The 57,671-nt window shown below is 63.0% G+C and carries 42 protein-coding genes and 4 pseudogenes (2 of these 46 running past the window's edge); 30 read left to right on the forward strand and 16 right to left on the reverse strand.

What is annotated here, in order from left to right; all coding sequences use genetic code 11:
- Window positions 1–106 (forward strand): annotated as a pseudogene (locus ACOCG7_RS07045) (IS6 family transposase) (it extends 473 nt beyond the left edge of the window).
- Window positions 107–276: 170 nt separating this feature from the next.
- Here ACOCG7_RS07045 and ACOCG7_RS07050 read toward each other — a convergent pair.
- Window positions 277–2,694, reverse strand: coding sequence for a hypothetical protein (locus ACOCG7_RS07050; protein WP_421377382.1), 2,418 nt, complete (start codon window positions 2,692–2,694; stop codon window positions 277–279).
- A gap of 625 nt (window positions 2,695–3,319) precedes the next feature.
- Between ACOCG7_RS07050 and ACOCG7_RS07055 the strand changes: the two genes are divergently transcribed.
- The 5 genes from ACOCG7_RS07055 (at window position 3,320) to ACOCG7_RS07075 (ending at window position 10,913) form a co-directional block, all read left to right on the forward strand.
- Window positions 3,320–4,210: a leucine-rich repeat domain-containing protein gene (locus ACOCG7_RS07055; RefSeq protein WP_421377384.1), complete on the forward strand. Its 891-nt coding sequence runs from the start codon at window positions 3,320–3,322 to the stop codon at window positions 4,208–4,210.
- Window positions 4,198–5,058 (forward strand): hypothetical protein, encoded by an 861-nt coding sequence (locus ACOCG7_RS07060; RefSeq protein ID WP_421377386.1) that lies wholly within the window; start codon window positions 4,198–4,200, stop codon window positions 5,056–5,058. Before ACOCG7_RS07055 ends, ACOCG7_RS07060 begins: the two co-directional genes overlap by 13 nt.
- 80 nt (window positions 5,059–5,138) lie before the next feature.
- Entirely contained in the window at window positions 5,139–6,491 is a 1,353-nt protein-coding gene (locus ACOCG7_RS07065; RefSeq protein WP_421377388.1) for a hypothetical protein, read from the forward strand.
- A gap of 34 nt (window positions 6,492–6,525) precedes the next feature.
- Window positions 6,526–9,000, forward strand: a complete 2,475-nt coding sequence (locus ACOCG7_RS07070; protein ID WP_421377389.1) for a leucine-rich repeat domain-containing protein — start codon at window positions 6,526–6,528, stop codon at window positions 8,998–9,000.
- Between the two features lie 26 nt (window positions 9,001–9,026).
- Window positions 9,027–10,913 carry a leucine-rich repeat domain-containing protein gene (locus ACOCG7_RS07075; RefSeq protein WP_421377391.1) on the forward strand — a complete coding sequence of 629 codons (1,887 nt, stop codon included), beginning with the start codon at window positions 9,027–9,029 and terminating at the stop codon, window positions 10,911–10,913.
- A 171-nt stretch (window positions 10,914–11,084) separates the two neighbouring features.
- Here the strand turns inward: ACOCG7_RS07075 and ACOCG7_RS07080 are convergent, their stop codons facing one another.
- The 4 genes from ACOCG7_RS07080 to ACOCG7_RS07095 form a co-directional block, all read right to left on the reverse strand.
- The gene (locus ACOCG7_RS07080) at window positions 11,085–11,558 is read right to left on the reverse strand and encodes a hypothetical protein (protein WP_421377393.1); all 474 of its coding nucleotides are present in this window, start codon (window positions 11,556–11,558) and stop codon (window positions 11,085–11,087) included.
- Between the two features lie 560 nt (window positions 11,559–12,118).
- On the reverse strand, window positions 12,119–12,508 hold the full coding sequence (locus tag ACOCG7_RS07085; RefSeq protein ID WP_421377395.1) for a hypothetical protein: 390 nt from the start codon (window positions 12,506–12,508) through the stop codon (window positions 12,119–12,121).
- Window positions 12,509–12,584: 76 nt separating this feature from the next.
- Complete coding sequence (locus tag ACOCG7_RS07090; RefSeq protein WP_421377397.1) at window positions 12,585–13,994, reverse strand: S8 family peptidase; 1,410 nt, start codon at window positions 13,992–13,994, stop codon at window positions 12,585–12,587.
- Between the two features lie 66 nt (window positions 13,995–14,060).
- The gene (locus ACOCG7_RS07095; protein WP_421377399.1) at window positions 14,061–14,771 is read right to left on the reverse strand and encodes a TorF family putative porin; all 711 of its coding nucleotides are present in this window, start codon (window positions 14,769–14,771) and stop codon (window positions 14,061–14,063) included.
- Between the two features lie 840 nt (window positions 14,772–15,611).
- Here ACOCG7_RS07095 and ACOCG7_RS07100 point away from each other — a divergent pair.
- From ACOCG7_RS07100 to ACOCG7_RS07125, 6 genes are all read left to right on the forward strand, one after another.
- Window positions 15,612–16,406 (forward strand): winged helix-turn-helix domain-containing protein, encoded by a 795-nt coding sequence (locus tag ACOCG7_RS07100; protein ID WP_421377401.1) that lies wholly within the window; start codon window positions 15,612–15,614, stop codon window positions 16,404–16,406.
- A gap of 42 nt (window positions 16,407–16,448) precedes the next feature.
- Entirely contained in the window at window positions 16,449–16,634 is a 186-nt protein-coding gene (locus tag ACOCG7_RS07105; RefSeq protein ID WP_421377403.1) for a hypothetical protein, read from the forward strand.
- 831 nt (window positions 16,635–17,465) lie between these two features.
- Window positions 17,466–19,160 carry an amino acid adenylation domain-containing protein gene (locus ACOCG7_RS07110; RefSeq protein WP_421377405.1) on the forward strand — a complete coding sequence of 565 codons (1,695 nt, stop codon included), beginning with the start codon at window positions 17,466–17,468 and terminating at the stop codon, window positions 19,158–19,160.
- The gene (locus ACOCG7_RS07115) at window positions 19,157–20,494 is read left to right on the forward strand and encodes a hypothetical protein (RefSeq protein ID WP_154873692.1); all 1,338 of its coding nucleotides are present in this window, start codon (window positions 19,157–19,159) and stop codon (window positions 20,492–20,494) included. The genes ACOCG7_RS07110 and ACOCG7_RS07115 overlap by 4 nt, the downstream gene beginning before the upstream one ends.
- A 57-nt stretch (window positions 20,495–20,551) precedes the next feature.
- A complete protein-coding gene (locus tag ACOCG7_RS07120; protein ID WP_114164558.1) occupies window positions 20,552–21,316 on the forward strand; it encodes an enoyl-CoA hydratase in 765 nt (254 codons plus the stop codon).
- Between the two features lie 212 nt (window positions 21,317–21,528).
- Window positions 21,529–21,798 (forward strand): hypothetical protein, encoded by a 270-nt coding sequence (locus ACOCG7_RS07125; RefSeq protein ID WP_421377407.1) that lies wholly within the window; start codon window positions 21,529–21,531, stop codon window positions 21,796–21,798.
- A 220-nt stretch (window positions 21,799–22,018) separates the two neighbouring features.
- Here ACOCG7_RS07125 and ACOCG7_RS07130 read toward each other — a convergent pair whose 3' ends face one another.
- From ACOCG7_RS07130 to tssF, 6 genes and pseudogenes are all read right to left on the reverse strand, one after another.
- A complete protein-coding gene (locus ACOCG7_RS07130) occupies window positions 22,019–22,360 on the reverse strand; it encodes a hypothetical protein (RefSeq protein ID WP_421377409.1) in 342 nt (113 codons plus the stop codon).
- A 564-nt stretch (window positions 22,361–22,924) separates the two neighbouring features.
- A complete protein-coding gene (locus ACOCG7_RS07135) occupies window positions 22,925–24,037 on the reverse strand; it encodes a porin (protein ID WP_421377411.1) in 1,113 nt (370 codons plus the stop codon).
- A 211-nt stretch (window positions 24,038–24,248) separates the two neighbouring features.
- Window positions 24,249–25,148 (reverse strand): annotated as a pseudogene (locus ACOCG7_RS07140) (HAD-IC family P-type ATPase); the annotation flags it as partial.
- Window positions 25,149–25,703: 555 nt separating this feature from the next.
- Window positions 25,704–26,327, reverse strand: coding sequence for a type VI secretion system lipoprotein TssJ (gene tssJ / locus ACOCG7_RS07145; RefSeq protein ID WP_421377413.1), 624 nt, complete (start codon window positions 26,325–26,327; stop codon window positions 25,704–25,706).
- 44 nt (window positions 26,328–26,371) lie between these two features.
- The gene (gene tssG, locus ACOCG7_RS07150; RefSeq protein ID WP_421377584.1) at window positions 26,372–27,409 is read right to left on the reverse strand and encodes a type VI secretion system baseplate subunit TssG; all 1,038 of its coding nucleotides are present in this window, start codon (window positions 27,407–27,409) and stop codon (window positions 26,372–26,374) included.
- Between the two features lie 65 nt (window positions 27,410–27,474).
- A pseudogene (gene tssF / locus ACOCG7_RS07155) lies at window positions 27,475–28,518 on the reverse strand (type VI secretion system baseplate subunit TssF); the annotation flags it as partial.
- Between tssF and tssD the strand changes: the two are divergent.
- Window positions 28,505–28,792, forward strand: a pseudogene (gene tssD / locus ACOCG7_RS07160) (type VI secretion system tube protein TssD); the annotation flags it as partial. The pseudogenes tssF and tssD overlap by 14 nt on opposite strands.
- A gap of 156 nt (window positions 28,793–28,948) precedes the next feature.
- Window positions 28,949–31,675, forward strand: coding sequence for a type VI secretion system ATPase TssH (gene tssH / locus ACOCG7_RS07165; protein ID WP_421377415.1), 2,727 nt, complete (start codon window positions 28,949–28,951; stop codon window positions 31,673–31,675).
- Window positions 31,676–32,086: 411 nt separating this feature from the next.
- Here the strand turns inward: tssH and ACOCG7_RS07170 are convergent, their stop codons facing one another.
- Window positions 32,087–33,625, reverse strand: a complete 1,539-nt coding sequence (locus ACOCG7_RS07170; protein ID WP_154873329.1) for a sensor domain-containing diguanylate cyclase — start codon at window positions 33,623–33,625, stop codon at window positions 32,087–32,089.
- 552 nt (window positions 33,626–34,177) lie between these two features.
- Between ACOCG7_RS07170 and ACOCG7_RS07175 the strand changes: the two genes are divergently transcribed.
- The 13 genes from ACOCG7_RS07175 to ACOCG7_RS07235 all read left to right on the forward strand — a co-directional run bounded on the left by ACOCG7_RS07175 (window position 34,178) and on the right by ACOCG7_RS07235 (window position 45,570).
- Window positions 34,178–34,360, forward strand: coding sequence for a Flp family type IVb pilin (locus tag ACOCG7_RS07175; protein ID WP_073428306.1), 183 nt, complete (start codon window positions 34,178–34,180; stop codon window positions 34,358–34,360).
- A gap of 76 nt (window positions 34,361–34,436) precedes the next feature.
- Window positions 34,437–34,934, forward strand: coding sequence for an A24 family peptidase (locus ACOCG7_RS07180; RefSeq protein WP_421377418.1), 498 nt, complete (start codon window positions 34,437–34,439; stop codon window positions 34,932–34,934).
- Window positions 34,935–34,946: 12 nt separating this feature from the next.
- Entirely contained in the window at window positions 34,947–35,909 is a 963-nt protein-coding gene (gene cpaB, locus ACOCG7_RS07185) for a Flp pilus assembly protein CpaB (RefSeq protein ID WP_073428308.1), read from the forward strand.
- A gap of 47 nt (window positions 35,910–35,956) precedes the next feature.
- Window positions 35,957–37,423, forward strand: a complete 1,467-nt coding sequence (locus tag ACOCG7_RS07190) for a type II and III secretion system protein family protein (RefSeq protein WP_310317493.1) — start codon at window positions 35,957–35,959, stop codon at window positions 37,421–37,423.
- An 11-nt stretch (window positions 37,424–37,434) separates the two neighbouring features.
- Window positions 37,435–37,827 (forward strand): CpaD family pilus assembly lipoprotein, encoded by a 393-nt coding sequence (locus ACOCG7_RS07195; RefSeq protein ID WP_421377421.1) that lies wholly within the window; start codon window positions 37,435–37,437, stop codon window positions 37,825–37,827.
- A gap of 27 nt (window positions 37,828–37,854) precedes the next feature.
- On the forward strand, window positions 37,855–39,072 hold the full coding sequence (locus ACOCG7_RS07200) for an AAA family ATPase (protein WP_421377423.1): 1,218 nt from the start codon (window positions 37,855–37,857) through the stop codon (window positions 39,070–39,072).
- Window positions 39,072–40,481, forward strand: a complete 1,410-nt coding sequence (locus tag ACOCG7_RS07205) for a CpaF family protein (protein ID WP_154873323.1) — start codon at window positions 39,072–39,074, stop codon at window positions 40,479–40,481. Before ACOCG7_RS07200 ends, ACOCG7_RS07205 begins: the two co-directional genes overlap by 1 nt.
- Entirely contained in the window at window positions 40,478–41,455 is a 978-nt protein-coding gene (locus tag ACOCG7_RS07210; RefSeq protein ID WP_421377425.1) for a type II secretion system F family protein, read from the forward strand. Before ACOCG7_RS07205 ends, ACOCG7_RS07210 begins: the two co-directional genes overlap by 4 nt.
- The gene (locus ACOCG7_RS07215; protein ID WP_421377427.1) at window positions 41,452–42,414 is read left to right on the forward strand and encodes a type II secretion system F family protein; all 963 of its coding nucleotides are present in this window, start codon (window positions 41,452–41,454) and stop codon (window positions 42,412–42,414) included. The genes ACOCG7_RS07210 and ACOCG7_RS07215 overlap by 4 nt, the downstream gene beginning before the upstream one ends.
- A 221-nt stretch (window positions 42,415–42,635) precedes the next feature.
- Window positions 42,636–43,379: a tetratricopeptide repeat protein gene (locus ACOCG7_RS07220; RefSeq protein WP_421377429.1), complete on the forward strand. Its 744-nt coding sequence runs from the start codon at window positions 42,636–42,638 to the stop codon at window positions 43,377–43,379.
- Window positions 43,380–43,387: 8 nt separating this feature from the next.
- Window positions 43,388–43,831, forward strand: a complete 444-nt coding sequence (locus tag ACOCG7_RS07225; RefSeq protein WP_421377431.1) for a TadE/TadG family type IV pilus assembly protein — start codon at window positions 43,388–43,390, stop codon at window positions 43,829–43,831.
- 3 nt (window positions 43,832–43,834) lie between these two features.
- Window positions 43,835–44,926 (forward strand): TadG family pilus assembly protein, encoded by a 1,092-nt coding sequence (locus ACOCG7_RS07230; protein ID WP_227470530.1) that lies wholly within the window; start codon window positions 43,835–43,837, stop codon window positions 44,924–44,926.
- Window positions 44,923–45,570, forward strand: coding sequence for a methyltransferase family protein (locus tag ACOCG7_RS07235; protein WP_310120504.1), 648 nt, complete (start codon window positions 44,923–44,925; stop codon window positions 45,568–45,570). The genes ACOCG7_RS07230 and ACOCG7_RS07235 overlap by 4 nt, the downstream gene beginning before the upstream one ends.
- Before the next feature lie 71 nt (window positions 45,571–45,641).
- Here ACOCG7_RS07235 and ACOCG7_RS07240 read toward each other — a convergent pair whose 3' ends face one another.
- The 4 genes from ACOCG7_RS07240 to ACOCG7_RS07255 form a co-directional block, all read right to left on the reverse strand.
- Entirely contained in the window at window positions 45,642–46,739 is a 1,098-nt protein-coding gene (locus ACOCG7_RS07240) for a hypothetical protein (RefSeq protein WP_421377434.1), read from the reverse strand.
- 46 nt (window positions 46,740–46,785) lie between these two features.
- A complete protein-coding gene (locus ACOCG7_RS07245) occupies window positions 46,786–50,112 on the reverse strand; it encodes a bifunctional diguanylate cyclase/phosphodiesterase (RefSeq protein WP_421377436.1) in 3,327 nt (1,108 codons plus the stop codon).
- Window positions 50,113–50,540: 428 nt separating this feature from the next.
- On the reverse strand, window positions 50,541–51,677 hold the full coding sequence (locus ACOCG7_RS07250; protein WP_310133165.1) for a porin: 1,137 nt from the start codon (window positions 51,675–51,677) through the stop codon (window positions 50,541–50,543).
- Window positions 51,678–52,379: 702 nt separating this feature from the next.
- Window positions 52,380–52,991, reverse strand: coding sequence for a helix-turn-helix domain-containing protein (locus ACOCG7_RS07255; protein ID WP_421377439.1), 612 nt, complete (start codon window positions 52,989–52,991; stop codon window positions 52,380–52,382).
- A gap of 379 nt (window positions 52,992–53,370) precedes the next feature.
- Here ACOCG7_RS07255 and ACOCG7_RS07260 point away from each other — a divergent pair, with 379 nt between their 5' ends.
- From ACOCG7_RS07260 to ACOCG7_RS07270, 3 genes are all read left to right on the forward strand, one after another.
- Window positions 53,371–54,861: an insecticidal delta-endotoxin Cry8Ea1 family protein gene (locus ACOCG7_RS07260; RefSeq protein WP_073428319.1), complete on the forward strand. Its 1,491-nt coding sequence runs from the start codon at window positions 53,371–53,373 to the stop codon at window positions 54,859–54,861.
- A gap of 37 nt (window positions 54,862–54,898) precedes the next feature.
- A complete protein-coding gene (locus ACOCG7_RS07265; protein WP_421377441.1) occupies window positions 54,899–55,576 on the forward strand; it encodes an enterotoxin A family protein in 678 nt (225 codons plus the stop codon).
- Between the two features lie 215 nt (window positions 55,577–55,791).
- Window positions 55,792–57,671, forward strand: partial view of a hypothetical protein gene (locus tag ACOCG7_RS07270; RefSeq protein WP_421377443.1) — the 5' portion only. It continues 1,084 nt past the right edge of the window; 1,880 of the gene's 2,964 nt are visible here — the first part of the coding sequence; it begins with the start codon at window positions 55,792–55,794; its stop codon lies off the right edge, out of view.

Here is a 57,671-nt window from a genome sequence, read left to right on the forward strand (position 1 = left end):
CCTGTCTGGGCATCGAAACGATGCATATGATCCGGAAAGGACAGTTGAAAAGGAGCATGGAACTCATCAATCTACCGCCGAGCAGTTTTACTCCTTGATGATGTAAGCAGGGTCCTTCTAATCTAGTTCATGATTGTCAGTATGGCCTTATCGCGACAGAACCGCGGCACGTCCATACATGATGTTTGGGCCGGACTCGATCCTGAAATGGTGAACGCGATAGGCAAAGAAGCGTGGCTTGCCGTGAACAGATCTGGTAGCGGCGTATGAAGCGGGCTATGCCGCCACCACGAGGCCGGGGTTATTCGGCGCGATGCAATAGGCCCCCGGCTGCGCGCGATTGAGTTCCTCCAGCACCGCGATCTTCACCGCGTTGTTTCCTTGATGGCCCACGACGTATTTCGTGCGGTTGTTCAGATTGCCGGCATCGCGGTGATATCTGAGCAAGGACACGGCCAGCCCGGCCGCGACGCCTTTGGGTCGGTCTGACGAGGGCGGGTTGACGCAGATGCGGTTCGCGTGGAAGTCCATCGTGTTGGTCGACGGGTTGTACCCAGCATAGGGTTGAAAGATCCGTTCCTCGATGGCTTGTTCGATCAAGGCTCGGGCCGGCGCCGCACGATTCGCGTCGCCGTACGCTGAGATCACCGCGCTGTACGTGACGAGATCGGCTCGCCGCGAGGCGTCGCTACGCCCGAGATGTCCCATCTCTTCGAAGAGTGCCTGGGCGTCGTCGAGGCGGCCTGCCCTGCTGCATGCGATGATGGCCGCGTTATAGGCGCCGAGGTCCGGCGCTATCGAAGGATCCTGCCTCGCCGCATCTTTCATTTCATTCAGCAAGCGCAGTGCATCCTCTACGCGGCCAGCCCTACCGCACGCCGAGATCGTCGCGCTGTAAATTGCCACGGTCGGACGCATCGCGGGGTCTTTCCGGCCCACTCCTTTGAGCCGGTTGAAAACATCGAGCGCTTCGTCAGCGCAGGCATTCGTCTCCAGTGCGGAGATCACAGCGCCATAGGTTGCGACGGTAGGGCGCATCGCCGGATCGTGACGCGCCAACGTTTCGATTTCGTCTAACAGCGCGAGGCTTTCGCGTGCGCGGCCCGCCTCGCCATGGGCGGAAATGGCCGCGCCGTAGGCGATGACAGTGGGACGCATCGACGAGTCGTGCCGAGCCAGATCCTTCAGCTCGGCGAAGAGCCGGATCGCCTCATCCGGTCGACCGCCTTTGCCACACGCGGAGATCGCCGCGGTATATGTGACGACGTCCGGTCCCATCGGCAACCGTTTGATTTCCTGCAGCAACTCGAGAGCGCGGTCGATCCAGCCGGCGCTTTCACAGGTCGAGATGGCCGCATTGTAAGTGACCACGTTCGGGCGCATCGACGCGTCCTGGCCGCCAAGATGCTTGAGCTCATCAAGCAAAGCCAAGGCTTCGCGCGGGAGCCCCCCTTTGCCGCACGCGGTCAATGTCGCGTTGTAAGTGATCGTATCCGGGCGCATCGAGGCATCCGTGGCCGACAGCCGCTTCAGTTCGCCTAGCAGCCTCAGGGCTTCGCGCGGCCGGCCCGCGTTTCCGCAAGCGGAGATCGTCGAGTTGTAGCTGATCGCGTTCGGACGCATCGAGCGGTCGCGGAAAGCGAGCGCTTTCATTTCCTCCAGCAGGTCCAAGGCTGAATCCGCCCGGCCGGCTTTCGCGCATGCCGCAATCGCCGCGTTATAGGTAATGTTGTTCGGGCGCATCGACCGATCTCCCGTGGCCTGCTGCTTGAGCTCCGCCAGGAGCGACAGCGCTTCGGTGGCACGGCCGCTCCTCCCGCACGCCGAGATTGCCGCGGTATAGCTGATGAGAGTTGGGCGCATGGACGGGTCGTCGACGGCGAGATGCTTCAGTTCGTTGAGCAGTCGCAGCGCGTCGTCGGGGCGACCGGCTTTTCCGAGCATTGAAATCGTGGCGTTGTAGGTGACGACGTCCGGCTTTATCGACGGATCGCGTTTGGCGAGATCGCTCAGTTCGGTGAACAGCCCGAGTGCTTCGTCGGATCGCCCGGCTTTGTCGCACGCGGAAATCGCCGCGTTGTAGGTGATGACGCTCGGCTGAATGCCCGCTTGCTGCACGGCGCGGAACAGCTTCATCGTCGTCGAGAAGTTGCCGCTCATTTTCAAAAGCGAGGCTGTCACCTTCAGCACTTCGTCCGGCGCGCGCCTGCCGGCCTTGTACTGCGCGATTATCGAATCGTTCGAGCGATTGTCGGCCTCGTTGGGCCCAGCCGGCCGGATGTTGGATGTCCTGCGCCGCGGTAACCCAGGTGCGGTGCCGGTGCCGTCTGCTCCGGGAACGGCTTGAGGAGCGACCTGAATGGCCGCGCGCATTTCCCCCGAATGGCTGCTTACGTCGGCAAGCGGGCTGAGGCCGAGTCGCGGCCGCTGTGCCGAGTCTTGCTCCACGTTTGCCGTTCGCCGCGCGTCCAGGCCGTTGCCCCGCGTGTGTCCGGCATGGTCAGCGTCCGGATAGCGGTGCCCTGCAGCGGTGTCGCCAGCGGGAAAATGTCCAGCCAGTGTGATGAGACGCCGCGGTGCGTTTCCCAGATTCCCCGTGGGGCGCGGCTTGATGGCTCGCACGCCCGCTAGGCCGTCGAGTTCGCCGCCAGGCTGTCTGCGGCGGCTGCCCGACAGAGGTTCCTGATCTCGCATCGGAGTCTGCGCCGGTCCCGTTACGAGCGCATCGCCTGCAGGAGTGGGGGCGACCCTTGTCGTTTTCATTGATTCATGGACGGAAATGAGAGGGAGTCTTGCTGAAGGCCCTTGGATCATAGCGTAGACCTGTGGGTTCTGACTTGTCGCGAACTGATTGCCCGAGCAGGCTTCCGGCACGGTACGTCGAAATCTACGCGGCCGGCCATTGTCGGTGTGTGCAGGGGAGGCGAAATACCGCTTCCAAACTCGAAACTCAGCCGTAAAACGGCCTAAGGCAGGCCCGAGAGATGCATGCCGGCCTCGACGGCATTGCGTCACATTGGCCCGAGGCAAACGTTTCCTGAGTTTCGTTTGGTTCGCCGTTTTTTCTCTTGCGCCACATGGGTCGGCGCCGGTGCGGTGGAAGATAGCGCCTCGCGCCCCGAAACCGAAGCGCTATTTCTCATTTTCGCCGCAACCGAAACTCCGTTCGCTATCCGCTCACGCGGCCGGCGACAACGGACGGTCATGACCGATGTCCTGCGCTTTTCGCCGCAGCCTGACGTCCATGGCATGCATCACGCATGCTGCGACGAACTTGGGCAATGTAAGTGGGCGAAATCTGGCAACGCAGGGCTATCGCATGGACTACTTCAAATACGGCGACGTATTCAATCACGCACAGTTCGTTGAGGCCTACAACAGCCTCTCTCATCCGGCAAACGCGGGTGAGCAGGCGAACGGCATGTCACCGCAGGCCGGCGATCAGGCGGCGCAGCCGCGCCGGCGGGCGGTGGCCGGCGAACTCCAGGCCCTACAGAATCTGCGCCTCGGCGACGCGGCAAAGCCCCGGCCGCCACGCCCGGCTCAAAAGAACCCCGCAGAAGGGGGGACTTCCCGGCCAGGCGCGAAGACGAAGCAGCCGGAGGCCCCTTTCGAGGAGCGGGTCCAACAGGATTTCGAGCGCTGGCTGACGGGCGGTGGCCCCACTGCTCAACGGGCAGATGCCGCGGCGCGCATCGAGTATGCGGAGCTTGAGCAGGAGCACACCCTGACGCTCGACGGGCTCTCGCTGGGGCGGATTCCGGCGAAGGTCGGGCAGTTCGCGCAACTCCGGGCGCTCCGGATCGGCGGAAATCAGCTGGACCATCTGCCCTCCGCGGTGACCCGCCTGAAGCAGCTGCAAACGCTCGACGCGCGAGACAATCGAATGACCGAACTGCCGTCCAACATCGGCCGGCTGCTATCGTTGAAGCATCTCAATGTCGATTCGAACCGACTCGAATCGCTTCCGCACGAGCTCGCGGATCTCGCACAACTCGAAGCGCTTTCCGCCCGTTCCAATCGGTTGAGACTCGTTCCGCCACGAATGGGTGCGCTGAAGAATCTGAGCGAGCTCGATCTCGCACAAAACCAGCTTGGTGACATTCCGGGCACCTGGGCCCGTTGTTCGGATTGCTGGGGCGCCTCGATCTGTCGCACAACCAGCTTCAGCAGCTTCCGTCGACGTGCGAGATACCTGTGCGGAAGCTGAACCTGAATGTCTCGGAGAACGCTTCGATGGCGAGCTTGCCGACCGTCTTTGGCGGGTTCGGCTATGCAGCGAAGCTGAGGCTGACCGCCGCGGACGACCACCAGTTGAAGAACGCCGGCGGCAGGGTGAAGGTGAATACCAGAGGGACGAACATTCGGCAGGGTCTAGTGAACGAAGCTCGCCTCGCCGCGGGGCGGGGCATCGAGAAAGGTCGTGCCGTCCCGGGGCGGCGCCGGCCGCGCCTCGTTCCACTGGATGGCAGCGACTGGAACTCGACGAGTTCGGAGCTGAGCTTCATGCGGGACCACGAGGAAGCCGGGGAAATCGAAGGCCTGCAGCACGTGGGGCAGGGGGCGGAGGCGGACGAGACCTGGGGCGAGCGCCGCCTTCAGGCATGGGCGGAGGGGCTGGCCGAGCAGTATGCCTCCCGTCATTTCCCGGCGCAGACGAGCCCCTCGGCGCTTGCGCCACAGCAGGAACCGGAACCGGACCTGTGGACAGCGGCACGCGTTGATATGTTTGATATCGAGGGGGCCGGCGGCGGTCCATCCGTATTGCCTTCGCCGCCGCCCGCGCCGCAACGGCGGTCCGACCTCCTCACGGCGCTCCATGCCGAACTGGAGCGATTGCCGCAGCCCCAGGCGAGTGCCGTCGCCGCCTACCTCAGCAGTGTCCCGCAACACAAGCTGGCCTTCGCGCTTGCGCAACTGCGCAACGGTCCGGGGGGGCGCATGCAGGGTGACATGGCAGGAACAATGCCGATGCCCGGTGCGGCGGCAGCAACGGCGCGCTTGAATGACGCGGCGGCACCGTGGTTTGAAGTGCAGCAGCCTTTCGGACCGGTTTGATTCGAAAAGGGGTGGCGGCATCGTCTGATGTTCGCCGCCGTATCGGTAGTCTCACTAATTAATCGACTGGATGAAATGCAATGAAAAGCAGAATCAGTGGCAGCGGCAAGTATGCAGGACTCGAAGAGGACATGTCGGATCGGGCAAGCCGGAACTCGGGCTCGGGAGAGCCAGGCGGAAGCAGCCGGCGGTCCCGGTCCTTAGGCGGGCACACCGATTCGCTCGCCTCGTTTCGTTCGGCGCAACAGGCGCGCGCCGAACGAGACACGGGCCAGGACTACGATCTCGCTTCCCTCCAGAGCTACGCGTCGAATGCGTTTTCGGATCATTCCGTGGCTGCCGACGCTCGCCCTGACCGCGAGTCTTCCGGAAAGGCGAACGAGGAAAACGCTTCACTCAAAAGTTTCGTGTCCTACCTCTTTGCGGATGACGACGACCATCAGTCCCATGCCTCTTTGTACTCGAATCACGGCCCGACATACGCGGCCGCTTCCCCGAGTTACCGCACAGGCGATGCAGACGCCATTTGGGGGATGGACAGGGCCGAGTACGAGGCCGTTCAACGCGAGGAGGGCATGCCGTCTATGGAAGACGAGTCGACGAGAAGCGACACGGCTTCGGTCCTGTCGGATGCGTCCCAGCGGACCTACCATACTGCGCGGACACACCTGTCCGATGCGAGCGGTGGGTCGTCGAGACCCGTGCATTCGGACAGGCAGCGGGCGACGCCGAGCCTGATGGAGACGGCTCGCGCTCTTGCCGCCGGATCGGAGCGGAGATCCACCGGCAGCGACGAATCGGATGCGACGTCCAATCGGCGATTGCGACGGTTTGCCCGATCACAGCTTTCCGCCGACGTCGCGTCGTTGATCAGTACCCCGTCCAACTCGACCGAACAGGCGCGATCGCGTACCTCGCGGCAATCGCAGACGACGGCACGGACGGCGAACTCGACCAGGGTCCCCTCGGCTGCGTCCGGCCATTCTGACCGCACGCAGCGCAGTTCCGCGAATACCGCAAGCATCCTGGCGAGAGCACAGCGGCATGTGCGCTGGATTCCGCCCCGTTCACAGGCGCCGAACCTGACCACCATCCAGGATGATATAGAAGGCGATGAGTGGTCACGCCTGCAGAGTGGACTGAGCCGCCTCAGCCGTGACCTCCGACAGCGAGTCCTTTCGGGCGCGAGCGAGGCGACGTCACGTCTGCGTCAGGAAGCGTCGTACCAGCAGCGACGGACGGAAATCCGATCGGCCCGCGCCGAGCGCGAGAACTCCCTGGCGTCCGTGTCGTCGGGCTCGTCTCGTGAAAGCGATTCGCAGGTCGTTGCACGCCTGCGAGGGGAAACGTGGAATGCCGTCACGCCGTCGGACGGCCGCGCCATCGACAGAAGCTCCGCAACGCTGGACGACCTCACGCGCTATACACGCTGAAGGCTGCGACAAACAAACGCACTCGGGAAGAAACATGCTGAAGAAAATCGCGTCAAGTATCTCGACATCGGTTAGCCTGCCCGGCTCCTCGTCGAACAATGCGCCGGCCAGGTCGAAATCTGGTCGTCGAAGCGAGCACGACTTCGAAACACTGAAGTGGATCAACGACAAGTATCGGGAGAGCAACGAGCTTCGCAGCAATGCGGCGGATAGGCTCATTGCAGCCGGACCGGGCGGCGAAGTCGACCTCGAGCAGATGGGGCTGACGGATCTGCCGGATCATCTGCTGGCTCGCGTTGCCGACTCGCGCAAGATCAGGCTGAAGGGCAACAGTCTGAACGAAGTGCCGCGCAGGATGTTGACGTTCGCGAAGCTCCAGAGCCTGGATCTCTCGCGCAACAAGCTCGATGCGCTGCCTTCAGAAATTGGACAGCTGACGAGCGTGCGCAAGCTGGACGTGTCGCATAACCGGCTTGCCGAGCTTCCGGCAGCCGTCGGCCAGCTCACGAAGCTCAAGTCCCTTCGGGCGGGGAACAATGCGATCGAATACCTGCCGGCATCGATCGGCAACCTTACCAATCTCCGGAAACTGTCGCTCGGCGAAAACCTGCTGACGAATCTGCCGTTGCAAATCAACCGGTGCTCCAGTCTCGAGGAGCTCGATATTTCGCGAAACCACTTCGAGAAGCTGCCGGAAGCGGTCGGCTCGCTCATGCAACTGCGCAAGCTCCGCATTGGCGACAACGATCTGAGCGACAAGGTCTTTGAGGTTGACGACGTGGAAGCGGAGGGGGAAACGGAGCCGGGCCTGGCGATAGACAGGGCGATCCCGGAGTCTGTCGGCCGTCTGAAGAACCTCAGGGAACTCGACGTATCGGGTAACCCGCTGACGTTCCTGCCGAGCGACTTTGGACCGTTGGCATACGCATCGACAGGCAGGATGACGGTCAGGAAATTCACCGACCGGCCGTCGGTTTTCCCGGACCTGGAAATCCACATCAGGAATACGCCGTTACCCGTCGAACTTTCAAAGGATGGCCGCCTGCCGCGCCTCGCCACGGTTCCCCCTGTCCAATATAAGGAGCTCTATCAACCGCCCCATGTGCGTGAGCGAAGCGTAGTGGACGAGGACGACCTCGAACCGCCGCTTGACGCATTCGAGGAACATCCGATCTCCAGAACGGCTCGAGCGATGCCCGAAGTCCTCGCCGCGCAAACGGCGCTGGCCGGCGGCGGCCAATCGGTACTCAACGAATTGCTGCGTTCGCTCGCCGCGAGCGGCCAGGCGGCGGCCAGCGGTCATGCGGGAATGCCGCCTGTTCGCCCGCAAACGGACAGGGGCGGATATGCGGGCGAGCCCCTGCAACGCGTTGGGCAAGGCGGGCAGAACGTGACGTTCGCCGCGCGGGGGATCGACCGCCCGTCGAGCGGTGCTGCCGCAGGCCCATCTTCGGGGCCGGACAATACGCGGCCGTTGTCCCGGACCTCGTCGAGCACCTCGTCACGTGCATCGTCCCGCGGATCGTCTCGCGCGCCGGGCGGCCATCCGACGAGGGCGCCGCGCAACGACGCGGGGCATGCGGCCACAAACCCGCCGGCGCAGCAGGCTCAGACGCAAATGCCGTACGCCGAAACCCACATGGCGCACCATCTGGGGCAGCCGTACCTCTCGCAACCGTACCCGTTGCAGCCGCCCTACGCCCAGGCCGCATATATGCAGCCGCCGTACGCACCGTCAATGTACGCACAGCCGGCGCCCGTCCAGGCCGCTCAGAACCCGGCGCTCGCCGAGCTGTTCCGTGCTTTGGCGGTTTCGTCGAGCGGGCCGCAGCCGCCGCAGCCGCTGGCGGCACCGTTGCACACGCCGCAGCTTCGCAAGTCGTTGTTCGACTATTCGACTGCGGCGCCCGCCCGAGCCGATCGATTCGCAACCGACATGGTGGGCGTCCGGCAGATGCAACACGCGAAGCTCGCGGGCCTCGCCACCCGGTATACCGAACGGATCTATCCCCAGGGCCGATGGCTCGAACACTGCGTGATGCAAGCGAAGGCGGGCCATAGTGCGCCGCGCGATCTGTGGAATCTCGTCGTCATGATGTTCCGTCAGCACGTCATCTGCGATCTGGCCGAAAAGGTTGCGAAAGAGAACGCGAAAAAGCTGGCCGAGGATCCCAGCAAGACCCACCTCCAGATAGAGCCGTTGCCGATCGCACTGATGTACCAGGTGCTCGTCAGTCGCCCCAACGAGCTTGAGATTCTCGGCTTCGACGATCTGCGCAGGAGGCTGGACGGAACCCCGGCTTTACAAACGATGTTCGGGCACATGGCAGCCCCTGAGCAACACGACTTTTTCCGGCACCACATCATGAAGGAAGTGAAAGAGGCGGAACAGCGCGAGGGCGGCCGCGATCTGGCCGCGTTCGCGGGAAAGCAGGAATTCTGGCAGACGTTTCTGCGCGAGCAACAGCTCGAAGCGGAAATGGCGTGGATGTCAGAGAACCACTTCTGATCTGCGCACGCTAAAGGAAACGCCATATGAAAAACGCGAAGCTGTCAGGTCTGCTGTGCGGCGCAAACATGATCGATTGCATGCCGCACGCGCCGCAGGCGCGCGACGCCCGTGCGCCTCGGCCGGGCGTGCCTGGCGGGCGCCGCCCATCCCTGTCGCAACTGCGCGAGGGCGGTCCGCTCAGTGCATTGGGTCCGCGCCGCCCGCCCGGCTTCAAGGAAGGGCTCGACGATTGGAAGGGGCGCGCCACGGGGCCCGAGCAACAGCGTGCGAAAGCGACCGAACTCATGGAGAACGCGCACGCAGACGGGAAAGAAGTGTTGGCTCTCTCGCAGCTTGGATTGACGCGGCTACCTTCGCAGATCGGCGCGCTGAAGAAGCTGCAGTTGCTCGACTTGAGCAACAACAAACTGACCAGGCTTCCTGCGTCAATAGGAGAGCTGGAGAAGCTGACCCGTCTGTTCGTGGATTCCAACGAGCTGGAAAGCCTTCCGGACGAAATACAGAACCTCAGTCAGCTCAAGCGCTTCTCGGCGGCGGGAAACCGCTTGTCGCAGTTGCCGGAGTCGATGCACAAGCTGGAGCGCCTGAGTTCCGTCGATCTGAAGTCGAATCAGATATGGACGCTACCGCCCGGATGGGCCGAGCTCCTCACCCGGCTGTGCAGGCTCGACCTTTCCGACAACCAGTTGAAGCAGCTGCCGGAACTGCCCGGCAATGACGCTGCCGGCGCGCGGGACGACGTTCGGGGCAAGACGCTGGATGTGGATCTATCGAACAACGGGATCTCGACGCTGCCGATAGGCTACGGCTCGTTCCGTTATCACGGTCAATTCGATAATCACACGCTTGTCAATGTCGCGCGCACGATCGTCGTGCGCACGGCGAATACGCGTATCCGCGAGGGCCTCGTGGCGGCGGGGCGTCTTGCTTCAGGGCGCGGCGTGTCCGCTCACGAAGCGCAGATGTTCGCGCGCCAAAGCCGCATGTCGGCAAGGGGCAAGGCACCGATCGCGGAAGACGACGCGTCGCTCGGTTCGTTCGGCGACTACGTCCGGCGGCATGGCGAACCGGGGCAGGCTGCCCCCTTCGAGAGGTCGCCTGAAGCGGCGGCGGAACCGGAACGCGGCGAACTCGGCGAACAGCCGGAATGGACGAAGCCGGGGGGCATGTGTGGACCGGGCGAAGTCGCGGACCTGTTTGCGGCCCTTGGAGCGCCTCGGGCGGGCAAGGCCGGCGCGGGTTTCATGAACGTGTTGGCTGCGGAACTGCAGAGCCTGCCGGAATCCCAGCGGGCCGCAGTGCTGACCCAGCTGGCAGCCGTACCGCCGGCAGTCCTCGAGGCTGAACTTGCGCGTATGCAAACCGGATGGCAAGGCGGCGCGGCCATGCCGTGGCCCTTGCCTGCGGCACCGCGGTTCCCGACGCAGACGGTTCCACCGTTTGGCGCGCAGCCCGGTCAGCATTTTGTGCCGCCGCTCGGCACGTGGCCCGCTCAGCAATTCGCGCCACCGGTCGCCGCACAGTCCGAGTCGTCCGGCGTTCGACCGCCGCCCGGCGGCACATCCGATGCGTGGGGCAGCTTGAAACAGCCTTGGTCGGATGATGCCGCGCCACCATGGGCAAGCGCTCGCACGAACCGATCGGGCGTGCCGCAAAATGATGCCGATCGGTGGGCCCGGCCGCAATGGGTCGCGCCGGCCGCGCCGGCCGCGCAGCAAGAAGCCGACGAGCCGGAAATGAACGGCGCATACAGTAGTTGGACACATGAGTTTGACGGCTACGCATGGACGAGTCCCCCGAAAGCGACGATTACCGCGCAACTGGTGTTGCAAACGGAGCCCGAGCAGCCGGATATCCTCACCACGCTCGAACGTTTCATGAGGATGGTGAACGGCGATCCGGCGCAATGAAAACGCGTCACCGTAGCCGGGTCGAGAGATGAAAAGCGCGAGGAGCGCGATCCGCATGCGAGTGGAAGTCCGCTCGATTACGGTCGAATTCCTTCATGTTCTAAAAACATGCAGCTGACTCGGCGGCAATGCCGGCGGCAAGCGTCTGGATCAGTGTTTGCCCAGTAGAAGCTAGCTAATAGGAGTGAATGCGGTGAGCAGGATTAATCGCAGTAGTAGTGAACGTAGCGACATGTCGTTGAGCGGTCCATCTGTCACGCCATCAGTCGCGCAGAGCGTACAGGAATCCAGGCGGAGTACCCGTAGCGCAATGTCGAGCGCTCTTGCACAACTGTCATTGCGGTCGCGGAAGCCGGGCTCACGCCAGAGCCAACAACCCCGCTCGAATGCTCCGTCGGAGCGGACTGTAATCAGCCGCGAGCCGGTGGATACCGCGTCGGTGCTGAGCGACAGGAGCGCGGCGGCGGGCCGCTCGAATGCGTCGGTGCTGGGCGGCGCCAGCCAGAGCAGCCAAGCCCGCTCACAGGCCCCGTCGGGCCGGACCGCGATCAGCCGAGGAGCAGCGGACACCGTGTCGGTGTTAAGCGACGCGAGCGCGGCGACGGGCCGCTCGAATGCGTCGAACCATTCGACTCGGAGCAGCACCGCGCTGCATGCGCCGGCGGCGAGCCTCGGGCTGGGCTCTCATCGCGACGAATTGGGTCGTACCGGCCGGGGTTCATCGCAGGCGAGCGGTGGCACGTATGCCGAATGGAAAGCGATGCAAGAGAATCGGCGGCGGACCGAGACGTCTGGATCGGAGTCGCCATCGCCGTCCCTGCAGAGTAGCTCGTCGTCCGGCCGGCGATTCAAGCCTGGATCCTTGGCTTCCCGGGTGCTGGACACAGCGAGCAGCAGATTGAGCACAGCCCTTGGTCACAGGCCGGCATTTACGGTCACCGGCGACCCCAGCAAGATCCCGACCACCCCTCGACGAGAGTCTCCCTACGAGCCCGACCTCAGTAATCCTGCTGTCGCGCTGGCGGCACATCAGTGGGATCCGGTGGCATATCCGAGCGCCGAGCCCACGGAGTCCCGAGTAGCATCATTGAGGATGCCGTAAACGACGCGAGAGTCGGCGGTCGCTTTCGCCCTGGCCCGCTCCCGTCACAACGAGAGTTGACTGACCTGCCCCTGCCGGCAAGGTGGGGTCGCTTCACCGCTGCTCAGGTGTCGAGGGCGGGCCGGCCGGAAAGATGCCGTCGCTGGTTTCGCCGTCGTACTTGCGCTGCGGACCCGCGCATGCCGTTGTGCGTTTCGCGTCCTGCTCGCGTCGATGCGGACACAAGCTCGTCGCGTATCTGGGCGAGGGTGGCGCACGAGGTGCGCTTGTCGTCCGGCATTTGCAGGAGTTCGCGGACGATGGCGAGCACGGCATAAGTCGGGCTCGCACGCGCGGCATCCGTGGCCGCCGTGGCCGCTTCGTCGATGCGCGTCGCCGTTTGCACGCCGATGAGCGCCGCCCCGTCGGAGAGCATGTGCCACACGGCGGTGAGCATGGAAGCGGCAACGGCGAGGATGGTTTTCTTTAGGCTGAGTCGTGCTTTGATGCGCACGAACTGGGCATGCAGAACGCCTGCTGGAAGAACACCTTCGTGAGAGTTAACCGACGCCGCGTTGCCGCATCTCCGTTCAACGGGCCGCCTCCACGCACGTGTGATGAAGCGCCTCGACCGCCCGGCATGCGTTGATGACCCGGACATGCTGCCGGCTCGGACCGCTCGTCTGGTCGAGCAACGTTTCGATCGAGCGCGCGTCGAGGTTGGGCTGCAAGCCGAGCAGCAACGCGATGGTGCCCGTCACGTTCGCTGTCGCGAACGACGAGCCCGAGACAAAGTCGTAATGTCCGCCGGGCGTGAGCGTCAGGATGTCGTGGCCGGGCGCGTAGAGCACGCGCGCGGTGGAATCGGAGGCGGGGCCATTCGTCGCGCGTGCCGACGCGCGTGCCGAGTCCACCGCGATCACGCCCGGCACGCCGACCGGAAACGCCTTGAGGTTGCCGTCCGGCAGCACCGCGCCCACCACGATCACGCCTTTTCTCACCGACAGTTCGATCAGTTGAGTGAGCAGCGGATCCTTCGGCCCGCCCAGGCTCAGATTGATGATCTGTGCATGCGCTTCGAGCGCCGACTGGATAGCCTCCGCGAGCGTGAACGAATTGCAGCGCGAAGGTCCGCTGCGATTGTCCGCTTGCCAGCAGGCCTTGACCGCGATCAGTTTCGCGTGCGGCGCGACGCCTTCGATGCCGGCCTTGCCGTCCGCGCCGCCCGCGCGATCCGCCGCGATGACGCCCGCGACCGCGGTGCCATGCAGGTCGCGATTGAATTGCGTCCAGTCCTCGTCAACGAAATTGCGCGTCGAGACAATGCGGTCGTGCAGATCGGGATGGGTGGTGTCGACGCCGGTGTCGATCACTGCGACCCGCACCGAATCGCCGCGCGTGACCTTTTGCGCCGCGCCCGCGCCGATTTCGCGGAAGCCCTGCTGCAAGTCGGTGTAGTCGTTGTTGCCGGCTGGCGCGTCGGCGAGCAAGTCGAAGGTTTGCAACGGCTGCGCGAGGCTGACGCGGGAATCGGCGGCGAGCCGCGCGACGACTTCCTCGCGCGGCGTATCGCCGATGATCTCCAGCATCGCGCAATGCACCTTCAGCGACGGGATCGGCCAGGCCGACACCTCACGCAAGCCGTATTGCCGTGCGAGCGCCGCGACTTGCGCCCGCGCGCTGCCGCCCGGCGAATAGCCGCCGGCCGCGCCGTATCCGGCCGCGGTCGAGCCGGCGCGCAGCATCAGCGTTTCGGGCGGATTGGCGACGGCCAGCACGATCATCCGTTCGGGGCGCGCCTTCATCTGCTGCGTCGCGACAGCGGGGTCGGGCGTCGCGGGCACGAGCGCGCAGGCGGACATCGCGAAGGCGGCGCACAGGGAGAGCCAGCAGAGCAGCGTGCGCCGCGCCAGGGCGGCCCACGTGCCGCGCTCGCCGCCGTTCGCTGCCGGGCTCGCGTCGTACGGCGGGTGCGGGGCGGAGCGGTCCTTGGGCGTCATGGCAACTCGATTCATGATGGAAATAGCCGTAGGTGCGCGTCGCCGTGTAAAAAGTTACGCCGCCGCTCAGAAATGCCAGATTGCATCGGCGATCCAGCGATTGGACGCGCCCGGTCCGAGGTGCGCCTTGGCTTCGTTGTTGGTGGCGATATACGACACGTCGAATTGCCACGCGCGATACTGGTAAGTCAGTCCGACGTTGCCGTAGACGTAGCCGATGCCGAGCACCGAGTGCAGATCGTAGTAACCGATGCCGGCCGTCGCGGTCCAGCCGTGCACGAGCGGCAGGCGGCCGACCAGATCGTAGGCGACGGCGCGCGAACTCGGCGATGGCCCAAAGCCGGTGTTCGGCGAGAGCGCGACGGATGCGAATACGGAGTCGCGCCAGCCCGCAGTCAGCACCAGTTCGTCGTAGTTGAAGCGCGAGGACTGCGATCCCTGGATGAACTGGTAGTGCGAGAGCATGGCCTGGGCGCTCCAGTCGCCGGCCAGGCGCCAACCATATCCGCCGTTGACGACGACTTCCGCGCCGTTGGTGGGGCGGCGGGCGGAGCGCAGCGACGCAGCCGACGCGCCCGCAAAGAAACCGTTGCCCGGATACCAGTTGGCCCCTGCGCTGACGGACGGCTGCCTGTTGCCGATGTCCATGCCGCGCGTGACCTTGTTCGTGGTGACACCTGCCTCGAACTGCCAGTCATCGCTCGCAGCCGCGGCGGGCGACGATAACACGGCGAAGGTGACGAACAGCGAGCACCATCGAACCCGGCCTACGGACAAACCGGCAGCCTTGCGGCAAGTCAGGAGCAAAGCACGCCGCAACTCCATATCGTTGGTTCACAGTTCCGGTGGATTGGGACGCTGACCGACTGGGCGTCCAGCCATCTGCACGACCCGGTGCGATGCATAATGCATCCCATCGGGTCGTGCAATCCTAACCGATAAACGCAAACGGAAGAATTCCGGAGCAAACGTCAGTGGTGTCATGAACTCGCCGCGCCGCGTGAAGCGGCAGAGAAAGCGCGCAGTCGGCGGTGATACCGCGGCCAGCGCAGGTGACATCAGGTCGTGCGTGAAATTGGAAAGATGACCGCAAGTGACGTCGGGCGCGAAGAAAGTCGCGAACGACGCGAAAAACCGGTGAGCGCCGTCACGCTGGTCGACGCAATGCAAAGATCGCACAGTTGCTTGTTGCGGGCAAAAAATATCAGATCAGGAAAGGCGGTTTCTACTGTCAGTACGCCCTCAACCCCCGGTAGGGATGTGCTGACATCTCTGGCGCGATGCGCCGCGCCTCATGGAACCGACGCGATGGCACGCCCGGCGTGCAGCGAGGGACGCCAGCAGGAGGCTCAATTATTTTCTACCGGGATGCATCCCGCATCGATCAGGATGGCACCTACGGAGCAGAGACTCGATGCGAGGCAGGGTCACGCGGCAAGCGCGATCGACGGGGCAGACAGCCGACAACGGCTGGTCGCACGAAAAAGTCCAGGGAACATCAATGAGCGTCCCAACCGACCGGGAATGCTGGAGCGGCGAAGACTGCGCCGTCAGCCAACAATTGAACCGGCCTGCGTCTAAGACTTCTCAAGGACCAGGCCGACTGGAGACAATGTAGTGCGATTTGCCCTCGTGACCGAAGACCCTGTATTGACCCGCGATCTGACCGGATGTTTTGCCAGCGACCCGATTGTGATCGAGCCATTCAGCGCTGGACAGGATTTCCTGCGCGCAGCGCGTGCGACCATGTATGACCTCGTGCTGATCGATGCACAGAACAGTTCACTGTTACTCGACGTGCTTCAGTCATCGCGCAACAGCGATGCGACTGTGGGCACGCCGGTGGTCGTCCTCACGCCGTTCCCGGACTGGGCGGCAATGCTAGGCTGGATCAACGCCGGCGCCACGGATGTGGCCTACCGCTACGACCTGGAACAGGTGCGTCTGCGCGCGCATGTCGTGCTTCAGCGCGAGACACATCGGGCGGCAAGTGCCGACACCATTGAACTGGGCAGCTACGTGTTGCGAAAAGATGTCGGCCTGGTGGCTCTCGATGGCGTGGAGATACCGCTGACGCCGCGCGAATTTACGATAGCCTGGCTGTTTTTCTCGAATCCAGGCAGGTTTCTGAGCCGGGCGCAGATCGCCGGCAGCGTCTGGGGTTCACGCGAGCACGTCGCCTCGCGCTCCATTGAGCAGCACGTCTACAAACTGCGCAAGAAGCTTCGCCTATCGCACGCATCCGGACTGAATCTGAAGACCGTCTATGCGCTCGGCTACAGGCTGGATTCCGTCCTGTCCGTCAGCCCACCTGATGGGCAGACGGGCGCGCCGAAACCTGGCGCGGCACGACCTTCATGCGCAATGCAGTCCGATGCCCGCGAACAGGGCGCTGACATCGCCGATGCCTGAACGTCGCTTTAGCCCAAGCCGCGAAACGGGAAGGGGATGACAATGGATATTATCGAAATCGCGAAGAACGTCGGTATGCAGTTGCTGCTCGATGCAAAGATCGGCCGGGAGACATATCACAGCGTATGCGGTTCGCTGTCGTCGTTGCAGCGCTTCGCGGACGCCGTACGCGCAGCGGCCGCCGCACAGTCACCAGCACAGGGCGACGACGAAGAGCATATGAAGTAGCGGCCTGCGTCTGCGCAGCGCCCGCGGAGCGCACCGACCGCGCTTGATGTGCTGCCTCCTCTTCTGGCAAGACGTCTCCACCTGTCCGTACCAGATGATCAGCGTTTTGGTTGCGATGGATCGCGCCGGTCTGCTGCACGTCCCCTTGCAGCACCTCGTGCACGCGCCCACAGGGATCGGCCGAACGAGCACCTCGCGCACGATCCCCACGATCCCGCGATAAGGCTGCTGCAGATCAACGCCCAGCGCGAGCATCGCCTCATGGACCATCGTTGAATGACCGGCACCGCGAAACCGTCCTTCAGCGCTACGGTCGCCTTGCGCTCTTGCTGGCAGATGCGCCCCGGATCTCACACCATGCCGGTCCGCTGGCGCACGCACCGATGCCGGTCCGCTGGCGCACGCACCGGTGCCGGTCACTGCGACGTGCCCGCAGCAAACCCTTTCGTTCTCGCCCAGGCAGCATGGCTGTTGCGCCGGCGGATCGTCTGATGCACGCACCAACACTGAAGAAATGGACCGACTTTATCGACCATCGCACTGCCGTCCGCCGCCGTGCGGCTAACCATCGTGTGAGCTAAGCAATGGAGCAAGCCCGGGTGTGAAAATGTGTCCATTCATCGAGCGGAATCTAGGGAAGCTGAATTTCAGGCAGCGGCTAAACAGGCCCTGCATCAGCTCCTATCGACTCGCCAAAACCGTCCCCGGAATACTCAACAATTGTCGTTGCAGCAACATCTGGATCGCTGGTTAGCACCTACGGACAGTTCTCATTGATCGGCGTGCCGCCGGAACGAAGACCTCCACGAATGCAACCATGGAAACCTGACTATGCATACGACGCCAGACAGCTTTGCCAATGCAACCGGACACCGCCCCGAATCTGTCGACGTATCGGCGTATGAAGCATCGCGAGTGTTTAACAGGGAAGCAATACGCAACCTGTCGCTAGCCGATCAATTGCTATTTGAATGGTTCGGGAAGGGTCCGGACGTCGAGGCCAGATACGCTTGCGTGCATCACGCTTTCGAGCAATACGCTGCGGCGCAGCCCGACGCCATTGCCGTGCAGCATCTTGGAAACAGGATCACGTATGGCGAATTGAACCATCAGGCGAATCGTCTGGCTGCCACATTGGTCAGTCACGGCGTATCGACGGGCGACGCGGTCGCACTCTTTCTGCAGCGTTCGATATCGATGGTAATCGGCATTCTTGCCGTGCTGAAGGCTGGCGCTGCATACGTGCCACAGGATGCTGGCGTGGCTCCGCAGACTCAGCTTCGCCACATCATCGATGTTACTTCGGCGAAGGTGATCCTGACGCTCGGCCGGCTAAAGCACCTGGTCCCTGTGCCTGACGGACACGTGTGCATCGCAATCGACGAATATGTCGACGAACCTGCAGCTGACAACCTGGATATCGCGGCTCCTCTCTCCGTCGCGACTGATGTCAATGCCGACAACCGGTGTTTCATTCTATTCACATCCGGGACGACCGGTGTTCCGAACGGGGTGCAGGTCACACATCGCAATGTATCGAACATCCTGCTGACCGAACCCGGATCTCTCGGGATGCGCCCCGGCGTCAAGGTGGCGCAGATGCTCAACATCGGGTTTGACATGGCGGCCTGGGAAATCCTGGGTTCACTGGCAAACGGCGCAACGCTTGTGATTCGCGGCGAAGGCTTCGCGCAGGTTGCAAGGGAAGTCGATGTCATCATTTCGACTCCGTCAATCCTCGCCACCCTGGACGCCGACCAGTGCCGCACCGTCAAGGTCGTCGCGGTCGCGGGCGAACCCTGCCCGAAACCGCTCGCGGACAAATGGGCCGCCTTTTGCGCGTTCCACAATTCCTGCGGCCCGACCGAGACCACCATCGTCAATACGGTGCAGCGTTATGACCCGTCGGCCGGGCGACTCACTATCGGTACGCCGACACCCAACAACACGGTCTATATCCTCGATGAGCACCGCAAGCCCTGTGCGATCGGCGAAGTGGGCGAAATGTGGGCAGGCGGTGATTGTGTCACTGCAGGCTATCTGCACAACGCCCAGTTGACCACCGAGCGCTACGCAGCCGATCCGTTTCTTGGCAACGGACGGTTGATGTTCCGCACCCGGGACCTTGGCCGCTGGACGCCGGACGGTGAGCTTGAGCACCTGGGCAGGGTGGACGATCAAGTCAAGATACGCGGCTTTCGGGTCGAGCTGGATTCTGTGTCCGCGGTTCTCGAATCGGTGCCGTCGTGTACGCATGCGGTGGCCTTGAAGCTCGACAGCCGGAATCTCGCCGCGTTCGTCTGTCCCCGCTCTGTCGACACTCACGTTGCGCGTCAGATGGTCGCAGCGGCGCTGCCGTACTACTGCACACCTTCGCTGATCGTCGCAATGGACGCATTTCCACTAACCAGTCGGGGCAAGGTGGACAAACGCGTACTTCTGAACCTTGCCCTCGAGCGACTGGAAGAACAGCAGCGGCAAGCCAGTCCAGTCGAGGAGTCACTGCTTTGCGAGGTGAGAGCATGACGGCAAGTTCTCTCGACGCTGAACTGCCGATGCCACAGGGCGTCATGCGCCGCTTCGCGCGGCATCCGGCTTTGATGCACTATCACCGCCTCGTCTGTCTGGTGGGAGCGATCAACCTGGCGTTTCTCGCGTTTGGCGTGACACGCGGTATGTGGTGGACGAGGAACGGGATTGCGCTCGGCCCGATTTCAAATCTGGTTCTGGTGAATTTCTCGATCGCGATTCTGATCCGTCAACAGTACGTGATCAATCTGTTGTTCTGGCTGGCGACGCGGGCGCCGACGCACTGGCCGCTGTCGATCCGGTGGACGCTCGCGAAGGTCTATCACTTCGGGGGCTTGCACAGCGGCTGTGCTGCGGCCGCAACGGTCTGGTTCGCAGTTTTCGCGGGTTCCCTGACGTTCCATCTGGCGAACGGATTGCCTGGCGTGTCGGTCGGCATCGTCTGGGTGACGTATGCGTTGCTCGCGATTCTGCTCGTCATCGTACTGATGGCGCTGCCCGCCATTCGCGCCCGCTTCCACAACAGCTTTGAAAAGACGCACCGCTTCGGTGGATGGGCCGCACTACTACTGTTCTGGACGCAGAGCGTCATGTTCATCGACGACCAGCGAGGCGGCGCAGGTCTCGCGCACGCGCTGCTCTCGTCGCCCGGATGGTGGATGCTTGCTGTCCTCACGACTAGCATTGCGCTTCCGTGGACGCGGCTGCGCAAGGTGCCGGTCAGGATCGACACGCCATCGTCCCATGCCGCCATAGTCCGCTTTGACCACGGCGTCACGCCTTTCCCCGGATCGTCGACCGCCGTGAGTCGTCATCCTCTGTTCGAATGGCATTCGTTCGCCAACATCCCCGCGCCTCGGGAGAACGGCTTTCGCCTCATCGTTTCCCGCGCCGGAGACTGGAGCGGATCGTTCATCGACGACGCGCCGTCGCACGTCTGGGTCAAAGGAATCCCCACTGCCGGGGTGGCCAACATCGAAACCCTTTTCACCCGCGTGGTCTATGTCGCGACCGGCAGCGGCATTGGACCGGTGCTACCCCATCTGCTGGCGAAACGGGTGCCAGCCCGGCTTGTCTGGTCGACCAGGAGCCCTCGCGAGACATATGGCGACGCACTGCTAGATGAGATTCTTCAGGCAGAGCCGGGCGCAATCATCTGGGATACCGATACGCAAGGCAAGCCCGACATGGTTCGACTCGCCTACGCTGCCTACACGCAGTTCAATGCAGAGGCCGTGATCTGCATTGCAAACCAGAAACTCACGAATGCAGTCGTCTACGGCATGGAAAGCCGGGGGATTCCCGCTTACGGCGCGATCTGGGACTCCTGATCGTGACGGCGTGTCTGGTGCAACGCAGATCATCCATTTTTTTCTTGAGAGGTTCGCATGACCATTCTGATCGAACGCCGGGATCGGGTCGCCGTCATCCGGCTGAACCGCCCCAAAGCGATGAACGCATTGAGTTCCGAAGTGATGGAGGAGATTGTCTGCGCGATGCAAACGCTCGATCGCGATCCGCAGGTGGGCTGTTTCGTGCTAACGGGTTCCGAGAAGGTCTTTGCGGCAGGCGCGGACATCAAGGAGATGCAGGGCAAATCCTACATGGACATGTTCAACGAGGATTTTTTCGCTGGCTGGGATAACTTTGCGGCGCTACGCACGCCGAAGATTGCCGCCGTATCGGGCTTTGCGCTCGGTGGCGGCTGCGAACTGGCGATGATGTGCGACATGATATTCGCCGCCGAAACCGCAGTCTTCGGCCAGCCTGAAATCAGGCTCGGTGTGATCCCGGGCATGGGTGGCTCGCAACGCCTGACGAAACTGATCGGCAAGGCGAAGGCGATGGACATGATCCTGACGGGACGCACGATGGCGGCCGACGAGGCCGAGCGCGCGGGGCTCGTCGCCCGCGTGATTCCCGCCGATCGGTTGATGGAAGAAACGCTCGCCGCTGCCGCGACGATCGCCGGGTACGGCAAGGTGACTGCCATGGTCGCCCGCGAGGCGGTCGATCGCGCCCTCGAACTGGGTTTGCGCGAAGGGCTCCTGTTTGAGCGGCGAACATTTCACGCACTGTTCGCAACGGAAGACCAGAAGGAGGGCATGCGCGCCTTCGTCGAGAAAAAAACGCCCGAGTTCAAGGGCCGCTAGAAAGGACGACTCACTCTAATGCAACGCCTCGTCCAGAGTAACGCTCCGCCGTTTGGAATCGTCAATCTTCACCCCAAAAGAATGTGCGAAGTAATTTCCAGAATCTACGGCGATGATAAATCTGTCGTAGGCAAGTTCGGGTACTGTGCCGACGGGTCACCATTCGAGTCATATCCGCGAGGAGCATTCGCCTTTGCATCGGCGAACGCCAGATGAAACAGAACGACTCTGCATTCAGTTTCCTGCAATCGATCTTCGATGAAGTTGCCTCGAACGCATATGCGTCCGCTTCGGAGAAGTTCGAAGCACCGGGCCGGATCGGCTACGGCCGCCCGCATCCGGCAGGGGGCGGTCAGAAAATCTCCTTCGAGGTGCATGTTCGATCTGAGTCGGAAAAAATGCAACGCTTCGAGGGGAATCGGCCATATTTATTGCATTCGGTGAATTCAAACCGCCAGTGGCGGCATAGTGAATTCAGATAGTTTCCACTTCGAAGAACCTTCCAAACCAATCCGAGTAGTGGGGCGTCTATTGGTCGCCCGCTCTGGCTTAGGCACGAGACGGTTCTGCGATATCGGGCGAGTTTGCGTGATGAGGGCGGCGAGCGTCGCGCCCACCATTTCGCATGTTGCTGGACGATGCATGTGCTTGCTGGCCGCCCTTTGGCCTATATCTTTGGTGGGAGCGGCCAGAGAGTGAGGGTTACCAGGCGGCCACGGAGCGGAAGAGGTCGAGATGCCGTCTCCGCTCGCCAATGATGGCGTAATTTGGCAATGCTACGCCTGACACTTGAAAACCACGGGAGCGAACAAGTCTGAGCGCCGGAATCAAGTCGGTGTTGCCGGTCATGACGATCATTTCTTCGACCGCTCCGCTATCTGCCATCGTGGAAAGGCCGAGGCCAATGCCGTTGGTGCGCGCAATTTTGTTCCCGCGAGTGGATAGTCGATTTGGGGCTGGCAGAGACTTCGAGAACAAGTTTGCTTCAAGAGGTCTTTCAGAAAGTTGTTCCCCATACCAACGTTTGAAGCGTGTCGGCCCCAAGTGAAGCGCCGAATTGAATGCCGATGAAAGCGCTCGCGCCTAAGTTTGCCGGTGCAAAGTGGGAGAAGCTGAGCCTTTGGTAGGGGGCTGTTGCCGTTGGTTTGCGTAAAGTTGTTCGCGTCCGCCAGCGGGCGGTCGGGAGCCATGAGCCAGCTGGGAACAATATTGTACAAATCGCAGTTGCATAATATTGTTCCCGCAGCCAACGAAGCCGTGACCATGGCCGAAGCGCGGACAGGGCAGGCCGTTGGCCCGATACGCCAAGAACAAATTTCTGCAAAAGACGGAAACAAGTTTATGCAAACAAACGGGACGGCCCCCAATCCTTGGCGCCCATTTCTATATTTGACATAAGACAAATTATCACCCATAAACAATGTAGTGGCTATTCGGTAATGTCCGTTTTTAGCTAGATAGATGGAATGGCCGCCTCCCGCCTTTGAAGTCTTTCAAGATCAAATGGTCAGGCATACGGCATTGCTGAAGGCCGGGCGTGATGGAGCCTGCACTCCCGTTCGCTCCATCCCGCCCGCGTCAGCCGCATCCCGCGAAACGAACGGGCGCTCATAACCGATGACGGATACCGGCCGCGACCAGCAACTGGCTGCGGCCCGCCGACGGATCGGACGTATTGATCACGGCGGGGACGCGAGATGAAGCGCGCTGATACACCGTCTCCAGATAGGTATCGGTGCGCTTCGAAAGCTGGTAGCCAGCCTGCAACGCGCCCTGATGCCAGTGTGCACCCGAGCCCTTCGTATAGGTGTACATGCTGGCAAGCGACACCTTCGGCGTCCACTGGTACACGCCATTGATCTCATAGTTGCTGAAGCCGACCGAAGGCTCCGCTGAACCGGAACCGGCATCGGTCACACCGCTATAGGTCGAGCGGGACCACGCGGCACCCACCGTAAAATCGCCGATCGCATAGCTTGCGCCGACGCCATACGTGCTCTGCGTCTGCACGCTCGCGTCGAATACGTCGCGATTCGAGCCGGGTAGATTCACGGTGTCATATGCACCTCCCGCGGTGTTGCCGCGGCCGTTCACGTGCAGGTAAGCGGCGCCCGCGTTGAACGGCCCGCCCTGGTAGTTCGCGCCGACGCTGTACGCGCGATTGTTGGCGAACTGACCGGCACCGTTCGAAAACGCGTACATGCCGCCGAAGCTGAAGCCGCCGAACGACGGGCTCGCATACGTGACCGAATTGCGCGCGAGGTACGCGTTGTTGGCGTTGTCGTTGTCGAACGGATGCGCGAACGCCGTGCCTCCCGCACTGCCCGTCAGCGTGAACGGTGCGAAATAGTCGTGGACCGAATCGTACTGGTGACCCACCCTGAGCGTGCCGTACGTCTCGTTGCGAAGGCCGACGTAGTACGGGTGATCGTTGAAGCCGTCGCCCGTCGTCACCGAAAACCCGCGCTCCAGTTGAAAGATCGCCTTGTTGCCGCCACCGAGATCCTCGGTGCCCGCGAGGCCCCAGAAGCTGCCATCGATCAGCCCCGAGGTGGCCTTGTACTGCGCGTGGCCGCCGACGTTACTCACATACGCGAGCCCCGTATCAAGTTCGCCATACAGCGTTACGCTGCTCTGCGCGTGGGCGTTCGCGCCGAGGAACGCGAGCGTGGCGGCGGTGGCGGACGGAATGGTGAAAAGCTTGTTCTGTTTTGCGGACATGTCGTGAACTGGTAGAAAAAATGAACAGGTCGCGCGCATCCGGCGCTGCACGCAATGGTGCGTGGCGAAGAGCGGGTGCGCACGATATGACGTGAGGTCTGCGTGATCGTGAGCGCCATCAACAGACGGCGCTCACGCACCATGATTCAAGGCTGGCCGAAGCCATTGCGCACGGCATTGAACCCCATCCAATGCGCAGTTGCGGTCGGCTTCAATACCACTGCCCGTAACGGCGGATATACAGCGTCTTCACAACCTGCGTCAGCATCATGTAGCCGAGGATTGTTGCGACGAGCCAGAGCCAGTAGCTGTGATCCAGCGAAATAAAACCCAATGCCCCGGCCAGCGGAGAAAACGGCAACCAGCAGCCCACGAGGATAGCGACCGACGTCGACAGCAGCACCGGCAGCGACGCGGTACTCTGGACAAACGGAATCTTGCGCGTGCGCAGCATGTGGACGACGAGTGTCTGCGAGACGAGACCTTCGATGAACCAGCCGGAATTCATGATGCTCTGACCGCCGCCGTGCAGGTGGAACGCCGCGCCGGCGCCGAACACTGTCCACATCAGCACGTAGGTCACGATATCGAACACCGACGACGTCGGTCCCAGCCACACCATGAAACGTCCGATATTGCCCGCATCCCACTTGCGCGGCTTCTTCACGAAATCGGGATGCATCCGGTCCCACGGCAGGAACATCTGCGAGAGGTCATAGATCAGGTTCTGGATCAGCAATTGCATCGCCAGCATCGGTTCCCAGGGCAGGAATGCGGAGGCGATCAGCACCGAGAACACGTTGCCGAAATTCGAGCTCGCCGTCATGTTCAGGTACTTCAGGATATTGCCGAACGTCTCGCGGCCCTTGATCACCCCCTCTTCCAGCACCATCAGGCTCTTTTCGAGCAAGATGATGTCGGCGGTTTCCTTCGCGATGTCGGCCCCTGTGTCCACCGAAATGCCGACGTCAGCATCACGAAGCGCCGGCGCGTCGTTGATCCCGTCACCGAGGAAACCGACCGTGTGGCCGTTTGCCTGAAGCGCCTTCACGACACGCGCTTTCTGCAGCGGGGTGAGTTTCGCAAAGACCGTGGTGTGTTCAACCACCCGTTACGGACGGACGCAATCTGGCGTGCCGAAGCGGCGCTGAAATGGAGTGAACGGGAGCGGTACTGAAAACTACTGCGACGCGCACCATCTGCCTGCGGGCAGAACGGTGGCTGAATGAGGCTAGCGGAGGTTCTGCCGGTCAGGCAATCAAACTGTTCGAGAATTGACTACTGCAACTGTCCAAGGCACTAGCCCCTGTTTGTGAAGACGGACGGATTGTAAGCAGACGCTCAGGACAGCGTCAACCTTAAATTTTGCTGTACGGAGCAAATGCGCGCGTTGAAGATTCGACGCGATCTTGAGATCGACTGGATGTCGGAGTCGTTTTTTGTCAGGGCGGTCGAGAAGATGGATTGCCTCTCACACTCCGCAGGGAATGAAGTGCAAGAACAACGCGATGTAGATATCGCTGCCGCCAAGACGACGCCCGCAGGGTTCGAGCAGCTCGACCGGTCACCGGGCATTCTCGGACGTCGACGACCCGGCATTGACCGCGTTCGTGAGGGATTCGCTGGAATGTCCCGCAGCAGAAAAGGCGTCATCCTTACGCACTATTCAGCCGCGCCTGTATCCGCCGGCGTGCGGCTCCAATGCCGCCGCCGGCACCGGACTTGCCGGCACCGCCTGCTGCGGAGCGTTGCGTTTGACGGGTTCGGAATCCGCACCGTCCAGCACCAGTTCGTTGCCCCTCACCTCGATCTTCACCGGATCGGTCTTCTTCCACTGCTTCTTCGGAATCGAGAGCTTCCACACCGCGTCCTGGCCCGGCTCGCGGAAGAACGCCACGACGCCCACGAACTGCGCCGCCTCATTCATCGGCTCGGCGATACTTGCGCTCGCATCCGGACGCAGCACGACGTCCCGGGTGGCGAGCAGATCCGCCTTGAGCCGGTTCAGGTCGTCCGACTGCAGTTGCGAATAGCTCAGTTTTTCAAAGGTCTTTGCATCCCTGAGCTGGTAGAACCTCACGACCGTGGAAAGCGACCGCCCCTGGGCGTCCGTATTGAGCGACGCACGTCCCTTGAGGTCCACGTTCATCGTCCTGACCTGTGTGGTGAAAGCCCACTTCGCGGCATCCACCGTTCCGTCGCCGACCGCCTGCGCAACGCCGCATCCAGCCGTGGCCACGGCCGACAATATCGCGATCGCCAGGCCTGTGCGGTGTGCCGCGTGTTTCATGCTTGCGTCCATTGCGGGGATGCCCCTCTTCCTGTGATTGTCCTTCATGCGTTTGTCTCCCCCGCCCCATTCCAGCGGCCAAGCTGCACGCGCGTGATACGCGCCGGACCGCCAGCCCCGGACCTGGCAGGTGCTTCCAGTTGCGCGGTAAATCCCAGGTTCGCCTGACGCGGCTCGAGCACGGGTTGCGGCATGAGCCCGGCACGCACATGCATCTCAAGATCCGCTTCGCTTTCGTAACCCAGGTAGAACCGCAGCAGCGACATGACCTCGCGGTGGGCCGGTTGTCCCGGCACGAGCGCCAGTACCGTTTCACGCGACGATGGCGTGATGATGACCCGCACCGTGTTCGCCCGGTCGTAGAATCCGCGGCCGAGCAGACACTGCTCACCGAGCGCGGCAGGCTCGACGTCGTCGACTTCCCGCCACACCGGGTGGAATTCCTCAACCGCGATCGAGGCGTCCGGCACGGCATGCCGCAGCACCCCTGCCAGCCCTTCAGCCGTGCGTGTTTTCTGCATGGTGAGCGCGAGCATCGATAGCAGCCGGCGCTTGTCGGCCACCTCGAGCAGTCGCTGACGCGCGGTGGAAGGCTGCGGCTTTTCCTCCGCCGCGGGTAGCCTGGGCACCGACGTGATGAGGCGCGGGGATGTACTGAACCCGAAGCCGGCGAAGCTGAGCAGATAGCGTGACACCGGGTCCGTGCCATCACGCCTGAAGCCGACCGGGTACCGGTATTTACGCGCGACACGGTAGTACTGTGTGATGACGCGGTGGTGGAACAGGTCGAGAAACGCCGACAGGCGCTCTGCCCCGTCGCGGTTCTGGGCTACCACATCGACGAAATACGCGGGCATGCGCGCGTCGACGCCGTAAAGTCCGAGAAACGTCGTCACCACCGATGGTCGCGCTGACAGATCGTCGGTGTCGTACCGCACCGCATCGATTTCACGCCCGGGAAAGCCCAGCTGCGCGCGCGAACGGAACCGGATGGGATCCGCGGCAGGCGAATCCGTCGTCCCGAGCGGCGGCGCATCGGGCGCGGCCAGCTCGATCAGTTCACAGAAGCGGATGAAGTTCATCCGCGGCGCGTCGCCGAGGATCGCTGGCAGCAGCGACGGCGCGCCGGCCGGCAGGGTGCGCGAGTTCAAAATGGCGCCCCTTCGCCCTTTGTTTCGGGCCATTCGATGCGCTGCCCGGTGGGCTGGGTCACGATCACGAGCTTCGTGTAGAGATTCATCGTCGCGTACAGCCCGAGGAACCGGTTGAGCATGCTGCCGAAAAGCTCGAGATCCCCGCTGCCTGCAAAGCGGCCTGCATCGAGCGTGACGGTGATCTCCACGCCACGCAGCAGCCCGCCCTTGACGAGTTTGCTGAGCGGCCGGTGCCGCACGTCGGTGATGGCGTTGATGCGCCGGCTGTTCAGTTCGCCGTCGGTCCAGTCGTAGAGCGCGAGCGAGCCACGCAGGATCTCCGCATCGAGCAGCGACAGGTAGTTCGGCGCGAGATGCGAGAGCACGCGCCACTGGAACCGGTCGCCGGTGGGCGGATAGACCGGCAGGGTCGGCGCCGTCAGGTTCCGCACCGCGCCAATGCCCGTAAAGCCGCCGCGCATGCGCGTGATACCCGCCTCGCGCAGCGCCTTGCGCGGCAGCATCCCGTTGGTGCCCGTCACCGACAGTGACAGTGTCTCGGTGGGCAGCGTCGTTGCCTGATCCCAGGCGTGTCCGCCAAGCACGATCCAGGTGTCGAACCGCCCGGACGGACCGCGCCGCATGCGGGTGTGGTAATACCGTTCCGGCATGTCGTGACGCAGCATGCCGCCGCGATGACGGAACGCAGCGAAGGGCACATATTCGTAGCGTCGGCCGCGCTCGAAATACTCCACCGCATCGACGGAATAGATGTCGACAAGCGAGCCGTGTTCCGCACGCGCGCGGACCCGGTATTCTGTTTCGTGCTGCGTGAGCGTCACCGGATCGGCGCCCACCGGGAAAAGATTGATGACGGGCGTGCAGTACAGGCGGATGTTTTCCGCGGTGAAGCGCATGTCATCCGGATACGGGCGTTCGAGCACGACCTCGACATCGAGCGAGGTCGCGGACGCGGGAACCGCCTGGATGTCGAGCCCGAGCAGGTCGACAAACATGAACTTCTCGGGGAACGTAAAGTACTCGAGCAGCAACTGGTACCTCTACAAGGCAGTCACGAGCGGCCAGACCCTCAAGTCCGCTGAAATCAGGTGGTACAAGATCGACGACGCGGGCAAGGAGAAGGAGTACTTCAACACGAAGCTCGATAACGTGAAGGTGGTCGCCGTGCGTCCGAAGATGCTCGACATCAAGGATCCGGACTACGAGAAGCACAATCACCTGGAGGAGGTCGAACTGCGCTACGAGACGATCACCTGGTCGTACAAGGACGGCAACATCATTCACAAGGACACCTGGAACGAGCGTTCCTGATTGACTGCTGGTCTGAAGGCCGGTCCGCCTCACCGGTAGTCTCCGGGATGCCGGCCTTCCTTTGCCAGTCCGCCTGTGCGGGCTGGCTTTTTTCCTGCGTGGGGCGAGCGCTCCCAGCGCCGGCACGCCCCCATTCCATGTGCGACAAGCCCGACCATGACCGTGCATAACGACCGAAATGCATCCTTCCGCGACGCCAGCCAGCTCCTGCAGCGGCTCAATCCACACTGCGCGAAAACGCTCGAGGCCGCGGCAAGCCTGTGCCAGACACGGCTTGCGGACGAGATTTCAGTCGAGCACTGGCTGCTCAAGCTGATCGAGGCCAGGGACAGCGATATCCCGGCCATCATGAACCACTATGAACTGGATATCGATGCCGTCTGGGATACGCTGCTCAGGGCCATCGACCACACGCCCCGTAACCTGCGCGGCCGCCCCAGTCTGTCCGCGCAGCTGGCCGTCGTCCTCCAGGACGCCTGGTTGCACGCGTTGACGCACGCCGATGGCGGCGACCCGGCCATCCGTTCCGGCCATGTCCTGCAGGCCATCGTGGAAGCGCCACATGTCCTTCGCACGGCCAATGCCTGGCAACTGCTGTCGGTGAGCAGTGCACAGATTGAACGGCTGCTGCCGCGCCTTGGGCCGCGCACCTGCGAGAACCAGCTGGAAGAGCCGGAAGCCCCCCAGGACCCGACCGACGCCTCGACGGTAACCAGTACTGTTAAACACGCGCAGCAGGGGCCAGCCGCACGGGCAGCCACGCGCACCGTGGAAGGCGACGCACTCGCCCGCTTTGCAATCGACATCACAGCGAAAGCGCGTGACGGCAAGATCGACCCCGTATTCGGGCGCGAGCGCGAAATCCAGCAGATGGTCGACGTACTCGCGCGCCGGCGCAAGAACAACCCGATCCTCGTCGGCGAGCCGGGTGTCGGCAAGACCGCGCTCGTCGAGGGCCTCGCGCTGCGCGTCGCCGCTGGCACCGTGCCGAACGTGATCCGTGACGTGCGTATTCTCACGCTCGATCTCGGCCTGCTGCAGGCAGGTGCGGGCGTGAAGGGCGAATTCGAGCAGCGCCTCAGGAATGTGATCGATGAAGTGCAGGCATCCACCGTGCCAATCCTGCTTTTCATCGACGAAGCGCACACGCTAATCGGCGCGGGCAATGCCGCCGGCGGCGCTGATGCGGCCAACCTCCTCAAACCCGCACTCGCGCGCGGCGAGCTGCGCACGATCGCCGCGACCACCTGGTCCGAATACAAGGAATACTTCGAGCGCGATGCCGCGCTCGAACGCCGCTTCCAGATGATCAAGGTCGAGGAGCCTGATGACGCCGCTGCCTGCCTGATGCTGCGGGGTCTGAAGGAGCGCTACGCGAAGTATCATCGCGTCCACATCCGTGACGAGGCGCTGGTCGCCGCCGTCAGGCTCTCGCGTCGCTACATCCCCGCGCGACAGCTGCCTGACAAGGCGGTCGACCTGATCGACACAGCCGCAGCCCGTGTGCGCATGGGTCGCGAGTCGCCGCCGGCGGAACTGCAACGCGCCAGCGCAGCAGTCGCCGCACTGGAACTGGAGTGCGCCACGCTTGACGACGATGCCCGCGCAGGCGTCGAAAGCGCGGAAGATCGCCGCGCCGCACTCGATGTCGCGCTGACCGATGCGAAGGCAGAGCTGGAGAGCCTGGAGCAGCGTTACGGGCAGGAACTGGGCCTCGTCGAGGCGCTGCTCGAACGGCGTGATGCCGCGGCGGCGAGCGACACCGCGTCACTGGCGCAGGCGCGCGAGGCGCTTGCGCGTGCGCAGGGCAAAACGCCGCTGATCTTCGCGGATGTCGACGCCCAGGCGATCGCCCGTGTGGTGGCCGAATGGACCGGCGTGCCTGTCGGCAACCTCCTCGAAGACGAACTGCAGGGTCTGCTCACGCTTGAAGACCAGCTCGCGAAGCGCGTCGTTGCACAGGACGACGCGCTGGCCGCGCTCGCGGAAAGCCTGCGTACCGCGAAGGCGGGCCTGAAGAACGAGCACGCGCCACTCGGCGTATTCCAGCTCGCCGGGCCGTCCGGCGTCGGCAAGACCGAGACGGCACTCGCGCTCGCGGACCTGCTCTTCGGTGGCCAGGCCGCGCTCACGACGATCAACATGTCGGAGTATCAGGAATCGCACACGGTTTCGCAGCTCAAGGGCTCGCCACCGGGCTATGTCGGTTACGGCCGGGGCGGGATCCTGACCGAGGCGGTGCGCCAGCGTCCGTACAGCGTCGTGCTGCTCGATGAGGTCGAGAAGGCGCACCGGGACGTGCTGGACATGTTCTACCAGGTGTTCGATCGCGGCACGATGCGCGATGGGGAAGGACGTGAGATCGACTTCCGCAACTGCGTGATCCTGATGACGTCCAATCTCGGCAGCGCCCGGATTGACGAAGTCACGACCGACAGTCCGGATGCCGCGCAGGCGGCGCTGCTCGACGCCATCCACCCGGACCTCGTCGCGCACTTCCAGCCCGCCCTGCTCGCGCGGTTCCAGACCCTGGTGTACCGGCCGCTCGAGGTAGCGGCGCTTGCCGCCATCGTGCGCCTGAAGCTCGCGAAGGTCGCCGAACGCCTGCTTCGGCAGCACGCGGTCGAGCTGCTGTGCGACGAATCACTCGTCGGGGCCATGGCCGGGCTGTGTCTTGCCCGCGAATCCGGCGCGCGCAATGTGGATGCGTTCCTGAACCAGCGCATCCTGCCGGCGGTTTCCCGCGAACTGCTCACGCGCATGGCAGGCGGAACCCCGCCCGCGAGGATCGTTCTGTCCAGTTCGTCCGAAGGCAACCTGACGATCGACTTCGTCGATCATGGGCTGCCCGCTGAGGCAAGCTCCGCTGCGCCGGTCGCCTGAGGAAGACGGGAGATGGGGCTGCGGACGTTATCCGCTGAATTCCCGGCTGTTCCTATCTCCGAACACGAAGAAATAAAGATTCGCCTTGGCGAGCAAATCGAGGCGAACTTGTCCTATTTCCACTGCTCCACCTCTGCCACGAGCAGTCCACTCCGACGAGGTTCGCGGTCTCCCGCGCGACTGCTTGCCGGTCACCAACGCTTAATAGCCGGTTGCAAGAAACCTCTCGAATGGTTTGACTTGCCACGCGTTGGAACCCAACTCCGCAGCGAACGCTTGTAGCGCAGCCGAACACCATCGAGACAATATTCTCCTGGTCTTTACCGCAATAAACCTCCCCACTCTCCCATCATCCAACGCCAACGCCCAACCTGCTCGCGCCACCTGTTCCGCCAAATCCATCAACCAGCATCAACCTTTCTTATCCTGCCAGAACGGCGAAACCTTATTACGACCGGTCGCCTTGGCGTTATACAGCGCCTCGTCAGCGGCCTTGATCACCGCGGTTACGTCGCTATCCTGTTCCGGCGCCCAGCTCGCCGCACCGATGCTGGCCGTCACGCGTCCGTACTCGCTGCCGGCGTGCTCGATGGCGAGTTCGCTGATCGCCGCGCGGATCTGCTCCGCGATCAGCGCCGCGCCCGCGGGCGGCGTATCGGGCAGCACCACGACGAATTCCTCCCCGCCATAGCGTGCCGCACTGTCCGCGGGTCGTCGGATATTGTTGCCGATGCACCGCGCGACGGCGGCCAGCGCGTCGTCGCCCGCCTGGTGCCCGTAGGTGTCGTTGTAAGCCTTGAAGCGGTCGATGTCGACGAACAGCAGCGAAAACATGCTGTGTGTACGGCGCGCCCGCCGCCACTCCTGATCGAGAATCTCGCCCAGCGTGCGGCGGTTGTTCAGTCCGGTGAGGCCGTCGGTTCTCGCGAGCAGTTCGAGTTCCGATTCAGCGCGCATCCGGCGGCGCAGTTGCGCGCCAAGCAGAAACGCGAGCGCGACGAACGCCAGCGCGAAGGCGATCATCAGCGAGCCGATGGTGGTTGCGCGCCGCCGCCAGCCCGCATAAATGTCCTGCTCGGCCTCTGCCACCATGATGATCAGCGGCAGGTCGGGGAAATTCCTGAAGTAGTACAGGCGGCGCACGCCGTCGATCGACGCGGTTTCGGAAAAACTGCCTTCCGCCGCGGTGCGGAAGCGCCGGAAGGTGGCCGCCTTGCCGATGTCGCGCCCGATCGTGCGCACGTCGTACGGCTGTCGCATGATCATGATGCCGTTGCGACCGATCAGGGACACGGCGCCATGCGGCCCGAGCGACAGCCCGGCAAACAGCGTATGGAAATACTCGAGGTTCATCGCGATCAGCACGATTCCCGCGAACGAGCCGTCGGGATGTGAAAGCCGCCGGCTCAGCGCAATGCTCGGCGAGCCGTTGCGCAGCCGCGAGCTAAACGGATCGCTGATATAGAGACCCGCGTTCGGGCTGTCACGCTGGACGATGAAATACTTCCGGTCCGAGAAATTACCCTGGCGCGGCACATCGCCGGCGGAGTCGACGACGATGTTGCCGGACGCGTCCAGCACCAGCATCGAGCCCAGGTATTTCGCGGTCGCGGCGCGGTCGAACAACACTTGTCTGCGCAGGCGCGGCGGCAGTGCCAGCACCGCCGGATCGCGCATGCCGTCGACGACCGCCTGCAGCGACAACGCGCACAGTTCGAAATTCCGCTCGATATCGCGCTGGGCGATGAGCGCGAGGTTTCGCGACGTGTCACGGGCGCGGTCCATCGCATCGAGGCGCGCGTCGTACAGCACCGTCGCGCACAGCGAGATCATGACCAGCGTAATGAAGATGCCGCCCGCGATAATCGCATGCGGCGCCAGATGGCCGCGCCAGAGTCGGTTGCCCAGGCCCACACTTCCCCCGTTGTTGCTTGTTACGGTCCGCACCATGCCTTGAGATAGCCAGGAAATCCGGTTATGCGGATCTCAGCTTGCTGGAGATCCGGGCATCGTAAAACGCCGGAGATTCTACCGGTTCAGCCATGCATTGTGGCCAATTCCGCCATTTGTTTTTCCAGCATTCAATCGCCTTGCAGCGAATGGCGGGCTTAAGGGTATTCCGTACCGCCTTGAAAGAAATGTTATGCGTTTTCCCTATTGGTTTTTACATGAATTGTCTTACCATAAGAAAAACAACAAGCCGGTGCGGAGTCGTCGTGGCTGGATCCGCCATTGACAATGCAGCGAGGCATGCGGTCTTTTATAGCGGTTACCGAGGGATGCAACCTGCAAGGACCTTCAACCCATGACAAACCAGGAGGCTAAATCTATGTCGCAGGGTTTCCCCCGATCCGACAACCGCCCTTTTCTCTTTTAACACCACAGCCATATCGCTATTTACCGAAAGTAATCGGTAATTTCGATGCGGAAATGATATTCGGTGCCGGGTTGGTTATTCATTCATTGGGTCCACCCTTCGCCACTTTGTTACGGGAGCCAAAAATGCAAACCTTTCTGAAGGCATTCGTTCGCGACGAGCGTGGTGTCAGCGCCATGGAATACGCGGTTCTGGCCGGCATCGTCGTGATCGCATTGGGTGCGATGGCCGTGGGCTTCAACACCAACATCGGCGCGATGTTCACCAACCTCTTCACGCAAGTCACGACCTCGCAGAACAAAGCGTGATGTTGCGCGGCCGGGAGGTTCGATACGGCCGTTTATCGAACCTCCTTTATCGAACGTTCCACGGAGCGCGCTGATTGTGTCGCTACTCTCTGCCATCATCCGCGTCACCGTACTTTGCGCGCTGCTGCGGCTCGCCATTTTCGACGTGCGTTGGCGGCGATTGCCAACCAGGGCGACCCTCCTGATCGCCGCGCTGTTTTTCATCGACGCTCTCGTCATCCGCCTGCCCATTCACGACGTGCTTGCGCATCTGCTGCTGGCGCTTGCCGTTCTGGTGATCTGCGCGGCCTTGTTCGCCGCAAAAATGCTGGGCGGGGGCGATGCAAAACTGGCCTGCGCCGTTTTCCTGTGGACGGGCCCCAGTCTCGCCTTGCCTGCCCTCGCCATCGTCTCGGTGATCGGACTGGGCGTTTCCCTCGTCAGTCTCGCCACACGTCACATGGCTGCCGAACAGCGCTTTCCCCCGCTGCGTGCCCTCGCGATGTTTTCTGGCACGCGCGGCGTGCCCTACGGTGTCGCGCTGGCGCTCGGCGGCGGGTCGGTCATCGCGTTGCCTTTGCTTGCGATGCGGTAGGACAGCGCCCTCATGTCCAACGTCATCAAAATCGGTTTGCTGGTCCTCGGCGCCATTCTGATCGCCCTGATCGTCCGGGCCGTGGTCGCCGGCTTGTCGCGTCCGTCCGCGCCCGAGGCCAGCACCGAAAAAGTTCGTATCAGCGCGGCGGATCTTCCGCAGGGTCTGCTTCTGCGCGACGAGGACATGATCTGGAAGCCGATACCCGTCGCCGATGTTCCGCTGAATGCGATCGTCCAGGGCGCATCCGGCGCGGTCGAACTGAAGGGCGCGCTTTTGCGTCACGGTATAGCGAGCGGCGCGCTGATCGTCGCCGACGACGTCATCCTGCCGGGCGCCCCCGGCTTTCTCGCCGCCACGCTCAAACCGGAAATGCGCGCGGTGTCGGTCGCCGTCGACGATGTCTCCGGTAACGCCGGACTGATCCAGCCAGGCGATTACGTCGACCTGCTGCTCACGCAGCAGATGGACCGTCGAACCGACTCGCCCGAACTCGCGGTGTCGAGCGAAACCGTCGTCGAGCGCGTTCGGGTGCTCGCGGTGGGTTCGGAGATACAGCGTCCGAAGAACGGCGAGGCCGCCGACGCCACCAATCGCGCCCGCACTGTCACGCTGGAAGTCACGCCGCGCATGGGCGAAGTCGTTGCCGTCGCCGCGCGCCTCGGCAGTCTGTCGCTTGCCTTGCGCAGCTTCGCGACCGTGACCCGCAATCCCGCCGCGTCGGCGTCGGCCGACTCGCCACCGCCGCCCGTCTGGGCCGGCGACATTTCACGCGCCGTGCGCGATCTGCCGCGAGCGCACGCCCCGCAAGGCACCAGCACCAGTGCGAGCACGAGTTCCGGACCGGCTGCGCCGCCCACCGTGACGATATACCGAGGTTCCGAGAGGAGCGACGCGCTATCGAGCGTCGCCCAGTCAAGCGGTAGCGCAGGAAACAACGTACCGCCAGTGCCGTCTCTGCGCGCGCCGCTTTGACGCGCGCGGAGGGCCTAAACAGCGTCCAGTCGCGGGGATGGAACGCCATGACGAAGCAGTTCAGTCCGGGTCGCATCGGTTCGAAGCTCACGGCTTGCGCGGTGATTAGCTGGGCCACGGCGCTCGCGGTCCACGCGCAGGCGGCGCCGGCTCGCGCGGCGCTGCCCGGGCCTGACGCGCCGCTCGCGAGCGCGCCTGGCGGTTCAGCGGGAACCTTGGCCATCGACGCCGGCAAGGGCACCCTCGTGCGTCTGAACGAGAACGCGAGTTCGGTGTTCGTCGCCGATCCCACGATCGCTGACGTTCACGCGCCGTCGCCGAAAGCGGTCTTCGTGCTGGGCAAGAAGGCCGGCACGACGACGCTGTATGTGCTCGGCGCGGACAACCGGACCTTGCTTCAACAGACGGTGGTCGTCAGCCGCGACACGGATGCGCTCCGACGCGCCGTCGCGGCGCGCTTTCCGGCCATGCGCCTGCAACTGACAGCCGGTCCCGGCTCGCTGCTGGTGTCAGGCCAGGCGGCATCGGCTTCCGACGCCGACGCCGTGGTGCAGACCCTTACGCCCTATCTGGCCGACAAGGAAGTGCTCGTCAACCGCATCACGATCGACCGGCCGCTCCAGGTGCAGTTGCGGGTTCGCATCACGGAAGTGGATCGGAACGTCACGCAGCAGTTGGGGATCAATTGGGCGGCACTCGGCTCGGTGGTGGGAAATTTCACGGGCGGTATCTTCGGCGGCCGCCAGATCTTTAACCTGGCCCAGCCGATCGTCGGCCCGTCCGGTACGTCTTATCCGATCAATCTGCCTTCGAACAACGCCTACTCGATCTTTGGCCAGTTCAGGACTGGCAACGCCAACATCCAGGTACTCGTCGACGCACTGAATCAGGAAGGCTTGCTGACGGTTCTTGCCGAGCCCAATCTCGTGGCGATGTCGGGACAGACCGCCAGTTTCCTCGCCGGCGGCGAGTTTCCCATTCCGGTGGCGCAGATCAACGGCGCGGTCACCGTGGACTACAAGCAGTTCGGCGTCAAACTCGATTTCACGCCGACCGTCATGAACGAACGCCGCATCAGCCTGAAAGTGCGCCCCGAAGTCAGCCAGATCGACGCGACCGCGAGCGTCACCACCAATGGCATTACGGTGCCGGGGTTGAGCGTGCGCCGCGCCGACACCACCGTCGAACTCGCGAGCGGCCAAAGCTTCGCGATCGGCGGTTTATTGCAGACCAACACCACCGACATCATTTCGCAGGTGCCGGGCCTCGGATCGATTCCGATTCTGGGCAAGCTGTTCTCGTCGACCAATTACCAGAACAACAAGACCGAGCTCGTCATCATCGTGACGCCCTATCTGGTCGAGCCGACCGATCCCGCCCGGCTTCGCACGCCACTCGACGCGCTGATGTCGCCGAGCAGCGACATCGAGTACAGCTTCAGGCGCGAGTCCGGCGATGCGCCTGCCCCATCCGGACAACCGCGCCTCGTCGGCGCGGCCGGGTATGTCTACTGAGCGGAGCCGCCATGATTTCCGCACGCCTTCTTCGCTTTACCCGCCTTGTCGCGCTCACGCTTGCCTGCATTACGACGGCCGGCGTCGGTGGCTGCGTCAAGCCGCCGAGAACGATGCCCGACGCGTCGATCATCCCGTTCGACGGCCACCTCGCCTTGCCGCCCGATTGCGCCAGCCTGGCTCGCCCATCGGTGCTGACCGACGCCGGCTGGAGGCGTCCCGACATGGCATGGGGCTGCGCGACCTACACGAATCTCGCGGCGCAGCTCGCCCATCCTCGGGACATCGTCAAACCCGAATCGCTCGGACCCGCCGATGCCGCCGTGGCGGCGAGCGCGGTGCATCGCTATCAGACTGAACGCGTGACACCGCTCGACAAGACGACGACGCGCGATCCGCGTTGACGCGCGAGACATTCACCGAAGGCGACCATGAGCACAGACTTCAGTTTTCGGAAAAGCGCGACGGCGGCTCGGCTCGTCGACTTCATCGCGTTCGTCGCGGATCACGCCACGGAACAGGTGCTGAAAGACTATGTGCTCGAGCAGGCGATGCCGCATGCGCACGTGGCGATCGGCGACATTCACGACGCGATTGCCTATCTCTCGAAGATCGAACGCTCGCCTTTGTTTCTGCTGATCGACCTGCATGGCTCCGCGATGCCGCTCTCGGATCTGGCGCGGCTCGCCGAAGTGTGCGAACCGTCGGTGCAGGTCGTCGCGCTCGGTGAGCGCAACGACGTCGGGCTCTTTCGCAGTTTGCTCAAGCTCGGCGTGCGTGACTATCTCGTCAAGCCGCTGACCGTCGAACTGCTCAACCGGACCGTCAGTGCAACCGAGGGCAAGATCAATCCCGTCGTGCAGACTCGCGCCGGCAAGACGATCGCGTTCGTCGGCTCGCGGGGCGGCGTCGGCGTCACGACCATCGCCCTGAATCTCGCCCGCCATCTGGCCGAGGACACGCATCGCCGGGTCGCTTATGTCGACCTCAACGTGTATGGCGGCGCGGCCAACAGCATGCTGGGCTTGCAGAGCAACAACGGCCTGACCGACGTGTTGCAGAACGTGCATCGGCTCGATCCGCAGTATGTGGAAAGGACGCTCGTCGCGAAGGGAAGCCGCCTGTTCGTTCTCTCCTCCGAACTCGACTACGGCGCGCCGCGGCCGTTCCAGGCGGGAGCGCTCAAGCGCGTGCTCGAAGTGCTACGCGACAGTTTCCACTACGTCATGCTCGACGCGGGCAACCGGGCCGATCCGCTGGCGGGCGAAGCGTTCGACCACGCATCGCGCGCCTATCTGGTGGCGGACCGCTCGGTGCATTCCGCGCGCGAGACGCTGCGCCTGTTGCGCTACATCGAGGACCGCGACAACAATCCCGCGGCTTCGCTGCTGCTCAATAACCCCAACGCCGCGACCGCGGGCAAGGTGCAGCCCGTCGATTTCGCGGCGGCGGTGGGTCGCCCCGCGTTGCATGAAGTCCCGTTCGAAACCAGGGCGATCTCGCTGGCCGAGAACCTCGGCGAGGCGCCCGACGAAAAAACGGCCAACGGTTTCAATCAGGCGATCACGCGTATCGGCAGCGACCTCACCGGCCAGCACGTCGCCGTCGAGCGCACGTTCCTCCAGAAGCTCGGAATAAGGAAACGCTGATGTTCGGGCAAAAGCAGCCTCCTTCCCCAGACGTGGCCGCGCCGCGCGACAATCCGGCTGCGCCGGCCGCCGCGTCGCCTCCCGTCGCGGCCAGCGGTACGGTCACCGCTTTGCCGGGACGCGCCGCGTTACCGCAGGGCAACGAAGCCTTGGTCCGCTCGGAACTGTTCAAGACCATCCGCAGCGGCGTGTTCAATTCGATGAACGCGTCGGCCGCGGTCGGCAAGACTCGCGAGCAGATGAAGCCCGGCGTCGAACAGCTCGTGCTGGAGATCGCGGCGCACGAGCGGCTGAACGTCACGATTTCGGAGCAGATCCAGATCGTCAGCGAACTGCTGAACGACATGTTCGGCGTGGGTCCGATCGAGCCGCTGCTCGCGGACGACAGTGTGACCGACGTGCTCGTCAACGGTCCCGATCAGATCTACGTCGAGCGTCATGGCCGGCTCGAACTGACGCCGTACAAGTTTCGCGACAACGCGCACGTCGTCAGCGTCGCGCAGCGCATCGCGGCCGGCGTGGGCCGGCGGGTCGACGAAAGCAGTCCGATGGTGGATGCGCGTCTCGCCGACGGCAGCCGGGTCAACGTCATCCTGCCGCCGCTAGCGATTCACGGCGCCTGTATCGCGATCCGCAAGTTCTCGAAGCGCAACATCACGCTGCACCGGATGGCGCAGCAGGGCAACATGTCGGCGCAGATGAGCAACGTGCTCAAGCTCGCCAGCACGTGCCGCCTCAACGTCATCGTGTCGGGCGGCACCGGCTCCGGCAAGACCACCTTGCTGAATGCGCTATCCCATTTCATCGGCAATGGCGAACGCGTCATCACGATCGAAGATGCGGCCGAACTTCAGCTTCAGCAGCCGCATGTCGTCAGCCTCGAAACGCGCCCTGAAAACGCCGAGGGTCTCGGCGGCGTCGCCCAGCGCGATCTGGTGCGCAACGCGCTGCGGATGCGGCCGGACCGCATCATCCTCGGCGAAACGCGCGGTCCCGAGGCGTTCGACGTGCTGCAGGCGATGAACACCGGCCACGACGGCTCGATGACGACGATTCACGCGAACACGCCGCGCGACGCGATCACCCGGCTGGAGAGCATGGTCATGATGGCGAACGCCAATCTGCCGCTGATGTCGATTCGCCGGCAAATCGCGAGCGCGGTTCATCTGTTCGTGCAGATCGAGCGGATGCGCGACGGCGTGCGGCGCGTGACGCGCATCACCGAACTCGTCGGCATGGAAGGCGACGTCATCATCACCCAGGATCTCTTCACCTTCCGCTACGACGCGAGCGCTTATAACGAAGAGGTCAAGGGCGTCTTCGAAACGGCCGCGCTCAGACCCGCGTTTTCCGAGCGCGCCGCCTATTACGGTGTGGAAGAAGCACTGCTGGAGGCCATGCGCCCATGACGACGATCGACCTCGTCACGCTCGCCTCGTTCGCTTGCGCGCTGGTGCTTGGACTGATGGCGCTGACCGCGCAGGATCTGCGAAGCAAGCAGCCCGGCGCCAGGATCAGATCGCGCATGCTGCGGTCTTTCTCGATCGAGGACGGCGCACCCGCGCCCGCTCAAAGCGGTGTCGACGCGAACCTCTTCAAGCTGAACCGGCACGGCAACGCGATCAGCCGCTGGCTCAGGCCGAGGATCGCCCGCCTGAGAACGGTGGCCGGCGCGAACGGTCTTCGCGTCGTGATCGGCGCGGCGATCGCGGGCGCACTCCTTGCGCTCGCCATGACGCGTTTCATGCCGCTTCCCGGCTTGGTCAAAGTGCTTCTGCTGCCGGCGCTCCCTCTCTTTGCCGCGGTGCAAGCCTATCGTTTCCTCGTCGCCCGCTTCCGGCGACGCTTCCTCAATGGCTTCCCGGACCTGCTCGACATGATCGTGCGCGCGGTGCGCGCGGGCGTACCCGTCACCCACGTCATCCGCGCGGCCGCCGACGAATGTCCCGAGCCGCTGCGTCATGAATTCCGCTTGATGGGCGACGCGTTGCAGCTTGGAATCGATCTCGAGGAAGTGCTGGCCGTGGCAATGCGCCGGATCGAAGTCACCGATTTCTCTTTCTTTTGCGTATGCCTGCTGCTGCAGCGTGAAACCGGCGGCCAACTCGGGGAAACGCTCGAAAACCTGGCCGCCATTGTTCGCACGCGCGGCGAGGTCCGTCTGAAAACGAAGGCGCTGACCGCGGAAGCGCGCATCACGACGAGGATTCTGGCCGCCATTCCGGTGGTCATCATGCTTGCCTTGTACGGTCTGAATCGCTCTTACGTCATGGTGCTGTTCGACAGACCCGCCGGGCAGAAGCTGCTGACGTTCGCGTCGATCTCGGTGGTGCTCGGCATCGCGGTGATCAACAGGATGTCCAAACTCAATACCTCCCGATGAGCGACGCCAGCATAGAGACACTGCTCGACCTTCTGATGCTCGTGGCGTTGTTCGGCACGCTCGCGTTATGGTGGGCCGCCAAGCGCGGCGGCAGGCGCGGCAGGATCGCCGAACGGGTGCGCGAGGCGGCTCTCAGCCTGCGCCCGCACAGTTCGCCCGCCGGCATGGATGACGACGGTGCCGGTCTGCGCGCGCGTCTGCTGCGGCGCCTCGCGACGCTGGGGGACCGGCTGCCGCTGTTCGACGCGAAGTATCGCGCGGAACTCGGGCGGCAGATGGTGCGCGGCGGTTACCGCGGCAAACATGCGGTGCCCATTCTGGTCGCGATCAAGTTCCTGTTCGGCATTGTGTGTGCGACGCTCGCGGTCATGCTGGGCTCGCACATCGCGTTCGTCGGCCGCTATCCTGCCGCTCGCGGCATTCTGATGGTGTTCGTGTTCATCGTCGGGATGATCGTTCCGGAATACGTGCTCGCGTTGCGCGCGCAGCGGCGCCGCCTCGCCATGGCGGCCTGCTTGCCCGACGCGCTCGACCTGCTGGTCATCTGCACGAACGCGGGGAACAGTTTGGCGGTGAGCATTCGCCGGGTCGCGGACGAACTCGCTTCCATCTGCCCGCCGCTTTCGGACGAGTTTTCGCTGACCGCCGACGAGCTGAAACTATCCGGCGACAGCACGCGTGCGCTGAATGGGCTCGCGCAGCGGATCGACCTGCCCGCCATTCGCGCGCTGATTTCCACGCTCACGCAATCCATGCGCTATGGCACGCCGATCACGCAGGCGCTGCGAACCTTGTCGCGCACCGAGCGGCTGGCTCATATCGTTTCGCTGGAGGAAAAAGCCGCCAAGCTCGCCCCGAAAATGGTGCTGCCGATGATGCTGTTCATTCTGCCGGCGGTCGTCGTCATCGCAGCCGGCCCGGCAATCATTCAAATTCTCGAATTCTTCGCCAAACAATGAAAACCGTCGAATTGCGAATTTCCGTTCGTGCCCCTCGTGCCCTTCCTGGCCTGCGTGCCGTTCCGACGCATGGCTTCGCGATGCCGCGCTTTGCGCGGCGCGTTGGCCTTGTTGGCCTCGCTTGCTGCTGCGCCGCCGCGCTGCTCGCGGCAGGCGCTTGCACGACGACGTATCGTGTCTCGGAAGCGCACACGCTGCCCCGCAATACGATGCCCGACAGGATGAGCGAGCTTCGCATCGCCGAGACGGCGCTCGACTCGGGCAACGTGGAACTCGCCACGACGCTCTACGAAAAGGTCGTGGCCGCCGATCCTCGCTCGGTTGCGGGTCTGACGGGCCTGGGCGACACGCTTTACGCGGTCGGCGACTTCACGCGCGCGGCGGTCCACTACGAGCGGGCCAGGCAGGTCGACGCCAACGCGATTGCGCCGATGATCGGCATCGCGCGCGTGGCGATTCATCAGCGGCGCTTCGACGATGCGATCTCCCTCTATCGCCAGGTGCTGGCGCTGACCCCCGATGCACCGCTCGCGTCCGCGGGCCTCGGCGCGGCGCTTGATCTGAAGGGCGATCACGTCGCGGCGCAGGCCGTGCTGAGGCAGGCGCTCAAGGCCAATCCCGGCGATCCGGGCCTGAGCATCAACCTCGGATTGTCGCTGACGCTCAACGGCAATCCACGCGACGGCGCGAACGTGTTGCTCGACGTGACGCGCTATCCCGGTGCGCCGCCCCAGGCGCGCCAGGATCTCGCGCTCGCCTACGGCCTGCTTGGCAATTCGGAAGCGGCGGCGGCGATCCTCGGACAGGATCTGCCGAAGGCCTCCGTGCAGGACAACCTTCGCTTCTATGAAATTCAACGCAACCGGATGACGCCGCCTGCGTCGATGCTGCCGGCGTCGAAGAGATCGGCCGCGACCTCGGGCGACACCACGTCAGGCACGACGCCCGCCATCACTGCCCGATGAAAACCGCAATGCCGATGCCTCACGCCAACCGTGCAAGCTGTGGACCACGCGCGAGCCGGGGATCGGCGGCGATCGAGTTCGCGATTCTGCTGCCGTTTCTGATCATGATTCTGGTGGGGATCATCGACGTCAATCTGATCTTCTATAACGACGCGATCCTGACGAACGCGGCTCGCGCGGGCGCGAGAGCCGGCACGGTGCTCCAGGTGCCGCCGCTGACCACCACGCAGATCGCGGCCATCACGACCACCTACGCGCAGAACAACCTCGTCACCGGCGGAGCCGCGACTGCGCCGACCGTGACGGTGACGCAGTCGAACGGCACGACCCCCGGCGGCTCGCTCCAGGTCGCGGTTTCATACACGTACCAGGGGCTGCTGCTCGGCTCGGCGTTTAGCGCGTTGGCCAGCCCCGTCGTTCTGAACGCCACCGCCGTCATGATTTACGAGTAGACCATGACGGCGCCCATGCTTGCCGAGCGCGAGGAACTCCGCCTGAAACACGACGTGGTCAACACGCGTTTGACCGGCACGCATGCACGCTATCGACGCCAGCGCGGGACGATGAGCTTCGTCTTCGTTTCCTTCGTGCTGATGGCGCTGGCGTTCTCGGCATTCTCGGTGGATATCGGCCGCTACTATCTCGCCTCCAGTGAGTTGCAGACCGCGGCGGATGCCGCCGCCATCGCGGGCGCGCGTTCGTTGTTTACCGGGAACCTGAATTCGACCGCCAACTGGAGCGCCGCGAACGCGAGCGCTGCAAGCGCCGTTCAGCTCAATGCCTCGGGGGGATCGACCTTGACAGCCGCGACGGTGCAAAGCGGTTTCTGGAATTTGACGGGCTCTCCGGCCAGTATGCAATCGGCGGCAATCACGCCCGGCGCCTACGATAGCCCCGGCGTGCAAGTCACTGTTTCGCGCGCGACAGGATTGAACGGCGGCTCACTGGTCTTTCTGTTCGCGCCGCTTTTCGGCGTGAACGACACCCCCGTGACGGCGACCGCGGTGGCCGTGGTATCCGCACCGGGTTTTGTCGCCACCGGCGCGTTGTACCCGGTGGCCCTCGCCAAATGTATTTTCGACCAGTACTGGAATACGCAGACCGGATCGCCGAAGATCGACCCGTCGACCGGGCAGGCCTATACGTTTCAGATCACCAACGGCACGTCCTACGGAGGTTGCCTTCCTGGGCAATGGACCTCGTTCCAGACCAACGCGAACGACGTGCCGACGGTGCGTGGATTCATGGCCAACGGGAACCCCGCGCAATTGAGCATCGGTGCGTCCATCTGGATTCAGCCCGGCGTCAAGACGACGATTTACAGTTCGGTGCTGCCCAACATCGACGTGCTGCTTCCGGTCGTTCAGCAAGTGGCGACGTCGAACGCCACGATCCTCGGCTTCGCCGCTTTTCATATCGATTCCGCGGTCAGCGCGGGCGGCAACAACTACATTCAGGGTCATCTCATCACGAGGGTCAACGTGTCTTCCGGCTCGCCACAAAACAGTCTCTACGGGGCGTATGTCGCGCCGCGTCTCGCGCGATGACGCAAGCTCTTTCCAACCGCCCCGCTCTGACCCGCGCGCAACTCGCGGTCGAGGTCGGCGTGCGAATTCTGACCGTACCGCTGCTCGGCCTATTCGTCGCCATGACCGTTCACCAATACGTGATGGACACGTCGAGGGTCACGCTGCTGGTGTTCGCCTTCGCGGAGGTGTTGACGGTCGGCCTCGCCGTGTTTGCCCGCGTGCCGCGCGAGCGGGATTGGAGGCCGCTCAGTCTCGGCGCGACCCTGTGCGCGACGTTTTACTTTCTCGCCTTTCAGATAACGCCTGGCATCAGACTGGTTCCTGAAGCGCTGGCCGCCGCCTTGCAGGTGGTGGGCGTTCTCGTTCAGATCTATGCGAAGTGGTCGCTACGACGTTCGTTTGGTCTTTTGCCCGCCAATCGGGGCGTCATTATCAATGGACCGTATCGCCTCGTTCGCCATCCGATGTATCTGGGGTATCTGATCACGGACATCGGCTTTCTTGCCGCGAACTTCGGCGTTCGCAATCTTCTCGTCGTTATCGCGCAATGGACGCTTCAAGTCGTGAGGATCGTGAAGGAAGAGCAATTGCTTTCTAACGACATCACGTATCGCGAGTACATGGGGCGCGTGCGCTACCGGCTCGTTCACGGCTTGTTCTGAATGGCTTGTACATTGGATCGATCGCCCGTGTCGTCGTGACACGGGCGATCGCATGCCCGCAGCGCAAGCTGTCATGCGCGTCTTGCGACATCCGAAGCGCGTGCTGGGCGCGCAAGATGCGTCGGGGTGACGGCACAGTAGGCGGGGTTGGCTTGCGCGCCTGGCGTGACTGCACAGTAGGCGGGCTTCGCTTCCGCGCCTGGCGTGATCGCACAGTAAGCAGGCTTCGCTTCCGCACCCGGCGTGACCGCGCAGTAAGCAGGCTTTGCTTCCGCGCCTGGCGTGATCGCGCAGTACGCAGGCTTCGCTTCTGCGCCTGGCGTGATTGCGCAGTACGCAGGTTTCGCTTCCGCGCCTGGCGTGACCGCACAATACGCAGGTTTGGCTTCTGCGCCAGGCGTGATTGCGCAGTACGCAGGTTTGGCCTCCGCACCAGGCGTGATTGCGCAGTACGCAGGTTTGGCTTCCGCACTAGGCGTGACCGCACAGTACGCAGGTTTGGCTTCCGCACCCGGCGTGATTGCGCAGTACGCAGGTTTGGCTTCCGCACTAGGCGTGACCGCACAGTACGCAGGTTTGGCTTCTGCGCTAGGCGTGACCGCACAGTACGCAGGTTTGGCTTCTGCACCCGGCGTGACTGCACAGTAGGCAGGCTTCGCTTCTGCGCCTGGCGTGACCGCACAGTAAGCAGGTTTGGCTTCCGCCCCCGGCGTGACCGCACAGTAAGCAGGCTTCGCTTCCGCCCCCGGCGTGACCGCACAATAAGCAGGCGCTTGCACCGCCAGCGCCGTGCCGAACTCGCGCGCCATCAGTTCGCTCGTCGCCCCCGCCAGTTCCAGCAGATGCGCTTCATCCTCCGCGCCATCGATGCCCACATAAGGATTGTGGTGCAGCACATAGCCAAACAGACGCTCGCAATCGGCGGCATAGCGCCGCGTGTCGAGAATGTGCGCGTGCCAGAACTGATCCACCTCCTCGCCCGGCACGACCGCGACGCTCGGGTATTTCGCCGACAGCTTCAGAAATTGCCGATAGCCCTGCTCGGCTCGCATCAGCGTCGCGAGCGTCCAGCCGCTCTCCTTCCGGTGCAGCAGCTTTGCCTTCATCTGGTCAAACTGGAGTTCGTCGATGGCCTGCCAGGTCCCCTCTACATCTCTTTCTTGTTGCATGGTGATGCTCCTTTCACATGTGATGGGCGCGCCCGAGGTGTCAGCCTCACGCACGCACGACTTGCGGGCTCTGCTCTTCGGCAAGACCGCGCTCCGGCCGGCGACGCAGAAACGACGTCATGTCGCCGGCAGGAAGAGGTTGGCTGTAGAAGTACCCCTGGACTTCATCGCAGCCTTCATTACGCAGAAAATCGATGTGCGCCTGAGTTTCGGCGCCTTCGGCGACCACCTCCAGGCCGAGGCTGTGACCGAGCGCAATGACGGCGCTGGCGATCTGCGCGTCGCTCTCACTGTCGGGCACGTCGCGAATGAACGAACGATCGATCTTGATCAGGTCGATCGGGAAGTGGTTCAGATACGCGAGCGACGAATAGCCGGTGCCGAAATCGTCGATCGACAGACGCACGCCGGTCCGCTTCAAGCTCGCGAGCCACGCGGCCGCCTGTTCGGGATGGCGCATGACCATGCTCTCGGTCAGTTCCAGTTCCAGCATGTCGCCGGGCAACTGCGCCTGCGCGAGCGCGTCGACGATGTCGTGGTGCAGATGCGGGTCGGCGAATTGCCGCGCCGACAGATTGACGGACACGCGCAGCGGTCCCAGCCCACGATCGAGCCATTCGGCGTTCTGCCGGCACGCCTCGCGCAGCACCCACGCGCCGATCTGCACGATCGCCCCGGTTTCCTCGGCTAGCGGAATGAAATCCAATGGCATCACCAGTCCGAGTGTCGGGTGACGCCAGCGGATCAGCGCCTCGACCCCGGTACAGCGATCCGATTGCAGCGACACGCGCGGCTGGTAGTACAGAACGAACTCGTCGTTGTCGACCGCGTGCCGCAAATGCGACTCCATGTCGATGCGACGCTGCAAGGTCGCGCTCATCTCACTGACGTAGAGCTGATACGTGTTCTTGCCCCGTTGCTTGGCGCCGTACATGGCGATATCGGCATGCTTGAGCAAGGTCTGGGCATCGTCGCCGTCGCCGGGGAAAGAACTGATGCCGATACTGGCGGTAACCTGCATTTGCCTTCCGCTCACGACGAACGGTTCGGAAAGCGCGCCCTGGATCGCCTCGACCGACCACTTCACGTCGTCCTGCGCGTCCCCTTGCCCCGCGACGAGCACGATGAATTCGTCGCCGCCCAGACGGGCGATCATTCCGGTCTGCGCGACCTGCTGGCGCAGCCGGTCGGCCACCGCGCGCAGCAACTGGTCGCCGGCGTTGTGCCCGAGCGAGTCGTTGACGTCCTTGAACTGATCCAGATCGATGAACAGAACATGGAGCGCGGTGTTCTCGATGTGCGCGGTCAGGAGCGCTTCTTCCAGCCGGTCCCTGAACATCAGCCGATTCGGCAGACCGGTCAGCGCATCGTGATTCGCGATGAAGCGCAGATTCTCCTCGGCTTGCCGCCGCAACAGAAAGTGACTCGCCTGGATCGCGATGGAGCGCGCCATCGCCAGCGCCTGGGGCTCTGTCTGACGCCTGTCCCGTGCGTAGAATTCCGCCATGCCGAGCGTCGTGGAACCGGCACGCAGCGGAAAGGCGAACACCGTGGTAATGCCCGCCGCGCTGAGCCATTCGGCGTGCGCGAGCCGTGCCACGGCGCTCTTTCCGGCGCTCCAGCAAGGCTCCGGGGAAACCTCCGCGGCCGCCGCCGATGCGCTGTTCGAGCGCGACAGCAACCAGGCCTCGAGTTCGGGTACCCGCGCGCGGTAAATGGCGTAAAGCGATTGCCGCTGACCGGGTTCCGTGGGCCAGAACGCGCCCGCGTCCCAACCCATGCCGTCCGCCAGCACGTCCACCAGTTGCCGGAAAACATCGAACTCGCTCGTCGCGGTCGCGAGTTGCAGCGTGATCGCATGCTCCTGCTGCTGCGCGCGCTCCGCCGACTTGCGCTGCGTGATTTCCAGCGCGGTGCCGCGCAGCGCTCGCTGCTCCGGCGGTCCATATGCGTGGCCGATCAGATGCAGCCAGCCTCTTCGACCGCGCGCGGACCGGTAACGGCATTCGAACTGGAACGGCGTGCCCGCGCGAAGCGTTCTCTTGCCGTGCGCCACCAACGCCGCGCGATCCTCCCGTTCGATCACGTTCATCAGCGCCGCCAGCGGCAGCGTGCCGCTGCGCGCGCCGATGAGGCGGGCCATCTCGTTCGACAGGCGGACCGTCTCACCATCGGAACTGATGCGCCAGTCACCCAGGTGCGCAATGCGCTGCGCCTCGGCACGCGCGATTTCGCTGTCCCGCAGCGTATGCGTGATCCGTTCGGCCAATTTGACGGCGCGCACGCGCGAACTCGACAGCGCATACCCCAGCCCGCCCAGCAACACACTGATGACCACGCCGGCGACCGTCGCGAACATCGGCAGACGGCGTTGCGAGCCGCTCAGCGTTGCCGGATCGGCGGCGAACTCGATCAGCCAGCGCCGGCCGCCGAACGGTTGCACGAGACTTCTCGTGAAGTGCCGCGCGTCGTGCGCCGACGTGCCGAATTCATCGCCGGACGACAACGACGGGTGCGCCGCGGACACGCCCGCACCGGATGTCGGGTTACGCCTGACCGCGTCGCGCGCCATGTCGCCGATGCCCGCGACGCTGTCGAACAGCATCGTGGAGGGCGACGGCGGCACCGCCGGCGTATCGAACGCGCCGGCGTCGTAGATGCGAAAGCGGATCACGCGCAGTGTTTCCTCGCTGAGCAGACCCGCCATCAGGTCCTTGACACGGATGCCCGCGCCGACCGAGCCGATATACGCGCGACGCCGCGCACCCACGGCATCGTGCGGCATGCCCTTGCGGTAGACCGGCAGGCGCAATGCGATGCCGATATGCGGATTGTTGCCCTCGGCGAGAATCAGGCGCCCGCTGCTGACCGGTTGCCCTGTGTCGCGCGATCGTTCGAGCGCAGCCAGTCGCCGGGACGGCACACCGAGATCGATGCCGAGCGACGGCACATTCGGTTCCAGCGGTTCGACATAGGACAGCACGAAATAAGCGGGACGCGCGCCGGGCGGTCGAATCGCGAAGTCGATGCCGGCTTTTTGCAGAACCGGGTCGCTGCGCTGCGTGGCGACGAACTGCTCCACGTCCGCGCCGCGGATATACGGCGCATAGTTCAGCGTCTGAAAACCGGGGTAACGCTCCGGCAGGTTCAGGCCGTTCACGAAGTCGCGAAACTCGCTGCGCGATACATCGTCGCCCGCACTGAACAGCGCCTGCATCGTCACCAGTACGTCGGAATACAGCCGGATACGCGTGTCGATACGCTGTTCGACATCGCGGGTGTCGTTGTCGAAACGAAGTCTCGCCTCGCTCTGGATCAGGTCCGCGCTGACCGTATGCACCACGGCCGTTACCGCGAGCCCTAGCAGCAGCATGGCGACGGCCAGGCCGATTGCGTAACCACGATGAGCCGGGCGTAGCAATCGCCCCCACGTCTCGCGCACATCCGCCCCCCGGAGTAACCCGCACACACGACACGAACCCGTCCGACAGGCTCGCCGCTATTGATTCATTACCGCCCGGTCAATTAACGCACGCCAATCGTGCAGTTGGCATTGAATAGCGCAAGCGCGCCCGTTATTGCGGATTAAAACAATGCTGGTCTAATTCGGCCATATTGGTAAATTCGACCGAATAGCTTGGAAAGCTCACTTGAGTCATTCCGGTTCAAGTCTACGTAGCTTAGACGAAAGCCGTTTTTTGGCTAGTTATCACGAACCCTTATTCATATATCACGCGAAAAATACCTCATCCATTTCGGCATCGCCCCGATCAAGCAGCGGTAATACATTCCGATATCGCGCTAAAACGAATGTCGCAGGCCGAGCGATACGATCATCTGGGTATTGCTGCTCGAAGGAGACAGCAAAAACATTTCGGCCGTCACACCGGAACTGGCACGCAAATAGACGGCGTTGAGATACACGTCGGTGCGAGTGGACAGGAAATAATCCGCGCCGAGCCCGATCTGATTCCAATGGTCGTTATCGAGCTTCGAATACGCATAACTGGCGGCCACGAAAAAGGCGGGGCTGACCTTGTACTGGGTGTTGCCTTCCGCGGTGCGCAGGACGCTGGATCGACCGTTGTTCTGGAAGTCCACCAGCGTGAACACGCCTTGCATCAGCACGGGGCCGAGCTGATAGCCCGCCGCCGCGCCCGCCACGACGAGTTTGTCGAAGACCACCGGCCTCGCCAGGGTGCCCAATGCCCCCGAGCCGGATAAGGGCGTGCCGAGTACCGGCGTGCCGATGCCAAAGACCGCCTGGTAATTGCGAATGGCGGTGTAGGCGGCCGCGAGGCGCAGCGGGCCTTGCGTGTACCCGGCGCCGAAACCCATCGCGCTGTTGCGCGCGAAGTCCCCCGCCTGGCCGCCGAACGCATACAGCGCGCCGAATTGCAGGCCGGCCAGGGTCGGCGTCACGTACTTGACCGAATTGTTGATGCGCTCGCCGCCCAGCCTGTCGTAATCGCCGAGATGGAACGCAAAAACGCTGGGAATCGTCGAGCCGGCGGAAAACGACGACAGGTTCGTCGTCATGAAATCGTACTGACGGCCCAGCGAAATCGTGCCCAGCCGGTCGCTGGCGAGACCGACGAACGCTTGCCGGCCGAATTCCAGTCCGCCCTGACCCAGCGTGCCGTTGTTGATGCCGAAACCGTTTTCGAGCCGGAAGATCGCGCGGTATCCGCCGCCGAGGTCCTCCGTGCCGCGAAAACCCCAGCGGTCATTGCGACCGACGCCGCTGAACTGCGCCCACGCGTGGCCGCCCCGAACGTTGGTCGTATAGGTGAGCGCGTCGTCCACGATGCCATAAAGCTGCACGCTGCTTTGCGCACGAACTTCATTGGCGGATAAAGCCAAACCCGCCAGCATCGCGCCTATCACCGAATACGACGTGAATTGCCTGATTCGGTGCCGCCCGATATCGGGGTCCACAAAATACTGTGTGAGTTCTTGTTTGCGTCGTTTTAAACGATTCATTACAGCGCCCCCCCTGAGTGAACCTGTTTTATGCCGGACATTCGCAAACGGACGTTTTCGGACTGACGCACTGACATTGGGAATTACAGAACCGTGCCCGAGCGAATGGCAACGATCGATACAGCAAAAGAATAATGGCTTTCCAAAAAAGGTGGCGCTTTATATTTCGATGTGATCGATACGCCGCGGTTGCCCATTCCCCAGCGCCGGCTAGTTACCTGCTCCAGCCGGGAATATTCATCCGGCATTTATGCGGATTAACCTCTCACGCTATGTCCGGGCTGCCGGTTGCGTTGAAGGCATTGCCGAAACAGTCCCGGCTTATGGTCGATCTTCGGGCGCCACACTGGCACATATGAACAGCTTTCGCTAAATCTTTACCTTAAACGTTAGCGGTGAGCACCCAGTCACACGATACGATCGCTCGTGTCACTCACCTTGGTGGCCCCTAACCGGCGGGGTGCCGTTGCACAGTTTTGTCGATGCCTGCCGCAGGGCATGAAGAAACACCGAGAAGCGGATGAGCGATCATTTACTGTTTCCCGGCTTAGTGCGGTCAATCTCGGACATGTCTTGCGCAGGTTACTGTAAGGCAGTGCGGCAATCGGCGGTGAAACAGCACGACAACCGGCACGACGACCGGCACCACGGTTCGTGCTACGTCGAGCGAGGCAATTTCTTCACAAGCACGCAAAGCGCGATGATGAATTCGTCCCGATCTTGAGGATTTATTTTCCTCAGTTCGCGCAGCAGTTCCTGCTCCGCCGGGGCAAGTTGTTGTTCGAATTCTTGCCCCGTCAGCAGGTACCCTACGTTCACGCCTTCCGCGGCAAGCTTCAACAGGTAGAGCAGACCGGGCTCGCGAGCACCCTTCTCATAGTTCGACTGAGTCTTTTCTGTCACGCCGCCCTTGATCGCGAATGCCTTCTGCGAATCATGCAATTCGTTTCGCACCCGACGCAGGCGCGCCCTGAACTCCTCCCGTTTCTTCTTCATTCCAAACTCATCAAATTCGCGAATCTTATGTGCCCCGGTCACGGAATACAGCCATGACATTTGGGCAAAGAAAAATGGTACACCGTGCAGCCGAATAGCTATCCGGGAACCTGAACATTTGAATATGGAACTGCCGAAATTAAAGCCCGTACGTACAGAAATCGACTGTTCTATAAGCACGCGGCGACATGCGAGAGGAAGCGCATTGCGCTCGAATCGCGTCTCAATTCCATTGAGCAGGTTCCCTTGAATAAGGCGCGGAAATGAATGCACCCACATCTCCTACACGGAGAAAGATCTTTTTATATGGTGTGCAAGAACGTGAACAAGTGGTGACTGACTGGACTATGTTCACCGAGGACAACGCGCGCGGGACACCTGTACGTCTTTTGACGCAGACCACTACCCAAACGGACGGATTACGCACAGCGTCGGGACCGCATCGCAAGTTGCGCTGCTAATTTGAATCTCAACACGACTTGCACCTTGACTTGCACCTTTTACGCACGAGTTTCACTGTGCCGCATCGCGCGGATGAACTAAGGCGACCTTGCTCCCAGAGCGATATGAAGCGATTGCATCGCGCAGCTTGTCCGCCGGTGAAAGTGGAGAGCGAGTCGATCGTGATGGCTTTTTTAAAGGAGAAGCAAAGATGACTACACGGCGCACCATGATCCGTGCTATCCCGGCCGCTGGTATCGCGCTCGGCGCCCCATCATTCGTTCTGGCCGCTTCGGCTAACCCGTCCAGGAGCGATGTGGCCGCGCCGTACTACGACCCGCTCCAGATGTTCAAAACGGTTTTAACCGTCGGACTCGCCCAGATTCCGGAGGTCGGCTGGCTTGTCTCAGCCGCTGTTAAATTGCTCTGGCCGTCCGACAAGGAGGACGTCTGGCCGCAGGTACGCAAACAGGTAGAGGAACTGGTGGACCGGAAGATCGACGATGCGGTATTCAGCTTGCTGAGGGCGAGGCTCAACGGATTAGGCGGAGTGACGAAGCTCTATTTGCGGGCAATTGCAACGCGAGACAACGAGGCGATCCGGAGCCAGTTCCTGGCAAGCAATACGGAGTTTGTCGCCGCGGCGGCGGAATTCCGGAACCCCGATTACGAATGGGTGCTGGCTCCTCTATTCGGGATGTTCTCAACGATGCATATGATGCTTCTGCGCGACTGCGTGTTGAACGGAAAGAACTGGGGGTGGTCACGTGCCACCTATGACGACATCGTCAGGCAATCCGGCGACCGTCTCGCCTCGTACACGAAGTACCTGGACCAAGTGAGCGCTGATGAAAAATCCCGCTACGACAAGACTGCGCCCCCGGGGCCGGGCGGTCATCAAACGGCCCTCCATGATCATTATCAGCCGTTCCATCTGAAAGAGACATTGCTCGTGGACGACTTCCGCACTCTCCTGACCTATCTCGACCCTGTCGGGTACCCGCACAAAGTGCCGGATATCCCATTCAAGGACGTATACAGTGCGGCCTACGGCACGGCCGACGACTGGGACCCAGTGTGCGCGTCTCTTTCGAGCAATGGCGTTGCCCCACAATACTCGCGCCCTCTCAAGTCGTTCTCAAGCATCTATATAGAGTATTTCAATTTCACCCCACGCGTCGTCGACGTTCAGTATCCAACCGGGAAAGGACCTGAGCGACGGGCGGACGGGCGCCGCATTGATCGCTATGGAATCATTTCGTATGAAAAGGGCGGCGTTGAGAAGAAGACGATAACGATTCCGCCCCCCGCTGACAGTAAAAGATTCAATGTCGCAAAGGCCCGCGTGACAGGTGACAGTATTCCGAGCGGCGTTTCACTCGTACTCGATGACGGCAGCGAGCTACAGCTTTGGTATAGAAGCAGTACAGGAGTGAAAGAGGTCAGCGTGCCGGGACGCATGCTGAGCACCCTGAACATGTGGACGAGGAGCAGGTTTTACGACTTCGATCTCGGGTGCATTATCTTCGGCTTCAGCGTTGACACCGAGTTCGTTCCGGTAATACTTCGGGAGATCTTTTATATCGGCGCAATCGACCAGCCCAATCTCGGTGCGGCCTTCCTTCCGCGCAACGTGTCGCGTGGTTTGCAGCGTCGTCGGGAGGCTTTCTGGCGCGACGTCATGAGCCGCGTGAGCGCTTGAGTGACGCACGGCATCTCAACTTTACGAGGATATTGAAATGGAGAAAACCAGATTGACCGTTGTCAATGCAGGCCCCAACTGGATGTTCAGGGTCGACACACGTGAACCGGATGCTATTTTCAAGAATGGCTTTACCGCTTTCGGCCAGAACGACAACCTTCGAGATCACGCGAGAGGAACAAGTTGCACACAGAGAGATGCCAATAGTAATTTCATTTCGACGAGTTCGGACCCGGAGTACGCCGGCAATTATGCGCGCCGATTGATCACTCGGCATGGGCCTCCGATTTACGTCTACAAGATCCGTCCAACAGAAAACTTTTACAACATGGAACGATCGTTGGTGGCGATAGGTTACGAGGCCGGCATTCCCGATGCACGGAAGCAGTCCGAGTGGGTGGCAGTCAACAAGATAGAGGGAAGCCAGATCCAGGCGGTGAGAGTCTACCGTTCGGAACAAACGCCCCCATTTCAACTCAATCCGCGCTATGAGGAAAGGCGACCTGATGCCAATCCCGGCGTCTATAAGCAGCGCACGTCGCCCGCACCCGGGAACAACCGGTGGCTGGTTTCGCAAGACCCGCTCGTGACCGCGTCCTTGAGCGCAACCATGCACTGTTACAAGGACATGGCGTCGGCGGAAGTGGCGGATCCGTTTGCATGCCGGTTCATAGAAGAACTGATACCCGAACCGAACACGGTAGGCGAGCAATGAGTGCTGCAACGCTTGCTTTCCCGCGAGGACCGGCTTCTTCGCGAGCGAAACACCGCCGCTGCCCCTGTCGCGGCCCCCCTCCCCGCGTCCGTTCGCCTGCTCGCACGACGCTTCGCGACCGGCCTTCCGCGTTTCTCGCAACCGGCTACCTTCGGTCACGCTGGCCGAGTCCGCGCGCCGCGCGGGAGCGCGAACAGCAACCAGGGGAGGACACTATGCGACTGATCGGCCGCCTGCTCGGGCACCCGCAACCATTCGACGCGCAGAGCGCCGGTGGCACGCGGCACGAACCCACGCATGCTCCCGTGGGCAGGCCGCTCGCGCGAGCCGAGACATCGAGCGCGCTCGAGTTCCTCCGCAGCGAGGGCCGACACACCGCGGCAAGCACCAGGCACGCCGATCGGACGAACCGGACGAATTTTCGCAGCACCATCGCACCGCTCGTCGAGGCGGAATTCGGTGGCGATCCGTGCGCCGATGGCGACTTTGCGGAAGGCGGCGCGCTCCACGACGCGCAGCGCGCACGCAATAAGATCGTTTCGCTGTTCCCCAACACGTCGGAAGCGGAATCGAACGAGACGACGCTGTTAGCGCAGCGCCTGATGCAATTCAAGGGCGGCAGCGCATCGCGCTACGGCAATGCGATGACCCTCGCCTATGTGCTCAGGCAAGCGACCGGCGGCGATGCGTCCCGCGCGCTGGCGGTCGTCAACGCGTGGAGAGGCGACACCGCGCCCACCGGCGGGCAATTGGGCGCCGACATGCTGGCGACCCAGTGCGCGCTCAGCCAGTCCGACCAGGGCTGGCAACTGCTGCTCGAAAAGCCGGACATGTTGGCGGCGATGAGTCCCGCCGGCCACTTCGCCCGACTCGAAACTGAAACGGCGCGCGCGGACGCACGTCTAGCGTTCCGGGCGAGCGACCATCTGCTCAGGAACTACGTCGACGGACTGGGCCTGCCGAGGCCCGCCACGCTCGACGAATCCATCGGACTTGCCCGCCACATCGCCGGCCAGGCAAGCGCGCCGGAGCAACTAGCCGCACTCACGGGCATTCCGGCGAACGTGTTCAGATATCACCGGATCGCGGCGGACGCGCTGCTCGGCGCCGTCTCGCCGGACCCGACACTGAGCCAGTGCGAGGCGATCGTGTTCCTGCGAGGCGGCACGATCGACCCCGACCATGTCACGGAAACGTCCACGCGCTTTAACCGGATCGTGGGCGCGAGCGGCCATCGCGGGTCGTTCCTGAAACGCATGCGCTCGTCGGACGATCTGTCCGCGCTCGACGAGCCGCAGATCCTCAAACTGCTCGTCTTGAACATCGTCGGCAACGTCTGCACCGACCTCGAACCGCTCGTGACGGAGCCGCATGGCGGCACGCCCGCCAATGCGCCGGTCGGCAGCGCCGCGCTTGCAGAACAGCCTGAAACGCGGGTGCAAGATGCAGCCCGCCTGGCCACGCTGATGGTGATGGGCGATCGCATTGCCCGCAAGGGATGGCGCGACGAGATGCCGATCGGCACGCTCGCGCGGCGCAAGATCAGGGAACAAACGGCGCGCCTGCTCGGCGTGAAGGAAAAGGAACTGGCGAAGGATGCCACCTGGGCCGACTTCTCCGCACGATTGCAGCAACTCGACCTCGCCATGCTGCGGGAATGGGCAACGGATGCGCAGCCCGGCTTCGAAGGTTCCGCGCTGGAAAATCGCCTGAACCTGCTGAGCGACATCGACCACGGCGTCGCGCCTCGCATCGCGGGACTCAAGGAACTCGTGACTATCGTGGAAGAAGGAGCGAGCATCGATGTCAGATCGTCAAGAGTCAAAGGCTTCAACACCACGCTCTGGTTCAGCGGGGCACTCGCGCTGACGGGCGTGATCAGCCATGCGATTCCCGCCGTCATGGCCTTGCCGACGCGCGCCCATACCAGGGGCCGGGGCGGACGCATCGCGATGAACGGCAGCGAGGGGCCCGACGGCGCTTGCCTCGAAATCCACGCCGGCACGTTCGAACGCGACACGCGCATTCGCCAGCGCGGCGTGGTCCTGATGTCGAACATTCCGATCGCCTTTGCATGGCTGATCCGCGAATGGGG

The sequence above is a fragment of the Paraburkholderia sp. DD10 genome, assembly GCF_049177125.1.
GTDB lineage: Bacteria > Pseudomonadota > Gammaproteobacteria > Burkholderiales > Burkholderiaceae > Paraburkholderia > Paraburkholderia terricola.

Bases quoted from the DNA above. Each gene is read 5' to 3' on its own strand.
- ACOCG7_RS07050 (WP_421377382.1), bottom strand. From the start codon at position 2,694: ATGCGAGATCAGGAACCTCTGTCGGGCAGCCGCCGCAGACAGCCTGGC.
- ACOCG7_RS07055 (WP_421377384.1), top strand. From the start codon at position 3,320: ATGGACTACTTCAAATACGGCGACGTATTCAATCACGCACAGTTCGTT.
- ACOCG7_RS07065 (WP_421377388.1), top strand. From the start codon at position 5,139: ATGAAAAGCAGAATCAGTGGCAGCGGCAAGTATGCAGGACTCGAAGAG.
- ACOCG7_RS07070 (WP_421377389.1), top strand. From the start codon at position 6,526: ATGCTGAAGAAAATCGCGTCAAGTATCTCGACATCGGTTAGCCTGCCC.
- ACOCG7_RS07075 (WP_421377391.1), top strand. From the start codon at position 9,027: ATGAAAAACGCGAAGCTGTCAGGTCTGCTGTGCGGCGCAAACATGATC.
- ACOCG7_RS07090 (WP_421377397.1), bottom strand. From the start codon at position 13,994: ATGACGCCCAAGGACCGCTCCGCCCCGCACCCGCCGTACGACGCGAGC.
- ACOCG7_RS07105 (WP_421377403.1), top strand. From the start codon at position 16,449: ATGGATATTATCGAAATCGCGAAGAACGTCGGTATGCAGTTGCTGCTC.
- ACOCG7_RS07110 (WP_421377405.1), top strand. From the start codon at position 17,466: ATGCATACGACGCCAGACAGCTTTGCCAATGCAACCGGACACCGCCCC.
- ACOCG7_RS07115 (WP_154873692.1), top strand. From the start codon at position 19,157: ATGACGGCAAGTTCTCTCGACGCTGAACTGCCGATGCCACAGGGCGTC.
- ACOCG7_RS07120 (WP_114164558.1), top strand. From the start codon at position 20,552: ATGACCATTCTGATCGAACGCCGGGATCGGGTCGCCGTCATCCGGCTG.
- ACOCG7_RS07125 (WP_421377407.1), top strand. From the start codon at position 21,529: ATGAAACAGAACGACTCTGCATTCAGTTTCCTGCAATCGATCTTCGAT.
- ACOCG7_RS07135 (WP_421377411.1), bottom strand. From the start codon at position 24,037: ATGTCCGCAAAACAGAACAAGCTTTTCACCATTCCGTCCGCCACCGCC.
- tssJ (WP_421377413.1), bottom strand. From the start codon at position 26,327: ATGAAACACGCGGCACACCGCACAGGCCTGGCGATCGCGATATTGTCG.
- tssG (WP_421377584.1), bottom strand. From the start codon at position 27,409: ATGAACTTCATCCGCTTCTGTGAACTGATCGAGCTGGCCGCGCCCGAT.
- tssH (WP_421377415.1), top strand. From the start codon at position 28,949: ATGACCGTGCATAACGACCGAAATGCATCCTTCCGCGACGCCAGCCAG.
- ACOCG7_RS07170 (WP_154873329.1), bottom strand. From the start codon at position 33,625: ATGGTGCGGACCGTAACAAGCAACAACGGGGGAAGTGTGGGCCTGGGC.
- ACOCG7_RS07175 (WP_073428306.1), top strand. From the start codon at position 34,178: ATGCAAACCTTTCTGAAGGCATTCGTTCGCGACGAGCGTGGTGTCAGC.
- cpaB (WP_073428308.1), top strand. From the start codon at position 34,947: ATGTCCAACGTCATCAAAATCGGTTTGCTGGTCCTCGGCGCCATTCTG.
- ACOCG7_RS07190 (WP_310317493.1), top strand. From the start codon at position 35,957: ATGACGAAGCAGTTCAGTCCGGGTCGCATCGGTTCGAAGCTCACGGCT.
- ACOCG7_RS07195 (WP_421377421.1), top strand. From the start codon at position 37,435: ATGATTTCCGCACGCCTTCTTCGCTTTACCCGCCTTGTCGCGCTCACG.
- ACOCG7_RS07200 (WP_421377423.1), top strand. From the start codon at position 37,855: ATGAGCACAGACTTCAGTTTTCGGAAAAGCGCGACGGCGGCTCGGCTC.
- ACOCG7_RS07205 (WP_154873323.1), top strand. From the start codon at position 39,072: ATGTTCGGGCAAAAGCAGCCTCCTTCCCCAGACGTGGCCGCGCCGCGC.
- ACOCG7_RS07210 (WP_421377425.1), top strand. From the start codon at position 40,478: ATGACGACGATCGACCTCGTCACGCTCGCCTCGTTCGCTTGCGCGCTG.
- ACOCG7_RS07215 (WP_421377427.1), top strand. From the start codon at position 41,452: ATGAGCGACGCCAGCATAGAGACACTGCTCGACCTTCTGATGCTCGTG.
- ACOCG7_RS07220 (WP_421377429.1), top strand. From the start codon at position 42,636: ATGAGCGAGCTTCGCATCGCCGAGACGGCGCTCGACTCGGGCAACGTG.
- ACOCG7_RS07225 (WP_421377431.1), top strand. From the start codon at position 43,388: ATGCCGATGCCTCACGCCAACCGTGCAAGCTGTGGACCACGCGCGAGC.
- ACOCG7_RS07230 (WP_227470530.1), top strand. From the start codon at position 43,835: ATGACGGCGCCCATGCTTGCCGAGCGCGAGGAACTCCGCCTGAAACAC.
- ACOCG7_RS07235 (WP_310120504.1), top strand. From the start codon at position 44,923: ATGACGCAAGCTCTTTCCAACCGCCCCGCTCTGACCCGCGCGCAACTC.
- ACOCG7_RS07240 (WP_421377434.1), bottom strand. From the start codon at position 46,739: ATGCAACAAGAAAGAGATGTAGAGGGGACCTGGCAGGCCATCGACGAA.
- ACOCG7_RS07245 (WP_421377436.1), bottom strand. From the start codon at position 50,112: ATGCTGCTGCTAGGGCTCGCGGTAACGGCCGTGGTGCATACGGTCAGC.
- ACOCG7_RS07260 (WP_073428319.1), top strand. From the start codon at position 53,371: ATGACTACACGGCGCACCATGATCCGTGCTATCCCGGCCGCTGGTATC.
- ACOCG7_RS07265 (WP_421377441.1), top strand. From the start codon at position 54,899: ATGGAGAAAACCAGATTGACCGTTGTCAATGCAGGCCCCAACTGGATG.